Raw genomic sequence first — 57,671 nt, forward strand, 5'->3', positions numbered from 1 at the left:
TTGATATGAACATAGGTACCATGAACAACAATGGTTGGGAAATCGGTATCAATACTACGCCTGTTAAAACCAAAAAATGGATTGTAAACTTTGATTTCAATATTTCGAGGAACATCAATTCCATCCAATCCATTTCAGAGTTCTATCCAAGAGAAAGCTCCGTAGGACTTCCGGCGCAGGGATCTTATAAATCTTTCCTGATTATCGGTAATCCATTTGGCTCGTATTATGGCTTTAAGTACAAAGGGGTGTATAAAGATGCTGATGCGACCATTGCCAGAGATCAGAACGGGAAAGAAATTGTTGGACCAAACGGCCAGACCATTTACATGCGTTATAATTACCCAACAGTTGATTATGTATTCCAACCGGGTGATGCGATGTATGAAGACATTAATCACGATGGGAACATTGATGAAAAAGACATGGTTTACCTCGGCAATTCGGTGCCGAAATTTACCGGTGGTTTTGGGCCAAGCGTAATCTTTAATGGCAACCTGAAAGTACAGGCATTTTTTAGCTACCGCTACGGTTACGATATCGTAAACACGGCTAAAATTACCACCACCAATATGTATGGGGTTAACAACCAGAGTACTGCGGTTTTAAGGCGCTGGAGAAACCCTGGTGATGTGACTGATATGCCACGCGCTTTATACGGTGTAGGTTACAACTGGTTAGGCTCCGACCGTTATGTAGAAGATGCCTCCTTTATCCGTTTAAGCTCGGTTACCGTACGTTACAACTTTACCCAGAATATGCTGAAAAGGGTCGGTGTAAAAAGTGCCAGCATTTATGTAACCGGACAAAATTTATATACCTGGACGAAATATACCGGACAAGATCCTGATGTAACCTCTGTAGGGAGCAGTAATCCTTTTTCTTACGCAGCTGATGGTTCGCTCACACCACCATCTAAAACCTTTACAATGGGTCTAACCCTTGGACTCTAAAAATGATTAACCATGAACAGAAAAATTAAACATACAATGCTGGTCTTCGTTACACTGCTTAGTGTTTTTGGAACTTCATGCAAAAAATGGTTGGATTTAAAACCTCAGGATGGTTTAATCCGCGATGAATACTGGCAAACCAAAGAACAGCTTGATGCTGCTGTGATGGGCTGTTATGCCTCGCTTTTAGGCGGAAGCAATATCCCACTGGCAAAATACCTTTTTATCTGGGGCGAGCTCCGTGCCGATATGGTGGTCCCCGGTTTAGAAATCTCTTCTGATGATGACGAATCGAAACTGAGTGGATTGCTGAGGGATGAATATGATATTATGCGCACACAGATCGCCTCTACCAATACGCTGGTAAACTGGGAGGCCATTTACAAAACCATCAATTATTGCAATACGGTAATCAAATTTGCACCTGAGGTAATCAATAGGGATAAAACTTTAACGCAAACGGCTTTGAACGGTTATTTAGCTGAAGCCCATGCTTTACGCGGATTAATGTATTTCTATCTGCTCCGCTCGTTTGGCGAAGTACCACTTAAACTCGAACCCACTTATAACGATTCGCAGATTGGCGCTATTGCCAAAAATACCCAGCAGGAGGTTTACCAGCAGGTGATTAAAGATTTGTTGTTTGGCAGCGAAAACGGACAGGTAACCTATGGCAGTATGGCCGAAGATCGGGGCAGAATGACTAAATTCTCTGCTTACACAGCACTGGCTGATGCTTATTTATGGAATGAGGAATACCAAAAAAGTATCGATGCCTGCAATAAGGTAATCGAATCGGGTAAATACAGATTATTGCCAAATGGTACACAACAAACCGATTTTTACAATACGGTATACCTTAACGGGAATTCGGTAGAAGGGATTTTTGAGTTTCAGTTTGATAACCAAAAGCTCAATCCCTTTGCACCCATGTTCGGCATAACCGGAAGAGAGTTTAGGGCAGCAGATTGGATTGCAGAAGGTGGATTATTCGGAACAGATCTGGCTAACCTGAGCAATAAAGATATCCGCGGAAATGGTACCTCGATGTTCGAAGCTAATTCTGCCATCTGTAAATTCACCAATTTTAGAACGGCAGCTACTTCTTTCACCCATTGGTTTGCCTATCGTTATTCGGACGTGTTATTAATGAAAGCCGAAGCGCTAACCTGGCTGGCACCTGGTAACAGTGCCAACGGAACCCAGGCCATTGAATTGGTTGGTCAAATCAGGGCAGCCCGAAACGCACAAACTTTTGTAGCTGATAAATTTATCGAAATACCCGATCCTGCATTAACACCTAATGTTTCGCAATATGTATTTGAAGAACGTGCACGCGAATTTGCGTTCGAAGGAAAGCGTTGGTACGATATTCTGCGCAATGCGAAAAGAGGCAACTATGCAAACGAAAAACTGCTGATCGATATTGTTTCTGCCAGTGCACAACCAAGTAAACAGCAAACGGTAATCAATAAATACCGCGATCACAGAAGTCATTATTTCCCGATTTATTCTTATGAGTTACAAACAAACAAGGCACTTGTTCAAAATCCATTTTATCAATAATTGCTAACCAAAAAAATAAAGCTATGAAACAGAATGTTAAAATAGTGCTGCTGGGATTATGCAGTTTATTTATGTGTCTTTGGGCTTGCCGTAAAGACTCGGTAGTACAGGGAACATCAAATGTGGTAAATATGACCCAATATTTAACAAATCACCCTGAGCAGTTTTCAGAATTGTCAAAGATCCTCGAAATCTCCGAAACGGCTTCTTTTTTGAATGCTTATGGATCTTACACACTTTTTGCACCAACTAACGATGCCATTAAAGCCTATTTGCAAACTAAGGGGAAGAGTGCGGTAGCCGATATTTCCGCTGCGGACTGGAAGAGTTTTATCCGTTTGCATCTACTTGAAGATTCTATACCCACATCGAGGTTTACCGATGGTAAGCTGTTCGATTTAACGATGTATGGTCAATATTTAACCACTTCTTCCGAGCTGATTTCGGGGGTGACGAAAATCCGTATCAACAGGCAGGCAAGTGTAATCCAGCCTAATATTTCAGTAGGGAATGGTTTGATCCATAGTATCGATCATGTATTAACCCCTGCTACTTTAACCGTTGCGCAAACCGTTGCTGCAAATCCTGATTATTCGATTTTTACCGAAGCGCTGCGGGAAAGTGGTCTGTATGATAAACTGAACATCCTTCCTGCCAATAATCCAGACGAAAAGCAGAAATTTTTGACGGTAATTCCCGAAAGTAATGCCACACTCGCAGCTGCGGGCATTAACAGTTATGCGGCTTTAAAAGCCAAATATTCGGCTACGGGAAATGTAACACAGCCAACAGACGGTTTACAGCTTTTTTTAAACTATCATGTTTTATATGATGCCAAATATTTAGCTGATATCATTACCGCCAGTGCGCACAATACTTTAGCACCTTTGGAGGTTTTAACCTCAAAGCTTTCTGGCGAAACCGTATTGATGAATGATGATACCTTTAATGGTGTTTACGAACCTGGTTTTTCACTCCTTCGCGGTAAAAGTGATGTTACAGCCAGTAATGGTGTAGTACATCAGCCTTCTGCACATTTCGATATTAAAGTACGCGCACCATTCAGGGTAGATTTTGATGTTTGTGCTTTCCCCGAAATGTTGAAGAATACACAGTATTATAAAAAAAACAATTATTTCTTTACCGGAGATGAGGCCGCTGCTTTAACCGAAATTAAATTCTCGGGAAGAGAAGAAGGAAAAGACCCAACCAAATCGCTGATTTATAGATATGGCAGTGCCGGAACTTCGACCAACTCGTACAACAAAGATATTTTGGTTATCCCTCTGGCTACTGGAGGAACGTCAAATACTTCGGAATGGGTAGAATTTAGAACACCGTTGCTAATTAAAGGAAAGTATAAAATCTGGGTATGCATTTATGCCCAAGCCGAATCGAATACCACTACTGAGGTTCAGGCGAGCATTGGTTTAGATGGCACTACTGATAGGGCTCCTTTATCCAATTCGCGCATCTTAAACTTTACCGTAAAACGCCCGGGAATAAACAAGGTAGTAAATGGGGTAACGGTGATTGATGCCGATGCAGAAGAGGCTGTAGGTTTTAAAACCTATATGTCGAGCACGGCAGGCGCACAGATTGGAAAATTAATGGGCATTGCGGATCTGCCACAAACAGGCCGTTATTGGTTACGTTTAAAAGCCATAAACGGCTCGCAGGCCACCAATAATGTCGATATGATTCACATTATTCCGGTTAACGACGATCAGCAATACTGGAAATACAATGTTGATGGATCTAAAATACTAAGGCCGTAATGAAACTATTGCATCGTCATTCCCAACTTGATTGGGAATCGTAATGCAATAGGCTTTAAGATTCCCGCCTGCGCGGGAATGACGACTGGTTTTTACCGGGAAATTCAAACTGAAGCAATTAACATTAATAACATCGCCTCTTAATGAGTGGCTTAAATAAAAAAATATACCAACCAAATGATGATTGATTTTAAACCAAGATATTTTGTTTTGATATTTCTATGTACCTGTTTGGCTTTTGCTGGCTGTAAGGATGCATGGAAAGACCATACCGAGATCAATATCGAAAGATTAGACCGGACCCTTTTTGAGCAGATCAGTAACGATGCCAACCTGAGTACTTTTACTTCTTATGTGGTAAAAACAGGTTACGATGCTGTCCTGAAATCGTCTAAATCTTTTACTGTATGGGCGCCCAGTAACGAAGCATTGAAAAGTATAGATGCTACTGTAGTAAACGATACAGCTGCATTAAAGCGCCTGGTGGGGAACTATATCGCCAATCAGAGCTATTTCACCACATCACCAAAACCTTCTATGGTCATCAGGATGCTGAATGGCAAGAATACCATTTTCACCAAAACTACTTTCGAAGAAGCAAATATTAGTCAGGCTGATGTTTACGTAAAAAATGGTGTATTGCATACCATAAACGCCGCATCAATGCCCAAAGCCAATGCCTGGGAGTTTTTGCAGAGCCTTGGTACTGCTAGTTTGCAGAAAGACTTCATCAAAAGCCAGGAGCAGGAAGAGGTAGATACCAGTAAAGGCGTTTTGCTGTACAAAGATCCGGTAACCACAAAAGGGGTTTACCAGGAAGGTACAACCTTTAAAGTAATCAGGAACAGGTATTTTCAACGGATTGCCAACATCAGCAGCGAAGATAGTCTGATGACGTATATCATTTTAAGCAATACCGCTTTTACCGCCGAACAAAATAAACTGGCTGCCTATAACAAACATGCCAATGCACTTTATGCCGATACCTTAACCAAGTGGAGTGTAGTGAGAGACCTGGTTGTAAATAAGGTATATGGATTAAATGAACTACCCGATTCGATGACTACCGTTACCGGGGTGAAAATCCACTTAGATAAAAGTGCAATTGTGGAAACCCGTTTGTTAAGCAATGGTATTGCCTATGTGGTAAATAGCATTGGTTACAAACTGATGGAGAATAAAATCCCAACGGTTATCATTCAGGGTGAAATGCCCGATTCGTTACGTGTGCCTGCCAACCCACTGGCGAGGATCAAAAATGATCCACAGGGTAAACGTTTCACCGACCTGCAAACAGGAAGTATTACCTCTAGTCCGAGCCCGCTTTACTACTATCGCTATAAATCGGCCGTTCATTCAGTTAAGTATGAGGTGTATTGGAGAGCGATAAACGATATCCTGGTAGCGCCAATCAGTATGAAAGTAGATTTTAATACCAGCAGAAGTTTTGGTAGCGTACTTTTCCCGCTGGCGACTGTAGGTTACCGTTCCGTGCCATCCATAATTGGTTTGACGCAGGGTAGCGATGCTTACCGCGATGCTTATAAAGAAGTCTATTTAGGTACTTATACCGCTGATACTTATGGAACGCTGTACACTTTTCTGGCTTCATCTTTAGCCGCATCGAGTACCGCACCAACCGCCCTTTCTTTAGATTATATCAAATTAAAACCAGTTAACTAAGCCCTTAAAAGAATTTATGTACAACTATACAAAAACGGTTATCAAAGGAATTTTACCGTGTTTATTGTTCTTTGCACTGAACAACTCTTTGTTGGCTCAGGAAAAAGATTCTGTAAGCACCACGGTAATCAAATTTAAAAGGCCCACCGGACCGCAGGTGAGTGGTGTGGTAATCGGCGCATCGAGCAAAAAGCCATTGCCGGGTATCAGTGTTTTGGTATCAGGTTATGCTGCTGCACTTACAGATGAAAAGGGAAATTTTAAAATTGGTGTACCCAATTACAATGCCGTACTGGTGATTTCGGGCCAAGGTTACCAATCTAAAGAAGAAGCATTGAAGGGGCGCAAAACAATCAGCAAAATTGCCTTGTTCGAAGAACGTTACGTTTCGGTATATGATGCTGCAGTATTGCCATTTGGCACTGCTTTAAAGAACCGCACACCTTACTCGGTTAGCACGGTAAACCTGAACGGAAGCTGGGAGCGAAGCAACGAAACGCCAGATTCTTATTTGCAGGGAAAAATTGCCGGGTTAGAGGCACTTAGAAGATCAGGCACACCCGATATTGGAGCCGATCTTTACCTGCGGGGGTATAACTCTTTATATGCGGCTAACCAACCCTTAATTGTGGTTGATGGTGTAATTTATGATGTAAATACGTATGGGAGTTCCATTGTCGCTAGTCACCAAAATAACCGATTAGCCAATATCGACCTTAAAGATATTGACAATATTACCCTCATTAAAGATGGTGCATCGATATATGGAACCAAAGGTGCCAACGGTGTATTAATGATTACCACAGGCCGGGCTAAAGATGTGGCCACGCGATTGGATTTTTCGGCCTATGGGGGCTACAATGGTACAGTAAGCCGGTTACCTGTAATGGAAGCCGATAATTACCGCATTTTCTTGTCTGATCTGCTTAAAACCAAACCGGGCATGACCGATGCGCTGATTAAAGCAGAACCTTATATGAATGATAATCCGAATCCAGATTATTACAATTATCATCAGAATACCAGCTGGCAGGATCAGGTAATGAGCAGTGGCATCAGTCAGAATTATTACCTGAAAGTAACCGGAGGAGATGATATTGCTACTTATGCTTTATCTCTGGGCTACCTGAACAACGATGGTTTAACCGATAGTACCAATTTAACCCGTTACCAAACCCGTTTTAATGCCAATTTGAATCTTTCGGCTAAATTAAAATCGCAGGTAAACCTCGCTTTTACCCGTAGTGAGCAAAACCTGAGAGATCAGGGACAGGCTTATGCCACCAATCCCTTATACCTGGCATTGGTTAAAGCGCCTTTTCTTTCTCCTTTTGAGCTGTCAGAAACAGGTGTTCAATCGCCAAACCTTGCCGATACCGATATGTTTGGTACAAGCAACCCCAGCGCAGCGATTAAAAACATCCAGGCACTTAACCGCAGTTACCGTTTTTCAGGTTCTGTTGGTTTTAATTATGAATTTAATAAAGCTTTCAAAGCCAATACGCTCGTAGGTATTACTTATGATAAAGTACGCGAAAATTATTTTACACCAATGCTGGGTATTACCCCGGTTTTATTGCCTACTGCAGTTGGTTACAATAAAGCAGCAGCAGGCGTACAGCGTTTGTTTGCGGTAAATACCGATACCTGGGTGTCGTACAACAAAGATTTAAATGAGGTAAGTAAATTAAGTGCAAACTTAGGTTTCAGGTTGCAACACAGCAGTGCCGAAGTAGATAACGGCGCTAGTTTTAATACGGCCAGCGATGATTTTGTAACCCTGGGCGGTGCGCAAAGTACGCTACGTGTGGTAGGCGGATCTTTAGGCAAATGGAACTGGTTGAACAACTATTTTAATGTGAATTACGAAGCTTACAACAAGTACTTCATATCGTTCAATATTGCCGCCGATGCTTCTTCGCGTTTTGGCAAAGATATACCTAATGTGTTGAATTTTAATGGCGTAAAAATGGCTTTGATGCCGTCTGTTGCAGCTTCTTGGCTGATCTCATCAGAAAGCTTTATGGCTAATAACAACTTTGTAGAAAGCCTGAAACTGCGGGCCAGCTATGGCTTAACCGGCAATGACGATATTGGCAATTATACCGCCAAATCGTACTATGTATCACAGAATTTTTTAGGCAGACAGGGATTGGTTAGGGGAAATATTGGCAATACTGCCCTAAAATGGGAGCGAAGTGCCAAATTAAATGTTGGAGTGGATGCTTCCTTTTTGAAGGAAAGATTAAACATCAGCTTAGATCTTTACCAGAACAAGATTAGCGATATGCTGATTTACGAACCACTGCTAACGGCAACAGGTTTCAGCTATGCCCTAAGTAATGGCGGTACCATGACCAATAGTGGTTTAGAACTTTCAATAAACGGCAGATTGATAAACCAGACCGATCTGAAATGGGATATGGGCCTTACTTATAGTTTAAACAGGAATAAGATTAGCCAGTTGGGTGGTAACGATCTGTTACTTACACAATATAGTGGAGCCACCATTATCACGCAGATCGGCGATGCCGCTAATTTATTCTACGGTTATAAAAGTAATGGTGTATATACTTCAAATGCTGATGCCATTGCCTCGGGCCTGAGCAATAAAACAACCGATGGCGCTTTTATTCCTTTTCAGGGTGGAGATATGAAATTTGCAGACTTGAATGGCGACAAAGTTATAGACGAACGCGACCGCCAGGTGATCGGCAATCCAAATCCAGATTTTGTTGGCGCTTACAGCAATAAACTAAGCTATAAACGCTGGTCGTTAGATGCTCTTTTCACTTTTAGTTATGGCAACGAAATCTATAATAGTACACGTGCCATTTTAGAAAGCATGAACGGTTATAACAACCAAAGCCTTGCGGCGGTAAACCGTTGGCGGGTTGATGGACAGGTAACCGATGTGCCGCGTGCATCCTGGGCCGATCCATCGCGTAATAGCCGCTTTTCCGACCGTTGGATCGAAGACGGTTCATACCTGAAACTAAGAACAGTATCGTTAAGCTACAATGTGCCTATAAAAGCCAATTTTATCCGTTCGGCAACCGTTTATGCCATCGCCAATAATGTATTTACCGCGACTAATTATCTGGGTTACGACCCTGAGTTTAGTGCCGGAAGCAGCGCATTTGCCAGAGGCGTAGATATAGGTTTAGAACCCAGCTTTAGATCGATGTTCCTGGGTGTTAGAATCGGCTTGTAACTTTTAAAGAAAAATATTGAGATGAATAAAAATTTATATATCACCATTACCAGCTGTTTATTGTTCCTACTGGTATTGAGCAGCATCTTGTCCTGCAAAAAGGCATTCGATATTGAACCCGAAGATGCCTTAGAAGCTTCGCAAACCTATAGAAATGTGTACGATGCCGATGCAGCTGTATTGGGCATTTATGGCAAATTTGCGAAGCTTGCCGATAAATACATGCTCTTGAACGAGCTGCGTGGCGATTTGCTGGATGTAACCTCCAATGCCAATAACTATTTAAAACAGCTGGGCACGCAAACCGTTGCAGCCGATAATCCCTATGCAGATCCGAAGCCTTTTTACGAAGTAATTATCAACTGTAATGATGCCCTGAAGAACTTCAACATCATGCGGGAGAAAAAGCTGTTGGATAATACCCAGTATTACCAACGTTATACCGATATCCTGTTTCTGCGCAGTTGGTTATACCTGCAACTGGGCATCCATTATGGCACTGTTCCTTATGTAACCGATGCCTTAACCACCATTGCCGACCTGCAGGATGAAAGCAAGTTTCCTAAACTCTCTTTTGAAGAGCTGTTAAGTCGCCTAATAGCTGAAACAGAAGCCACGCCAAGAGAATATTTAAATCAGAATACTTCAGCTGCCAGTCCAACGCTCATTTTGCCAATGGATGTATATATCGTTAAAGATGGTGTTTTTAAGTTTTTTATCCAGCGCCGCTCATTTTTAGGCGACCTGAACCTTTGGAAAGGAAATTACCTAAAGGCTGCAGGTTATTATAAAGATGTGATGGAAACAGGTACCAATTCGAGTACCGGCAGCGACCAGCAGATCGATTTGTATGATACCTACCGAGTAGGTGATGACAACTCACAGGATCATTCTTTAAAAACCACAGCTGTACTTAATCCATGGACCAAGATATTTTATGCACCATTGGCCGATCGTATTGCCAACTGGGAACGGATGTGGACATTGCCTTTTAGCAGCAACTTTTCGCCAGGCAATCCATTGTTTGCACTGTTTTCTAAATCAGGCGATTATCTGGTAAAACCATCCGGTTTATCAATCCGCAACTGGAACAACCAGATCCGTACAGATGGAAGTTTAACCGATAGAAGAGGCTTGGATATGTCGTACCGATTGGTGAACGGCATTGAGCCCGAGGTGATGAAATATTCACAGAATTATAATTTAAACACGCCCTTTGATAAAACAGGAGTTTGGGTGATTTATCGCGCTGCTGTTTTACACCTGCGTTATGCAGAGGCGGCCAACCGATTAGATCGACGGGTTTTGGCTGGCGCTTTGGTAAACAGTGGGATTAAAGCTGCTTTTGGTACCAAAGCACTTTATAATGGTGTGCCTGATAGCTATCCCTTTGATTTTAATGGCGATGGAGGAACGATCAGGGGCAACTGGTACCGCAATTCCGGCATCAGGGGGCGTGCTGTAAACCAGGATTACCCAATCACTGTAGCCAATACCGTTTTAGAAGTAGAGGACAGAATTATGCAGGAGGAAGCCTTAGAGACCGCATTCGAAGGTTATCGCTGGCAAGATTTGTTGCGCATCGCTTTGCGCAGGCAGGCTACTGAGCCAAATTATCTGGCCGATAAAATCGCCGCCAAGTTTGAAGCCGCAGGCGACGGCGCATCGGCCGCTCTGGTACGCTCGCGTTTGGCCAATAAAGAAAACTGGTATTTACCTTTTAAATTAAAATAAGATCCTACATCATCCTATTATATAAATCGCAATTAAAATCTACCAAATGTTAAATAGAAAGAAACCCGGTCAGTTGATGATCAACCACAGTGTGAAAAAATATTTTAAAAGTTTAGTTAGTATATTGTTTTTAGGCTTAACAGTGCATATTGCCCAAGCGCAGCAACTGGCTTTTCCAGGAGCGGAGGGCTTTGGCCGTTTTGCCATTGGCGGACGTGGAGGCACGGTGTATCATGTAACCAACCTGAACGATACCGGTGCCGGCTCTTTTAGGGATGCTGTGAGTAAATCAGGCAGAACGGTTGTGTTTGATGTTTCCGGTGTCATCAAAATCGGTGGCAAAATTGCCGTATCGCCAAGAATTACTATTGCAGGCCAAACCGCTCCAAAAGAAGGCATAACTATTTATGGCAATAGTGTTTCTTTTAAAGATTCGACCATTGTGCGCTACATGCGTTTTAGGGGCAGCATTAACATGTCTAAAGGTTCGTGTACGGTAGTTGCCGATGACCTGAACGATATTATATTCGACCATGTTTCAATCGAATGGGGGCGTTGGGATAACCTGCACATCAAAAAAAGTAAAAATGTAACGCTGCAATATTGTGTAGTTGCCGAAAGTATCGATCCACAACGTTTTGGTGCCCTTTTAGAAGTGCCAGAATATGTAACCATGCATCATTGTCTGTTTGCAGGAAACCAGAGCCGGAACCCTAAGGCAAAGGCCAAAATCGAATTTATAAACAATGTGGTGTACAACTGGGGTAAAAGTGGTTTTGTAGGCGGACATTCGAGCGCTGATCATTATCAGGATCTCGTAGCTAATTATTTTATCTCCGGACCAAGTTCTACCGATAGTTTTTTAAGCATGTTCAGCAAAACAGATCATGTTTACCACCAAGATAATTATACCGACCTCAATAAGGACGGAAAACTAAATGGCCGTCTCATTACTGATGAAGACTTTATCAAGGAAACAGCCACGCTTCTCAAAGAACCTTCACTTCTGCCAAAAAGCAGTGTTAAAATAAGCACGGCAGCAAAGGCTTATCAAACAGTTTTGGCAGAAGCGGGTTCTTCATTAAAAAGGGATGCAGTAGACCTTCGTATTATGGACTATTTAAAAAGCATCGGTACAAAAGGTGCTATATTTAAAACCGAGGCCGATGCCGGGGGACAACCAGAGGCGAAGTTGGTTAAATTAAGCGTAAAGGATGCAGACCAAGACGGGATTCCAGATGCTTGGGAAAAATCAAAACGCTTAAACCCGACAGATGCTATGGATGCACAGAAAATTAATGCAAATGGCTATAGCAACCTGGAGCAATATTTAAATGATTTAGTAAAATAAGCGGTATGTGTAGAATTAAAAACCAATTTAAGCGCTTGATGCTCTTCGTAATGCTTTTCATCTGCACGACTGTTTTTGCACAGATTGATCGGGAGGCATTGGTAACGCGGCATACCGTTATCGTAAAAAAAATAGACTCCCTTTCTTCCTTATCGGTTGGCAATGGTCGCTTTGCTTTTACCGTTGATGCTACAGGACTGCAAAGTTTTCCGGATCGCTATGCCAAAGGCGTTCCACTCGGTACCCAATCGCAATGGGGATGGGGATCGTACAAAAATGAAGGTAAGTTTAACATCACCGAAGCCTATAAATATTACGATCAATACGGCCGCAAAGTACCCTATACCGTACAGTTAAATACACCACTTAGGGCTAAAGAGGCTACTAATTATTTCCGCCAGAATGTACACCGTTTACAATTGGGGAATATTGGTTTCGATCTGATTAAAAAGAACGGACAGCTCGCCAAAGCCAACGATATCAAAGACATTAACCAAAACTTAAACCCCTGGACGGGTGAAATTAAGAGTAGTTTTACCTTAGAAGGAATTCCTGTTGAAGTAACTACGGTTGGACATCAGGATCTTGACCTGATCAGCGCATCGGTTTCGTCGCCTTTAATTGCAGTTGGAAGATTAAAAATCAGGGTTAGGTACCCCGTAGCTACTGGCGAATGGGCTGATGTAGGAAATAATTGGAGCAATAACAACAAACACCATTCACAGCTAGTGGCACAAAGTACCGATGGCGCGGTAATTAAGCGCCAGATCGATTCTGCAATTTATTATACTTCCTTTTCGTGGAAGGGTAAGGCTCAGTTGACGGAGAAACAGGCACATTATTTTACCATTACACCCAATAAAGCCAGTCGACAGTTCAGCTTCAGTTGTCTTTTTTCACAGCAGCGAAGCACACAGGCTGTTCCTTCTTTTGCATTGAGCCAAGAAAATAGCCAGGAGCAGTGGAAAGCCTTTTGGATGAGTGGTGCTGCGGTCGATTTTAGTGGAAGTACTGATAAACGTGCATTTGAACTCGAACGCAGGATTATCCTTTCGGAATACCTCACTAAAATACAATGTTCGGGCGATTTTCCCCCACAAGAAACCGGCTTAACCTACAACAGCTGGTTTGGTAAACCACACCTCGAAATGCATTGGTGGCATGGGGTTCACTTTGCACTATGGGGCAGACCTGAGTTGTTAAACCGGAGTACCGACTGGTACTTTAAGGTTGCGGATAAGGCAAAGAAAATTGCGCAGACACAAGGATTTGATGGCTTACGCTGGCAGAAAATGACCGACAATAAAGGTAACGAAAGCCCCTCATCAATCGGTGCCATGTTGATCTGGCAACAGCCGCACCTCATTACCTTTGCCGAACTCGAATACCGTGCACATACAGATGAAAAAGTATTGCACAAATACAAAGACCTTGTATTTAAAACAGCCGATTTTATGGCTTCATTTGCCCATTTCGATGCTGCAAAAGGATGTTATGTACTCGGACCTGGGCTAATTCCCGCGCAAGAGCGTTTTAAGGCCGAAACTACCTTTAACCCTACATACGAGCTGGCTTACTGGGAATGGGGTTTGAAGACCGCTCAAGAATGGCGTTTGCGTTTAGGTTTGCCACGGAACCCAAAATGGGATGAAGTGGTGACTAAATTATCACCTCTGCCGATACAAAATGGTGTGTATCTGGCCGCAGAAAGTGCGCCTGATTCTTACACCAATCCCGAATATAAAACCGATCACCCTTCCGTATTGGGGGCATTTGGTATGTTGCCAGAAACAAATTTATTGGATAAAGCAACCATGCGCAAAACCTTTGATCTGGTTTGGAAAGACTGGAGTTGGAATGATACCTGGGGATGGGATTTTCCTATGACGGCCATGACGGCCACACGCTTAGGCATGCCCGAAAAAGCGATTGATGCCTTGCTGATGCCTGTACAAACCAATACTTACCTTATTAATGGCCATAACTACCAGGACGACCGCCTGCGTATTTATTTACCTGGAAATGGTGGTTTACTTACCGCTGTGGCTTTAATGTGTGCTGGCTGGGACGGAAATAATACCACAAATCCTGGCTTCCCAAAAGATGGAACGTGGAAAGTGGAATGGGAGGGCTTTAAGAAGATGATGTAGGAGGGAATGGAATAGGTAAGATGAGATGTATGATGGGAAGTGTGGGATGTGAAATCGGAATAGGTTAGGCTATTAGTCCGGCGCCGGGTATTAACCGGGCTTAAGCCCAAAACCTTAAAGGGTTGCTCGTTAAAAAGGCAACCCTTTTTGTTAGAATTTCAGTATGTTATCGTTAATGGTTATTTTCAATAGGATTTTTTAACAAATTCGCCTTCTTGCATCGCAATCTGATTACCCCATGCGGTAATCGCTTCTAAAATGGGCGTGAATGTTTTTCCAAAATCGGTTAGACTATAAATCACTTTTATCGGCGGTTTATCGCCGTAAACTTTTCTTGATACCAGGCCATCTTTTTCTAATTGCTTTAATTGCAGACTCAATGTCATTTCGGTAACAGATGGTATGTCTTTGCGAAGCTCATTGTACCTTTTTGCTTTATCCTTTAAATGATAAAGAATAACAGCCTTCCATTTGCCACCCACCAAGCTCATCGCAAGGCTAACCGTGCAAGGATAAATTTCCTCCTTTAGTTTTACGTAATCGCTAATACATTCTGTTTTCATTCTACTGTTTTAACCTATCCTTTTGGATAGTTATTGCAAATTTATGTTACTATATATAGTTTTGCAACTATAATTTTTATAGTTTCTAAAATCATATAAATGAGACCAGATTTTAAAGCAAATGAGGTAATCGAAAAAGACAAGCCATTGATCACTATCGTCGGTGTTCTGGGCAAACAGGGGCGCAGCGCAGCACTTACGCTATTACAAAGCGGGCGTTATCGTGTACGGGGCATTACACGCCGTGTAGATTCACCAGAGGCACTTAATTTGACTGAAATGGGCGCTGAGCTCTTGAGTTTACCGCTTGATTTGGGGTATGAGAAAGATTTCGTTGAAGCATTCCGGGGATCGGAAGGCGTTTTCATCATGACACCAAGTATTGTGCCGCCGCATACCCACGAAATGGAGCTGGGTAAACAATTAGCGGATGCGGCGGTTGAGGCAGGAGTTAAGCATATTATCTTCAGCAGTTTGGAAAATGTAGAAAAAATTACAAACGGAAAAAAGTTTGCTCCTCATTTTACTGATAAAGCAATGATTGAAGAATATATCCGAACGCTTCCAATCACAAGCTCGTTTATTTACATGGCCTTCTTCTACACCAATCTAATGGAGTTTTATCCCCCGAAATTGGTTGGAGATACGCTTGTATTTCCGATTTATTTACCTGAAGATTTTCGTGCCCCATTTGTTGATCCCCTTACCGCTACGGGGCCAGCGGTTTTAGAGATATTTTCTAATCCAGATCAGTATGCAGGTAAATCTTTGCCTGTTATCGGCGACATTATTTCGCCCCGGGAAATGATAGATACATTTATTCGGGTCACAGGAAAAAAGGCTGTCTATAGTTCCGCGTTTACCCAAGAAGAACTACTTCGCCATTTCCCTGAATTCGGTACAAATGAGCTTTTGGTAAAGGAAATTTTAGGAATGGCAGAATATGCTGTCGATTATGGCTATTTTGGCAGAGAACGTGATTTGTTATGGAGCCGCCAGGTTAACCAAAGCAGTTTAAGTTGGGAACAATTTCTGCGCAGTACCGGATGGCAAGGCCAAAAGCAAACTTACTGATTGCTTTCAATCACCTACTTTATCGAAGGTAGACTTTGGAAATAGTTTGATAAGGATTATTTTAAATTTTATTTAGTTCAGATATGGTGTTTTTTTAGCTTATTGCAGGTTAAAATGCTACTATCGAAAGTTCTAACCAGCTTTTCTGTGTAAAATTGTCTCCAAAGATAGCCACGAGAACAGTTTAGATAATGGTTTTATGCTTTTTACCGATAAAACACCGTCAATGTACCTTATTAAATAAATTTCCTTATGAAAAGAGTTTTGTTACTTTCAGTTTTCGCCTTTTCCACCATCATTGTCTTTGCACAAAGCGTAAACTGGGTGGAGCGGAACGGCGCCTTAAAAGTTGTTGATGGAAAAATCTTAAACCGTAAAAATATTGAGCCACAGCTGCGTGGTGTAAGTTTGTCATGGAGCATCTGGGGAGGCAAAAAGTATTATAACCAAGATGTTGTAAACTGGCTTACATCTGATTTTAATATCAATTTATTGCGTGTGTCTATGGCGGTTCAGCCAGATAATGGTTATCTGCAGAATCCCCTTGGACAGGAAAAGCTCATAACCGAGACAATCGATGCTGCCATTAAGAAAAATCTGTATGTACTGATTGACTGGCACGATCACCATGCGGATGAGCATCTGGATCAATCAAAAATGTTTTTTGCAAAAATGGCCAAAAGGTACACCGGGAAACCGAATATTATTTATGAGATATTTAATGAGCCAGAAAAAATAGCATGGCAAACCGTTAAGGATTATGCCGTGCAGGTAATTGCCGAGATCAGGAAATACGATGCTGAAAATGTAATTGTTGTTGGTAGCCCGCATTGGGACCAGGATATAGATGTGGTTGCCAAAGATCCAATCAAAGGATTCAGCAACATTGCTTATTCTTTTCATTTTTATGCGTCTGAACCAAGCCATCAAGAAGTTTTAATGAGGCGGGCCGATAATGCAATTTCTGCTGGTCTGCCCATTTTTGTAACAGAGTGGGGTGTGGGCGAGGCTAATGGCGATGGTATATTCGATACCAGTAAAACCAATAAATGGTTTTCTTGGATGGAGAAAAACAAACTGAGCTGGGCAAACTGGAATATTACCGATAAAAAAGAAACAACTGCACTGTTAATGCCTGGTGCATCTCCAAAAGGAAAATGGAAGCCTGAAATGCTTAGTCCGGCAGGAAAATACATTAGGGCGAAGCTCCGGAAGCTGAACAAATAATATCATGTTTCCTGGCTTAAATAGATAAGCCCATTCCTGAAAAATTCCACGCAAACAGAAATTATTGCATCAGATAAGCAGCAATTTCGCCTTGTGATTGTGAGCATTTCTCTGATTATATTGATATCACTTGAATCGAAGTAAAGCTATTTAACCAGTTCATAAAGGAACGTCATGATTCCCTATTCTTTTATGTTATGGCCATGGCTTTAGGTGGAATGAACTTTATAATCCATTCAAAAAATTTTCATAATAAAAAGGTGCTTGTTGGTGTGTTTTTTATATAATAAATCGATTTAGATGAACGAAAAATAATATATTAGTATCTTAGAACCAAAGATCCTTAATCTCCAGATAATATGAAAAATAGAGGTTTACCAATCCTATTCCTGATAATACTGTTGCAGGTATATGGTGAAAATGTTTGCGCCCAGACTGCAAAACTACCAACTAAGTGGACTGAGCAGGCGATGGCGGCCCAAAATCCTTTTCCCGATTATCCCCGGCCCCAGATGGTACGCGGAGAATGGAAGTCGTTAAACGGTAAATGGGATTATATCGGTGGAAAAAATAAACTTAATGCATTCAATCCGAAAATGCCGATTGCATTTGATGGAAAACCAGAACAGATACTTGTTCCATACTGCCCTGAATCGGTGATCTCAGGTATTGAGCGCAATCAGGAGGTTAACATGTGGTACCGCAGGCGTTTCGAAATCCCCCAGAACTGGAAGGGTAAAAATATTTTAATCAATTTTGAGGCTGTCGATCATGATGCAACTATTTTCGTTAACGGAAAAAAGGCAGGGTCTCATGCGGGTGGCTATGATGCCTTTTCGCTGGATATCACCCCATTGCTAAAATCTGGGCGTAATGAGTTAATTGTTGCCGCTCACGATTCCAATGACGGCAGAATGCCTTCGGGTAAAAATGGACCACGGGGAGATTATACCTTCAGCTCGGGTATCTGGCAGAGCGTATGGCTTGAACCGGTGGGGGCAGCTCACATCAAAAATATCAGGCTATTGCCCGATCTGGAAAATAACAGGCTCAAGGTAACTGTCGATGCAAATTCCTCTATGGTATCCGCGGTAGCACTTGATGGCAATAAGATCGTATCCCAGGCGCAGGGAAGTAACGGAAAGGCTTTTTATCTGCCCATCCCAAATCCAAAGTTATGGTCTCCCGATGAACCTTTTCTTTATGATCTTAAAATCACGCTCAAAGATCAGAACGGTGAAACCGTTGATGAGCTAAAGAGCTACTTCGGTATGCGCGACATCAAGTTGGGCAAGGTGTCTGGTGTGATGCGTCCGCTGTTGAACGGAAAGTTCATCATGCAAGTTGGTCTTCTCGATCAGGGCTATTGGCCAGATGGAATTCTGACCGCTCCCACCGAGGAGGCACTGAAATCTGATCTGGAATTTACAAAAAAGGCAGGCTTCAACCTCATCCGCAAACATATGAAAACCGAGCCGAAACGTTTTTACTATTGGGCAGATAAACTGGGCGTGCTGCTTTGGCAGGACATGCCCGCAATCTGGTACCAGAATGAGGATACCGCAAAAGTACGCTCCGTTTTTCGTAAGGAGCTCAAGGCGGTAATGGATGAACATTACAACTCACCCTCAATTATTGCCTGGGTACCCTTTAATGAGAACTGGGGTGCTTTCGATGTACCGGCGATTACGGACTGGGTAAAAAATTACGATCCTTCACGACTGGTAAATGGAAATTCGGGATTTAACAACAATCCCGGTTATCAGAAAGCAGCCGGTGATCCAGGTAATGGAGACTTTGTGGATACCCATATTTATATAGGCCCTTATGATGCCTCTAGGCCGGACGATAAAAGGGCGGCATCTTTGGGGGAGTTTGGCGGTGTGGGGCTTTTTGTTAGGGGGCACATGTGGCCTGTGGAAAACAATGCATATGCCTATGAACCCACCAGTGCTGCGTTGACGGATAGGTATGTACTGCTGATGAGCCAGGTTGAACAGCTGATGAAGTACAAAGGCCTTAGTGTAGCGGTTTACACCCAGACAACCGATGTGGAGCATGAGGTTAACGGATTGCTGACCTATGACCGTGCGGTTGAAAAAATGGATATTAAGAGGGTAAATGAAATAAACAGGGCAGTGATAGCTGAGGGAAAAAGGTTAAATGCTCTGGGAGGACACTAGAATACATGACAGGATGGGTTATTGGATTATTGATAAAGAATTGCATTTTTACTGTTAGGAAGATATAACTGATAGGAATTAATATTAATCCATAACCACCGGTAGGAAATAAATATAGAAGAATGCTAAAGACAAAGAATCTTCTTGAGAATGTTAGATTGAATTTGCATGATATTTTAATGTAGAAAAGCACCTCAAAAAGTGAAGTGCCTTTTTCTTTAAAAAGAACGGAATGTTATTTAATACTGACTAATACTTTAATTTTTGATACTGTTGGTTGGTTAAAATCATCTTTTTTGCTTGATTTTCAGTGTGTTAAATTGATGATTATGAGTGATTTTATAGTTTTATTTTATTATCATCTATAAACTATTTTCATCTCTGACTTGCCAGCCCTTTTTTAATCTTCATCATAATACCATCAGGAACAAAATTGGGAAGTTTAGCGTTAAACCAGTTTTGAAAACCAACTACTTTTTTCCCACTCCCTTCTAACAGATGCTTTACACCCTGTATTGCTACTTCTCTGGGAGCCATTGGCCTGGTTTTATGAAGGTTGGTAGCTTGCATCTCAGGTGTGGTAAATCCAGTATCCACAGTACCAGGATAAAGAGACGAAACGGTAACTCCGGTACCTTCCAGTTCGGCAGCGAGTGTTTCACTAAATGCCTTTACAAAAGCCTTGGTGGCAGAATACACAGAAAAATAAGGCATCGGTAAAAATGCTACCACCGATGCTATGTTCATAATCCGGCCAGATTTTCGGCTGACCATATCTTGTGCAAAAAGTTTAGTCAATACAACCGAACTGGAAATATTTAATTGAATCATACTCAATTCTTCTTCCAATGGCGTTTCAGTAAAATTGCCATAATTGCCAACACCAGCATTATTTACCAGATGGGTCACTGATAGGTTTTCATCTTTCACCTTTTGGTAAAGGTTTTTAGCTGCATTCACATCAGAAAGATCTGTAGCGAAATATTGAACCAGAATGCCATACTTATTTATTAATTCTGATTGGATTTGCTGTAATTTAGCTTCGGTACGGGCAACCAATATCAGGTTTAACCCTTTAGCCGCCAATTCATTCGCCATTTCGTAGCCAATTCCTGAGGAAGCACCGGTAATTAATATGTATTCTTTCATCTTTAGTAAAATTTATGTGAGTAATTTTAATTTTTAAGTATGCGGTTAACCAGGTTAATCAAGAACAGTCTCAATTCCAGAAACAAGTCTTCCCATCTATTTTGACATATCATATCTTTTCGTGCAATTGTGGAGGTATAAGCTTGTACATTACCGGGGTAACGATCCTTGATAATATGGTAGAGCTGATCAGCCCCCCAATCAGTACAATGGCAAGTGGCGCTATCTGCGGATTGGGATTCATGGCAATCGGGATGAGACCACAAATGGCTGTAATAGAGGTGAGTACAACAGGTAGGAACCTGGTTTCCCCGGCAATATGGATCGCCTCATCTATACTTTTTCCATCTTCCCGCAATTGGTTGGTAAAATCAACCAGTAACAACGAATTCTTTACCTGTATGCCCGATAAACCAATGAAACCGATGATCGATACCAGCGACATCGGGTTTCCTGTCATCAGCAGAAAAATCACCCCGCCTAAAACGCCTAATGGAATAATTGACAAAACGATAATGATCCCCTTAAATGTCTTAAACTGTAGCAGCAGCACAGCGATAAACAGAAAAGTACTCAGAATGATCACTGAAAGGAAATTTCCGCCCAGCGCATCACCTTCCGATTCTGCCTCCCCAGACAGTTTATAATAATAGCCCTTAGGCATTTTTAATTTGTTAAGTTCGGGCACAATATCCTTGAGGATATCATTTGCCAAAACATTATCCTTGGTGAGGGAGGTAACCTTTGCAAACCGTGATTTATTGAAATGGTTAATTGCAGTTGGAGAGGTTTCCAGCCCAATGGTTGCAATCTGATCGATCTGAATTGGTGCACCCTGGATATTGTTCACATAAAGGTTCTTCAATGCATTTAGATTTGAAAACTTATTACGTGGAATGGTGATTACCACATTCCTCGAATCACCCCTGTCATCAATGTAATCCCCAACAGTCAGTCCGGCAACAGCCAACCTGATCACCTTGTCAATGTCACTGGTCAGTACGCCCAATGTCCGTGCCTTTGCCTTATCAATCTTGATCTTTACATCTGACTTATAGGCATTGAGTTCATTGTTGACGAAAAAAGTACCTGGATGTTTACGTAACAGCTCCTCCACTTTGAACGAGAGCAATCGCAGGGTATCCTGATTCTCTCCAAAAACCCTAACCACAATATTCGCCTCTATCGGTGTACCCTGTTCAAAATCCTTCACCTCTATTTTTGCATAGGGGAAATCAGTGAATTTGCTTCTAAGCGTTTTGATCAGCTCAGTTTTGTTATTTGGGCTTGTCTCTTCTTCCAATTGCACAAAAATCTGTGCGAAATCCGGTTTTATATCCTGCTGATGCACGTTGTAATAGATCTGTGGATTACCTTTTCCTACATTTGAGGTGTAGTAAACGATTTCCTTATGCTTTTTCAGTTCCATTTCCACCAGCTTTGCGGCGCTATCGCTTTCTGGGATATTTGCCTGTAGCGGCATTTTAATATTGATCAGAAACATCGGCTTTTCTGAGGTTGGAAAAAGTTTAAATCCTGCCAGTGGGAAGAGTAAAAAGGCCAATACGCTTAATGCAATGGAAATACTAATGGTTACCTTTGGCCACTTTAGCGCCAATGGCATAATACCACGATACGACCAAGTCAAAAAGCCCTGCAATTTTTTTAAGAAATAATTTCCTTCCCCATGGGTATGGGTTTTCAGGATCTTGCTGCCGATAAAAGGCACGAGTGTAAGCGCCACGATCATAGAGGCCAGTACACTGGTAATAATGGCCATAGGTAGGCTTCGGATAAATTCTCCAGCCATATCAGGCAGAAAAGCCAATGGTAAAAATGCAATCACAAGCGTTGCGGTACAGCCTACAACAGCTGCCCCAATCTGCTTGGTACCCTTTAAAATGGCATCCTTTCTGGAATGGCCTTCCCTTAACCACCTTTCTATATTCTCTACAACAACGATACTATCATCAACCAATAGCCCCAATGCTACCACAAGCCCGACAATACTGAGTTGGTTGAGTGAGAAGCCTAAAAGATTCATTGCAATAAGACCAAGGGCCAGTGAGAGTGGAATGGAAATCATCACGATCAGTGATGGTCTGAAGCCCAAAGGCAACAGGGTAACCACCACCAATAGTATGGCCAATCCAAAATCAAAGCCCAGGTGCCCAAGCCGCTTTGATACCATATCTGCCTGGTCAAAATTTTTAACCATTTTAATGTTCTGAGGCAAGGTTTGAGAAAATTGTTCCAATACGGGAGTGTACTCTTTCTTAACCTGACTGATATCCACGTTGTTCTTCATCGAAGAGGTAACCAATATACAGCGTTGTCCATTGATCCTGGTAATGTGGTTAATGGTGCCGTCCATATAGCTAACATGGGCCACGTCCTTCAGGTATATGATTTTTCCGTTGGAATTATAAATGATCGTATTGGCCACATCTTCAACATTTTTAAACTTGCCACTGGTTTTTACATTAAAGACCTTACTATCTATATTAATACTTCCTCCTGGAATGTCGGCCGCCTCACTTTGCAGACTGCCTATAACCAGGTTCAATGGTATTTTTAGCTGGGCCAGTTTATCGAGTTGCATGTCGATGCGGATTTCCTGCTCTGGCATCCCGGTGTACTTCACCTCTCTCAGATTGGTGATCTTTTCCAGCTGGGTCTTCAATTTGTCTGCATTGTCGCGCAATGTTTTGGACGAAGCGGTGTTTGAAATCAGCGCAACCTGAATAATCTTTACATCTGACGAGGCAATTTTTTCGGTTTTGATCTGATAAATGTCCTTTGGAAGTTCACCGTTTTTCAACGCATTGATTTCCGTTGATATTTCCTGGTATTTGTTATCCACATCTACCCCATACTTGAACTTGATCTGTATCGCTGCTACACCATCTTCAACCGTGGTAAGGATCTTATCGATGTTCTCCAGGCCATAGATCTTATTTTCTATGGGCTTTACCACTTGTTCTTCCATATCCTTCGGACTGGTGCCAGGGTAGATTACGGTTACCAGATATTGCGGAGGGTGGGTAGTAGGATCCTCCGAGCGGGGCATGGTAAAGAGCGTAAGCAATCCCACCACTGCCACAAGCACAAATATGATCAGGGTAAACTGGTAGTTCTTTACAGCAAAATTTGTAATTTTCATCTCGTGGTTTTTATTTGATAATTTTTACGGTGGACTGTTCGTTGAGGTAGGCACTATTAGAAATAACTATGCGATCTATTCCTTCCAGTTTATCTTTTAGGTAAACATTTTTATTGTCAAACTTCAGGATGGTTACAGGCACTTTTCTAACGCTGTTTGTACCCTTAGGGGTAAAGATGTAACCCGTCTCCCCATCTGCCTCTACAAGGGCACTGAATGGGATCACAGTCTTGTTTTCTGAAGCATTGGTTTCGATTGCCGCCTTCCCGAACATGCCAATTGCAGGTTTCAGATTGCCCATCCGGAGCTTCAGCTCTACCTGAAAAGATCCGATAGCGGCATCAGCCGATTGAAGTTTACGCAGTACCGTTGCCTGGAATGGCTGTTCGGGATAACCATCAAGATAAACAACCGCCTGTTGCCCTGCACTGATTCCTGCCCACTCCAGGTCGGTTACCCCAACCTTTAACAGGTAGCTGTCAGTTTTTTGGGTTGAGCCCGTCATCAGCACCGGCATTCCGCCGCCAATCACTTCGCCTACACTGGCAACCTTTTTGGTTACAAAACCATCAGAGGCCGCGTAGATTCTGGCATAACGCTGATTGAAGGCGGTTGCCTCACTTGTTTTTTTTGCAACATCCAATGCCGTTTTGGTATTCTGCAGCTGTTCCAGCGTAAATACGCTGTCTTTGTAAAGGTTTACCGCCCTGGCATAGTCGCGAGCGGCCTTATCTACACCAAGATCTGCTTGGGCCAGACCGGCTGCAATCTCGGTGGTGTTCAAGGTGGCCAGCAATTGCCCCTTTTCAAAAAATTGTCCCTCATCTACCAGGATGCGACTAATTACTCCACCAATTTTGAAGGAATAATTCGCTTCATTTTCAGTGCCTACCAGTCCAGTAACCTGAATGGAATTTGTTACCCCAAAAGAGGAAAGGGGCGCAACCTTTACAGAAATGATATCTGGCTGGCCAAGGGGATTTGTATTTTTAGGTTTTTCTTTGCAGGCAAACAATAGTGATGTAAGCGCGATAAGTGTGAGTTGTGTCTTGTTCATGATATTTATTGTATGTTGAAACTAGCGTTGGCACGTTCGATAGCGGTAAGGGATATCCAGGTGTCGAATAGCGCAATGTTGGATTGAAGCTGGGCATCTACCCATTGGTTCTGGGCATCAAGTAGTTCTATATAAATGGCCATTCCCTCTTTATATAGCTTGGTCATGTCATTATAATAGGTCTGACTGGTTTTTAATTGTGATTGGGCCGCCCGGTACTGAGCTGAAGCACTTTGCAGGTTAGCCCTGCGCACGTTCAGTTCGGTAAGTAGTTGCTGGGTTACATGATTGGTCTGCGCCGACACAGCCTGTTCACTGGCAATAGCCTGTTTTATCTTATAACTGTTCCTTCCTGAGGAAAACAGGTTCCATTCCAATGAAACGCCCAATAGATAATATCTGCTTTTCTGGTTAAACTTCCAGTCAAAGGACTGAGAACCCAGATCGAGCGAAGTACCAACTTTAGGTATGAGATAAGATTTGGCAAGGCCGGTAAGGTTTTTATTTATTCCTTTGGCAATCTCAAGCTTCGCCAGTTCCTCGCGGCCATTCACATCATTAAGCAATAAATTATCCTGGGCAGGCAGCAATGGAACATCGTCGGCCAGAATGGGGTCCGTTAATGGCCTGTTCAAAAGAAAATTGAAATAATAACGGGCAGATTCTTCTGTTTTTTGAGCAGCGGTAAGTGATGCGTTTATTTTTGATACCTCGTTCTGGCTGCGGATCACAGCCGTACGGTTGATCTTGTTGTTCTCGAAGAGTTTCCGGTTTACCCTTTCACCTTCTTCGAGCAGTTTCAGAAAGGATTGATAGATCCTTATTGCATTGGTGGTTTTAAGATAGTTGTAATATGCCGTCTTGATTTCTTTGACCAGTTCACGTTTATACATCATTATTTCCGCCTTTTGAAGGTCTACCTGTTGTGCTTTGATCCTTTTGTTATATACCAGTTCAGCGTTCAGGATGGGAAGACTGGTTCGGAACTTGGCATCGTAGAAGTTATCGGGATTGAGCAGTATACTTTGGTTTTCAAGCTGAGGAAAGGAATTGCTTCCAGTGAGCTGGTTCAATGTAGCGTAGGCGGCATTAAAAAGATCACCTGTAGGAAAATCAATTGTTCTGCCTCCGTCGGCTTTCGTATAAGTCGTAGAAAAAGTTACGCTGGGCAGGAACATGCTTTTTGCCTCTTGTAGGGCATAGATGTTCTTTTTCAAAAGGAAGTTTTGCTCCCTGATGCTCTGGTTTGACGCTAGCCCCTGTGAGATATAGTCGTTCAAACGGTTTTGGGCACTTAGCCCCAATGGGAGCAAGATGACTGAGAGCTGTAAGACGGTCAGTCGGTAAGCAGTGGGTAGTTTTCTAATGTAATTAATCATTGTAATAAATTTAAACAGTGTTCAATAATAAAATAAAAAAAAGGTTAGCCCTTTTCCAATAAAGCAACAAAACTTGCATATCCATTCTCCATAAGTTCCTTGTTGGTCTTGTGTTCGAAACTCATAGTTCTGTCCTTACAGAAAAGAGCGCAGATGCCATGGGTAGCAGATAGGATCATAAATGTAAGATACTCTGGATCCATGTCTTTAAAGCGGCCAGCCTGTTGGCATCCCAAGACCAAGTCATGTAGGTATTTTATTGCTTCTTTTGCAATCTGGAAACCGCTTTCTTCTGAATTTTTTAATGGTTCTTCCACCAGAAACATCAGGTTGTAATAATCTTTATTCTCCTGGGCAAACCGGATGAATGCACGTCCAGAGGCTTTCAGGCGTTCAAATGGATCGATAACCGAATCCAGCACCCGAAGTTGTCTAAGAAGTAGGCTAAACCCTTCTTTATGGAGTTCATGGAAGATTTCACCTTTATCCTTAAAATGGAAATAAATCACCCCTGCACTATAGCTGATCTCACTGGCAATGTTGCGCATACTGGTCTGCTCATAGCCGTTCTGAAGAAATACTTTTCTAGCACCATTTAATATGCGCTGTCTCATTTCTTGCTTCTCTCTTTGCTTTCTTTCTGTAATGCCCATGGCTAAAATAATTTGTAAAGATATAAACCGGATTTAGGAAATAACTTTTTCATTTGCAACTTCTCATTTTAATTGACGATACAAATGTATTGAACGGTGTTCAATAAAACAAATGTTTTTTTAAATGATTGTATAGTTTACTTAATTTTGATGATTTTGCTTCTCCGTATTACCTTCTCTTTCATTTAAAGAAATTCAAACCACCATTTCAGGTTGTGGTATATTGGGTTTTGAAGATGTTATCTATAATACGCTAGCAATAATAATCCAACTACCAAATTCGAAGATTAACTTCTTATTATTTTGATGCCGGTTCTACATATGGGATATTCTTGGCCGTAATAAGCCTTTACAGGAATTAAGAATGATAATTTGTATTATCATTCTTAATATTACTTTGAACTGAATCCCTAAGGAGAAGGAACCAATAGCACAGCATCTGCAACTGCTTTTGTTCCGTTCGATTTGATTTCGATATATGGCCTGTTACTGCCCGAAAATGAATATTTGCCAAGGCTCACCCATTCGCCCGAAGTTTGACCAAGCACTTTAACATCGGCACTTTTTATCAAAATGGTTTTGTAGCCTTTGCCATCAAATATTTTAACAACTGTCTCTATATCTGGCGATCCGGCTTTCGGATAGTAGGTATAAACATCATATGTTCCGTTTGTAGCTAGTCCGGGGCTATAACGTACAGATCTTGTGGTGTCTGCGTCCTGTGAAGCCTCAAAATAATCAGGACCATAACCACCTTTTTTTTGCACCGTCCAGTTGCCTTTTATCTGTACTTTATCCGTATTGTTATTGTCAATGAGGATGTCGGGAGTACTTCCATCGGCCAAGGGATCATTTTTTAGTTGCTGCTGCAAACGGCCTACATCGATTTTTTGCACGGAAAGTTTATGGTCTATCGCCTGAACAGCGGCCATCGCCGAAGATTGTCCAAGTACCATAAAAACCGGTTCCATCCGGATAGAACCATAAGCAATGTGTGTAGCAGAAAGACATACTGGAACAATGAGATTTGAAGCTTCACTTTCCTTTGGTATGATTGCCCGGTAGGAAATGGGGTATGGACCAAATCCGCCTTCTTCTACATTGCCCTCATTTTTGACCATGCCATTTACAATAAGCCTATCGCAGTTGTGCGAATCCATGGTGTAGGCTGCCATTCCGATCCCATCGGATACAACTTCCTTGCCCTGGCAATGGTGCTGGGTCATTACAAGGGTACCAACCATTCTTCTTGCTTCCCTCACGTAGAGCTGATGAGACCAATTACCGTTATTTGTATATTCATCCTTAGGATATCCCCATTGACTGATCTCTTTTCGGATATGCTCTGGAACGCGGGTATCGTGGCCAACAAAATAAAGCAGTCCTTTTGTGTAAGCTATATGGGCTTTCCAGATCTGTTCGCGTTTTAAATAATCTGCATCAGGATATTCCCAGTTCATCCCGATCATGTCGGTTGAAAATCCATTTCTATTGTTGATATCTGTCTTTTGATTGGGCATCCCGCTCCAGATAAAAACATCCTGTAGGGTTTTCCAGTTTCTTTTTTCCATCTGTCTGATGAGTAGTTCATAACGTTCGGGAACATAATCTTCAGGCTCGGTAATCGGGATCATATTAGCTGGGTTATTGGTGAGGCAGATCCTGAAATTATAGGCCTGTACCTTTTTATCTCCACTGCCTTTGTCAATAAGTTTTCTGGGACTAATTCCCCAAAGCAGTCTGCTGGACGGATCGCCTTTAACTTTATAAGGGTCTACGCCGTCTGGAAGCTGATGCCCGTTCATCAGCTGTACACCATTGAAGGTTTCGTTGTAAGTGCTGTTTGCTTCGCGCCCCACCTTATAGGATACCCCTGCTTTAGCCATCAGATCTCCCTCATAGGAGCAGTCAATAAAGACTTTGGCCTTTACGGTGCCCACTTTCTTTTTTGCCGGATTTTCCAGCGTGATGGCTGTTATCAGGGTCCCTTTTTTTTCTACCCCAGTAATCCGGTTTTCGTAGAGGACAGGCACTTTCGCTTTTTTGATGTACTCGTTAAAGAGGTTTTCGGCCACATGGGGTTCAAAGATCCATTGCTCAAACTTGCCGTAATGTTTGCCTATCCTTCGGTAAAAATCGAGGGCAAGGCCGCTGATGGCATATTTATTTCCAATATCTGTAAGGCCCAGCCCCCCAGAGCTCATACCGCCCAGGTTTTTTCCAGGCTCGATCAAGAGAACGGATTTTCCCGATCTGGCGGCGGTGTAAGCCGCTATAACGCCTGAAGAGGTCCCCCCATAAATGCAGATGTCATAGTTTTTATACAATGCACTTTGTGCTTTAAGACCTGTTAAAGGGCATATGATTGCGAGTAAAATGTATATAAGGATATTTTTCATCATTAGTATTTGGGATTTTGAATGAGTTTTGGATTGGTAACGATCTCTATATTCGGAAGCGGCCAAAGGTAATCCCGCCCGGTATCGAAAACACGGACTTCGATCACCCTAAGTTCTGCCCGGTTTGGTACAGCACTGTAATCGGCCAGGCCATTTACATCAATCTGTGGTGCCGATACCAATAAGCCTTTTTGTACCCTGCCATAAAAGTTTCCGGTCATCGCCTTATCAGCAATTTTCCACCTGCGCAGATCAGAAATCCTGAACCCTTCCATTGCAAGCTCATACATCCGTTCTTTACGGACCAGACTCCTGAACTCTACCATTGTTTTTCCCGTAGTGATGGCTGGCATGTTAACACTAGGCCGGGTTCTTACCAGGTTTATGGCGTCGTATACAGACTGGTCAAGCTGTCCGAGTTCATTTTTAGCTTCCGCATAAATCAACAGTATCTCTGCGTATCTGATCTGGATCACATTGAGCTCTGAATTTGTCCGATCGGCCTTATCTTCCAGATCGACATATTTTTTCCAGCAGTAACCGGTAAAAGTGGCGAAGGCATTAAGTGCATCCTGGTTATCTACACGCGTAGCTGGGGTGGTATTGTAGTTCCAGCATTTTACGCTGTCCCGGTGTGTTTCAAACTGGTAGTTGTAAAATATAGAGCCTGGAACTGCTATGGTAAAGCCAAGCCGGGGATCTCTGTTTTTATATGGGGATGTAGGGTCGTAGAGGGGAGACTTGTCAATATTGAGTCCGTCTGTACATGGATAGGCATCTACCAGGGACTGGGACGGTACTTTATTGGTAAAACCCAATCCATTGCGAGACAACAGGTTGTTAGGGGTGGAATGCATTTTTGTTTTTGATGCCTTCAGGTATTGAAAAGCCCATATGATCTCAGGTGAGTTTTGTCCGGCGTAAGAAAACAGTGTGCCGAAATTATTGTGCAGGCTATAAATTTTCAGGTCCATAACCGCTTTTGCAGCTTCTGCAGCATCTGCCCATCGCTCATTGTTCAGGGCAGCTCTTGCTTTAATCGCCAGCGCGGTACCCCTTGTTGCCCTTCCCACATCTGCAGCGCCATAGCTAACAGGAAGATCAGCAGCTGATTCAGTCAGTTCTCTGAGCACAAAGCTCAGCACCTCAGCCTTTGGCGTTTTAGGTAGTTGTGAGTCTTCGAGTGTCAACACCCTGGTAACCAATGGTACGCTCCCAAAATAATCAATGAGGTACTGGTAAGTGTAGGCGCGCATAAAACGTGCTTCAGCTTTACTCCTGTTGTAGATGGCAGTGGTGGCTTTATCTTTTACTTTGTCAATATTGTCTAAAATGAAATTACACTTAGCAATTACTTTGTAGCCCTCTGTCCATACGCTTAAGGAAAAACCGTTATTGCTATCCTGGTTGCCCTTGCCCAGACTCTGCAATGCGCTGTTGTTCCGGTCCCAACCGATATCGGTACCATTGTCGGTAAGCAAGTTAAGGGGCATATTATCTAAAGGGGCATAACTTGCATAGCGGTACAGGCCGTTCACAGCCAATATCAGTTCATCCTGGTTGCTGAAAAACGATTCATCAGAAGGGCCGCTTAAAGGGCTTTTATCCAGGTAATCCTTTTGACAGGATAATAGAGCTGTGCATAAAAGCACAAGCATTAAATGGTATATTTTAGTTTTCATCTGTTCTGTTTTTAAAAAGTGGCTTCTAAACCGAAACTGTAGACCTTAACCTGGGGGTATATATTCCCACCGCCAACCGGCGCTTCTACATCATATCCATCCCAGAACCTGTCGAATGATGACAGATTGGATCCGTTTGCAAAAATCCGAAGCCTCTTAAGTGCAATTTTCTGGGCAATGCCAACCGGCAAAGTATAACCGATCTGGACGTTTTTTATCCTCAGGTATGATGCATCTTTTAAAAAGAAGGTAGAAACCTGTTCGTTATTGGTTTCTCCGAAAGCAAGACGTGGATATTTGGCATTGCGATTGTCCGGTGTCCATCGGTCTTTGTTATCCTCCCTGATGGTTCCGCCTATTGCGCCACCAACATTAAATGGTAAGATACCAGGGCCGGCAAGATAGCCGTTTGCTTTGCCTACCCCTTGAACCAGTACCGAAAAATCAAAACCTTTATAAGAACCGCTTAAGGTTGAAGCATAGGTGAGCCTTGGCAAGGTGCTGCCGATAACGATTTTGTCGGCCTCGTTAATCAGGTTATCGCCGTTCTGATCCTTATAACGGATATCTCCGGCCTTTACCGTACCGAACTGTTTGGCATGGGCGGCCACCTCCGCATCAGAAGCAAAGAGTCCCTCGGCCTGGTAGCCGAAAAGAGAACCGATCGAATAACCTTCACGGTTTACGGTCAATCCGGTCTGATTGACACCTTTGGTATCCACAATGGTGTTTTTTACGTCTGAAATGTTGAAACTGAGGTTATAATTAAAATCTTTTATCTTTCCTTTGTAGGCAAGACCAAGCTCCCAACCGTTATTATCAACAATTCCGGCATTCTGAAAGGGTTTACCAACACCAACTATTAATGGAATATCCAATAGAAGCAGGATATCGCTTGTTCTCCTCCTGTAATAATCTGCAGTAATGCTCAGGTTGTTGAACAGGGTAAGATCAATACCGATATTTTTTTCCTCTGTAGTTTCCCAGGAAATCATCTTATTTGCGAGGTTATTTAAAGCCGCGGTATTTACAATCTGTTTCCCAAGGGTATAGGATTCAAGCAGAATTGTGGTGACAGAGGGATAGGTGCCAATGTTCTGATTGCCCAATTTTCCCCATGAAAGCCTTAGTTTTGCTTCATTGACCACTTTTTTTAAGCCAACCATAAAATTTTCTTCCGAGATGCGCCAACCTGCTGATGCAGATGGAAAAAAGCCATATTTATTTCCAGATGAAAAGCGCGACGACCCATCATAACGGGCGTTGACTTCTAGCAGATACTTGTTTTTATATACATAATTAAACCTGCTGAACAGCGATTGTAATGCCCATTCTTCTTCACTGCCTGTTGCCTGTTGGTTTAGGGCCGAACCGGTGTTCAACACCGGATAATCCGGCAAGATGTATGTATCACGGAAGGCATTGGTCCATTCATTGAAATAATCCTCGCGTGATGCCCCGGCCAAAAATTTTAAGCTGTGGTTTCCAAATGTTTTCGAAGCAGTTAGCGTAGCACGCATGTTGTTAAAAAATGATTCACTCTTATTTTGCGCGAGCGAAGTTAGGGGAGGGGTAAGGAAACTTGTGGCGCCATTTGGCAAGTAGGATTGGATTGCCTTTCTGAAATTTTTTGATGAGGATAGCGCATATTTTGGTGAATAAGCAGCCTCGGCTTCCAGCCATTCTACTGGTTTATAGTTCAGCGTGGCATTAATGCTCCCAAAAGGGCCTCTCGTGCGGTTGGTGCCGCCATCTTTACTTGCCGAAATCGGATTAGAACCGTTCCATCCAACGCCCCACTGGCCGCTTTGGTTGATGCCGATCTGATTTGCAGGGATTCCGTTCATCCACTGAAAAATTTCGCTCGATGCTGCTGCAGGATCAGTAGTGATGGCATTCACAAACTGCAGGTCTATCCGTGCCTTAAATTTTTCCGAGAACGTTATATCTGCGTTATTCCGGATGGTATAGCGTTTGAAACTTGAATTTTCAATGATCCCTTTCTGATCAAAAAGTCCGAAAGAGCCCAGTAATTTTACTTTTTGGGTTCCACCCTGAATGGTCAGAAAATGGCTTTGCTGTAATCCTGATCCGGTTAAAGTTTCTTTCTGCCAGTCTGTGTTGGGATACAGATCGGAGCTGACGCCGCCCTGTTCACGGTATTTTTGAATCAGTGCTTCAGAATATAACGGTGTGCGCCCGGTATTCACATAAGCTTCATTGGTCAGCAGCATATGATCCAGCGCATCAACAAGGTCAGGCATATTCGTAGCTTCCTGCCAGCCGATATAGTTGTTGTAAGATACATTTACCTGATCGGCAATTGCTCTTTTCGTGGTGATCAGAATTACGCCGTTTGCGGCCCTCGAACCATAAATAGAGGACGAGGCCGCATCTTTTAAAATGGAGATAGACTCGATCAGGTTAGGATCAATGTTGTTCATCGATCCTTCTATACCGTCAATCATCACAAGGGGATTCGAATCGAGAAAGTTTCCGATACCCCTGATCCTGATGGTTCCGCCATCACCTCCTGGTCTCCCTGAGCTCTGCCTCACGGTAACGCCAGGTGCCATTCCCTGCAGGGAAGCAGAAGTCTGTCCCATGGGTCGCGCAGCAAGGTCTTTGCCCGAAACCTGCGAAACCGCTCCGGTCAGGTTTACTTTTTTCTGGATACCATAGCCCACAATAACAACTTCGTTCAGGTTCTCATCAATGGGAAGGAGTTTAATGTTTATCCTGTTTTCAGTTCCAACCTGTACTTCCTGCGTCGCGAATCCTACATATGAAAATACAAGCATATCTCCAGCATTGGCATTGATTTTATACTGACCGTTTACATCGGTCACTGCTCCACCATTACTGCCTTTTATCTTTACGCTTACTCCGGGGACGGGCTTACCGGTCTCATCGGTAACAACGCCTGTCCGGTCTTCTTTTTTTTGTTCCCCCATGGGCTTGTTTTGAATGCGCTTTTCACTCTTTTCGGGAGATGTAGCCTTTTGCAGTACAATGTAATTCTCCTTTAAAATCCAGTCGAGCCTTTTTCCCTTTAAAGTAAGGTCCATCACTTCGGCAAGTTCTGCCTGTTTGAAATTGACAGAAATTTTTTCAGAATCATCGAGGAGTTTGTTGCTGTAGAAAACAGTGAGGCCTGTTTGTTTTTTGATTGTTCTGAATACAGAAGCAATAGTGATGTTTTTGCCTTCAATACTGATCCTGCCTAGTGTTTGGGGGCTTGCCCCTGTAATGAGGATGAACAGCAGCATGAATGCAGCCGGCAATGAAATCCGGCCCGTTCGGGTAAGGTTTTTGTTCATAACAGTTAAAGTTTATATCGGTTTTCCTTAAGATGCAGCTTTAACCAAAATGGGTGAACGGAACCTGAAAAAATTATCTGAAAGTCAATATCCCGCTTTCCAGTTTAGCCTTTATGCCTGAAGATAACTCTAAATTTGATAGCACAACATCAAGAGGAAGTTTCTTATCGATTTCACCGGTAAAGGTCTGTTCTGATACAGCTGGGGATTTCCAGTTGATTTTTACATCGTACCAACGGCTGAGTACCTGTGCAATTTCCGCCAGGGACTTATTGTGGAAATAATAAGTGCCGTTCCGCCAGGACAGGACCTCCTGGGGATCAAAGGTTTTGATAACAAGTTTACCACCGTCATTATAACTTACCTGTTGGTCTGGCTTTAACATGATGGATTCATTTCCTTTTATAGCCGAAATTGATCCGGTTATAAGGGATGTGGCAAAATTTTTCACATTATAGGCATTTACATTGAAAGAAGTACCATGAACCTTGATGTCGGTAAATTCAGTATGTACAATAAATTCAAGGTCTGGATTGTGGGTCACTTTAAAATAAGCTTCCCCTGTTAAATAGACTTCCCTTGTTTTTTTATCGAAGCTATTGGGGAAACGTAGGCTGGAAGCAGAATTCATCCAGACTTCTGTTCCATCGGGCAGGGTAATCTTGTAATCTTTAGTTGGTGGTACGTACAGGGTTGCCCAATCTTTATTGCCAGCTCCTGCTGGGGCATAACTTAATTCTTTTTGTTTGGTGTGTACTGTGGCACCGTCCATGTTTATGGTACGACCTGCTGTGAGTTCGATTATCTTGCCATTATCTGTTCTGAGATATACCTGCTGCTGTACAGTACCTTTCTCTCTAGACGTTAACTGCTGTTTATTAAAAAAATACCACATCAAAGGCAATCCGATAAGTAGCATTGCAGCGGCACTGATGTACCGCCGGTTCCGCTCATAAAAAGATCTAACTGGTATTTCCGGAAGGTGAGGCTCAACATTTTCCCATGCTTTTGTTTCGTCAAGCCCTGAGAGGAAAGATGCTGTACCTGGTCTTTTCATTTTTGATTTCAGCTCTTCCCAGAATTCCCTGGTATCGGGGTTTGCCAGAATCGCTTTTTCAGCAATAAAGTCATCGCCCTCACTTATCGTACCTGCAATCTTTTCAAATAAAAGCCCTTTTATAAAATCCTCGTTATATTCCATCTCTTATTTATAGATGCAGTTATAGTATCATTAGGTGAACGCTCATCTGAATGTGATCAATTTTTCCTGTAACATTTTAACCGCAAGCTTCAAATGTGTCTTTATTGAATTAACAGAAAGCCCCATTTCATTGGCTGCATCCTGATATTTTTTGTTTTCCATGTAAACCAGCTTAAATGCTTTTTGGCGCTGGGCAGGAAGCTCGTTAAGGGCAAGGTTAATGGTATTTTCGCTACCGGTCTGTTCTGATTGTTCAATATCGTCCTCCAGGTTTATCCTTTCGGTATATTCATCCATTTTTTGCTGGGTAACTTTTCTTGTCCTTAAGGCCATCAGGCATTGATTATGCACAGCCCTAAAAAGATAAGCTTTAAGGGAGCTGTTTACAGATTGGTAATGTGATTTTTGCCACATGGAAATAAACAGGTTTTGGACCAGATCTTCTGCCTCCATTTCGTCTTCCAGCATCATATATGCTTTTAGCGCGAGTGGTTTGTAATATTTTTTAAATACCTGTTCGTAGGCAGTCTTTTTGCCGTTCTTGAGGTCATTCAATAATATTTGGTCAGTGATCTCCATTAATATAGATTAAAGCAGGCGATAAATATATACTTTGAAATTCAGAAAAACAAGAAAGGTCTGGTACTAAGTATGATGCAACTGTTTCTACTATTTGGATTGAGGATTTAAGCCTCGCTCATATTTTGTACAGTTGTAATGTGGACAGATGGTCAATAGAGTGAATGTTCAGATGTATCTCAGGTTCAGTCTTCAACAGGTGTTTTTACTTTTAGCTAAAATTTTATCCAATTGTGGCTTGATAGTAAAGCGGCGATCCGGTTGTGGCCGTTGCTGTACGCTAATTTGAATCGTTGAACAATTTAGCTGAAAGAGCAAATGCTTGTATACAACAACAGATTGTTTTATGAATAGAATAATTTTTGCGCGTATAAATTGTTATGCCATCGTTGCCGGAAGTTGAAAAATTATCAAAGTCGTAAAATTTGTTAAATGTTTGTAGGCTATGTTAAGATAATATAATTTTGTCTACTAATACTATAGATTTAATATATTATGATATCCGAAACAGTTACTTGTCCCCTTAATCCGATCTCTAATACATCCTACAATAGCTTTGGTTGCTGTTGTTGAATCTGGTTTCTCTGTTTTTGTTCTCTTCTCGAGTTTTTGTTTTTTTAAATGACCGCATGGAAGGTAAATAATCAACCGTAAGTAGATATGCTAAAGTCATGACCTCTGTATAATCTTAACATGATATGGGAATGAAATAAAGGAGTGACTGACCGATTGGAAATATTGAATGGATAAATAAAATCAATTATAAAACACAATACCCAAGGTATAGAAAGGAGCTTGCAAAATAAGATAGTTACTGAATATAAATAAGGGAAAATGCGTTTCTGCATTCTCCCCAGATTTCGACCATTGCCGGAGATCAATTGGCGTTGCATCCGGTCAGTTTATTCAATGATCATGTCAAAATTATGAATTCTGCACGGGAATTTTTCATATTCCTAATGCTTGTTGCAGTTTCATGATTGGCATAAAACAATATAAATTATGAAAATAAGCGGAAAGTCCTGGAAGGACTCGCATAACAAACCTTTGTCAAAAATACTTTTAATGCCCTGTCTAACGGGAATTCTTCTGATTTCCTCCGTTCTGCAGGCCAGGGCAAAAAGAAGTGGCGAAGGACAAAATATTAATCTCCTCTCTCATTCAAAGGCAACCGTTGTGGCAAATTTGACAGTATACAATTTTCTCGATGTTTCTTTTGAGATTTCAAATAGTGAAGGTCTACGCTCGCAGACTGTTACAATTAAGGGAAAAGTAACCGATGAAAAGAACCTTCCCCTGCCTGGGGTAAGTGTTAGGCTCAAGGGAACTGCTCAGGTGGTATCAACAAATCCCGACGGCGAATTTCAACTGGTTACCGAGTTAAATCAGCCTACTTTGGTTTTTACCTACGTAGGTTATAAAACACAGGAAGTGCTTTATAAAGGCCAGCCACTCTCGATAAAACTTGATCCTGATCAAAGTAAGCTTGAAGAGGTACTTGTGGTAGGATATGGTACGCAAAGAAAAAGCGATGTATTAGGCTCAGTAGCCACTTTTAATGCAAAAGCAGTAGAAGAAAAGCCGATATCAAGAGTTGAGCAGGCGCTTATCGGCCAGATGGCCGGCGTTCAGGTAAGGCAGCAAAGCGGCACGCCCGGAGCTGGTTTAAGTATTCAGGTACGCGGGGCTGGCTCAATCACGGCAGGTAATGAACCCCTTTACGTTTTGGATGGCTTTCCTTTGGATGTCGCCAGTCAGAATGCCTCCGGAGGTGTTTCAAACAGTCCATTAGATAATCTTAATCCAAATGATATCGAGAGTGTTCAGGTATTAAAAGATGCAGCTGCGGGAGCCATTTACGGTTCTCGTGCTGCAAATGGGGTAGTAATTATCACAACTAAAAAAGGTGTTGCGGGCAAACCAAGAATTAGTGTGAATGCCAACGCAGGTATTAGTTCGGTAGCCAGAAAGATCGATATGCTGAGTGCTGGTGAGTGGGTTGCCCAGGCAACAGAACTGGCCAACGCTGCATGGGTAGCTTCTGGTACAGGAAGAACTGCTACCCAAACCAATGCTGAAAAAGCCGCTATTTTAGGCCTTGCTCCAGGTACCATTAACACCTCTTTTATGACCGATCCGAGATGGGCACAGCCTGGACACCCCGGACTTGATTATGTAGATTGGCAGGATGCCATCTTTACCAATGCACCTTATCAAAATTATGAGGTTTCAGCAAGCGGAGGGGCAGAAAATGTGACTTACTTTATTTCAGGTAACGTACTTAACCAAAACGGAACGTTGATTAATTCCAATTTTAAGAACTATGGTTTAAGGGCCAATGTGGAGGCCAATGCCAGTAAGAAGCTTAAATTCGGGATCAACCTTGCGCCATCTTATTCTGTTAATAATGCACCTCCGGGGGAGGGTAAGGACAACCAGCTCATGAATGCTTTACAGATGGTGCCGGTAGTTGAAAGTTCGGCAGGTTTAAATTCCGGGGCTTATGGAAACAGTACCTACACCTGGGCGAGCCCAAGATTAATCAGTCCGTATGCCTATCTGGAAACCGCAATAAACAAGGTAAAAACCTCAAGATTATTGGCTTCGATATATGCAGATTATCGAATAGTTAACGGCCTGTCATTGAGGTCGAGCGTAAATTATGATAATGTTGATCGAAATACTTCAAAATATACATCTGATCAGGTTACCGTTGGTGCAGCATCGGCTTTGTTAACCAATCCTGGTCTTTACTCAACCGGCTCTTACGCGGTAACTAAGAAACAGAATTTTCTTAACGAGAACACCCTGAATTATACCACGACTATTGCCAGTGTCCACAAGATTTCTGCCATTGCAGGGGTGTCGTACAATATAGTGCATACCGAAGGGGTAAGCCTTGCAACGGCCGGAGGTTTTGCCAACGATATCATCAAAACCTTAAGTAATGCCATTGCCAACGCTGCAGGGGTAACCACTACAGGAACTTCAACTGCAGCTAATAATACCCTGTTTTCGTACTACAGCAGGCTTCAATATGCTTTTAAAGACAGATACCTTTTATCTGGTACCATCAGAAGAGATGCCTCTTCTAAATTTGGATCTGAAAACCGCTGGGGAACCTTTCCTTCGGTATCTGCCGGATGGAAAGTTTCAGAAGAATCTTTTCTTAAAGATGTTAAAGCCATCAGTGAGTTAAAACTAAGATTAAGTTGGGGTAAATCGGGCAACAACAACATTGGCGACTATAATGCCATAAGCACCCTGATAAATTCGAATTACGTATTTGGCGGCAATACGCCAACAACGGCTACCGGGCAGGTGGTTTCGGGCCTTGCCAACAAAGCGCTGAAATGGGAAACATCCAACACCTATGATCTTGGTTTAGACTTCAGCCTTTTGGCCAACAGAATCAATTTCACCTTCGATGCCTATCATAAAAAGAATACCGACCTACTGTTAAACCTGCCGGTACTATCAGCAAGTGGTTTCAGTACAAGTTTACAAAATATAGGTGCGGTGGTGAACAAAGGATTGGAATTCGGACTGAATACGGTAAACATAAAAACAGCCAATTTCACCTGGTCAATGAGCGCTAATATTGCCTTTAACAAAAATGCGATAACCGATCTTGGCCCAACACATGCTGATATCGAAATCGCTTCTGCTTATAGCGGTAGCAATGCGCCATACCTGCTTAGGGAAGGACTCCCTGCTTTCAGCTATTACATCACTAAAACCGATGGAATTTTAACGGCTGCCGATATTGCCAATCCGGCTGTGGCAAAAGTATCCGGACAGAAAATTGGCGATGCGAAATACGTTGATACCAATGGCGATGGAAAAATCAGTGCTGCCGATAGGGTAGTTGGTGGACAGCCTTCTCCTAAATATATCTGGGGTTGGTTAAACAATTTTAAATATGGGAATTTCGACCTTGGTATACAGTTGTATGGTCAACATGGAGGCTCGATACTTTCTTATCTGGGCCGTGCAATCGACTTTTCGGGAAGTACAACCGCAAATGTTCTTGGGGTATGGAGAGACCACTGGACCGCAACAGACCCCAATCCGGATGCACCAAGGGGCAAACTGGGCGCAACTTATACCTATCCGAACGTAACCTCTGATTGGGTCTACTCCAGCGATTTCTTTCGGGTACAGAACATTACTTTGGGCTATAACCTGAAGGGGTTGATCAAAACCCATGGCATTTCTTCGGCAAGGATATTTGTAGCGCTCGAAAACTATTTCTCTCATGATAAATATAAGGGGGGAGCAAATCCAGAGGCGCAGAATACGAACGTAAGTGGCGATGCCAGCTATGCAATATCAGGCGATTACGGTTCGGCACCATTAAGTAAAACAGCTTCAATTGGAATAAACATTGGCTTTTAGTAGAATAAGATGAAAACGAAAATATACTTAACCCTGTTCTCCGCAATACTGCTGTTGGGCAGTTGCGAAAAACAATTAAATCAAACACCAGAGTCGAGTTTGGCTACAGAGAATTTTTTTACCAATAATAACGACTTTCTTCAGGCGGTAAATGGGGTGTATTCCCAGTTGAGCAATTATCCCAGTCAGGCACTATGGCTCAGTGAAATGCGCAGCGACAACTTAAATGCGACTTCTGATGGTAACCGTGATTGGGACGGGATCAATAATTTTACACCGAGTATTACCACAACAGGATTTATCACTACAGCCTGGAAAGCCAATTTCAACGGCATATATAATGCGAATACCGTTTTGGCAGCATTAGAAACCAAAGGAAGTGTACTCACCGCTGCAAATGCAACAAGGTATGCTGCCGAAGTTCGTTTCTTGAGGGCATTCTACTATTTTTCTCTGGTCAGGACTTTTGGCCAGGTGCCATTAATATCGACGGTAAAGAGCGCTGTGGAAGTAGCAAGCATTCCACGTAGTCCGGTAGCTGATGTTTATGCAATGATCGAATCCGATCTGCAGTATGCAGTGGCCAACTTACCCGCAACTTTTACAGGGATTGACCTTGGAAGACCAACTTCCTATGCTGCAAAAGGGCTGCTGGGGTTGGTTTATCTCACCAAATCGGGCCCAACATATGGTATAAACGGACCCGGCCTTAACAGCAATGAATATGATAAGGCTGCTGCTTTGTTCGATGCAGTACTTACCGGGAGTCCCTATAGTTTTGCCTCCAATTATGCATCAATATTTTCTTACACCAACGAAAATAATAGTGAAGTGGTGTTTGATGTACAGTTTGCTTCGAGTTTAAACGGAGCCGGTTTTCCTTCCCATTTGGTGCCGGTAGCTTATTGGACCAGCAATGGGATTTCTAACAGTTATGGGAACGGCTATGGAGCCAGTACTTTTCCGGTATCAAAAAGTTTGGTCAATTCTTACACCACTAATACGGTTAGCGGAACAGATGTGCGATATCCTTTCAATGTAGCAACTACCTATACTGCTGGTCCTTTTGTCAAAAAATACATCGATGTGGCCAAAAAGGGCCTGTCGGGAAAAGACTGGCCGATTAATTTTATCGTATTGCGTTATACCGATATATTGTTAATGAAAGCCGAATGTATCCTTCATGGTGCAGCGGGCACTCAAAGTGATGTAGACGCGGCTGTGAACAGGGTGAGGGCCAGGGCTGGCGTAGGCGCATTATCAAATGTAAATATCGAGACCCTGATGCAGGAGCGGCAAAGGGAGTTTTTAGGCGAAGGGCTCCGCTGGAACGACCTTGTGCGCGAAGGTCTGGTCGTCTCGCAGATGAATGCCTGGAGAGTAGCCGATGCGATCACGAAAATTAATGAAATTGTGCCGAACTATGTCATTTATCCGGTGCCTGCGGCAGAAATTCAGACTGCACCTGGCCTTTATACTCAAAATCCGGGCTATAACTAGTATATTATGGGAAGAATAAGATTTCAATTCAATATAATGATCAAAAGAAGTTTAATCATAATTGGTTTTTCGTTGCTGTATAATGGAGCAATATTTGCCCAGCGAAAGGCTGGGCAAAAGCCCAACATTGTTTTTATTTTGGCCGATGACCTGGGTTATGGAGATGTTGGTGTTTACGGACAAAAACAGATCCTCACGCCCAATATCGATAAGCTGGCCAATGAAGGAACACGATTTACCGATTTTTATGCAGGTGCTCCGGTCTGTTCACCCTCACGGGGATCCATCCTTACAGGCCTCAACACGGGGCACGCTACGATTAGGGGTAATGCAACCGAACAAGGAGGGCTTGCGGGGAAAAAAGGAAAAAATGTGGTGTACCGGGCCAATCTCACCAAGGATGATTACACTATAGGAAACCTGATGCAGGATGCCGGTTATCATACTTCGCTGGTGGGAAAATGGCATGTGGATGGATATGATTCGCTCGCTACACCTTTACAAAGGGGCTTCGATAAATTTTCGGGATGGCTGATCAATATTCCCTCAACCTACGCAAGCACTTATTGGCCTGATCATCGTTATGTGAATGGTAAGCTCCTGAAGGTAGAAGCAAATACCAATGCAAGAAAAGGCTATTATGAAACCAATATCTGTACAGATGAAGCACTGGCCTATCTGGAAACCCAAAAAGATAATAAAAAGCCTTTCTTTTTAATGTTGAACTTTAATAATCCGCATTCACCGCTGGATGTGCCAGACCAGGCCATCTATAGGAATAAAAACTGGCCAGAAGATATGAAGACCTATGCGGCTATGGTGTATTATTTAGACCAGTCGGTAGGTAAAATAAAAGATTACCTGATTAAAAGCGGGCTATCTGAGAATACGATTGTGTTTTTTGCATCAGATAACGGCCCAAGGTCGGAGCCGACCAGTCAGTTGAAAGCGGTATCCGAATTCTTTGATTCGAACGGTAGGCTTAAAGGGTACAAAAGGGATATGTACGATGGAGGGATCAGAATTCCGTTTATCGCATGGGCACCATTTATTAAAAATGCGCCGAAAACAAGCGATGTGCCGGGGTATTTCCCTGACATTATGCCAACTTTTGGAGAGATTGCCGGTAAAACTACTGGATTCCATACAGACGGCACTAGTATATATCCGGCTATTAAGGGCGGCAAGGTTAAAACCGACCGCTTTCTATACTGGGAGTTTTTTGAATTCGGCTTTGAGCAGGGCGTGCGTTATGGTCGGTGGAAAGGGGTGAAAAGACATCATAAACTCGAACTTTACGACCTTAAAACGGATATTGGCGAAACCAATGATGTGGCTGCTGCCCATCCTGATATTGTGAAGAAAATTGAGGATTATCTTTTAACCGCCAGAACAGATTCACCTTATTGGACGGTAAAATAATTACAATATTTCTCACCTTTGTTGGATCGGAACTAACAGTTTATAATTAAAATTGTTTAAGAGCCTGTTTAAATTTCATTATAAATTATTAGTATGTCAGTCTGAGCGTAGTCGAGGACTCGTTTTTCGGTATATTAAAAGCAATCGACTCCGCTATCATTGACAGATTCCAATAGAATAGTCGTCATCTCGACTGTAGCGCAGTCCCGAAATTTCGGGAGAGAGATCTTTGTACAAAGTTATTGAATCAAAGTTAAAAGATTTCTCCACGGCGGTCGAAATGACGATGCTTCAAGACCATTCACCTGCTTTATCAATCTATCATTCATATTGATTTTCGTGAAATATATTACGCCTCAGTATTACAAAATATTAGATAAGTAAAATAATTGTATCAAATTTAAACAGGCTCTAAGTCTGAAGGTGAATGGAAACCATTTTTCTAGTTTGGCTATTGGGTTGGAGATTGGTTTCTCTTAAACTCACTTGGCCTCATGCCGTATTTCGATTTGAATACCGTCGAAAAATAATTTGGTGAGGAGAATCCGACCATATAGGTGATTTCTGCGATTGTATACCTTTCATTGATCAATAAAAATTTTGCCTTTTTTAGTCTTCTGTTTATGATGTAATCTGTTACACTGCAATCGAGCAAGGCCTTTACTTTTCTGTATAACTGTACCCTTGAAACTCCCAGGGCTTTACTGATCTCCTCTACACTAAAGTTTTCATTGCTTAGGTTCTGCTCCACGAGACCGGAAAAATCATTTACAAATTTTTTATCCAGGCTTTTTGAAATAGGTTGCCTGTTTCCAGAACTGATGTCGCTTGTGTAATGAGACTTTAGCAGGAGTCTGTTTTTCATCAGGTTCCGCACAGTAGCCAGTAAATACTCATAATTGAAAGGTTTTACGATATAGGCATCTGCCATACTCTCGAAACCATTGATCTGCTGTTCTACACTGCCCTGAGCGGTGAGCAGGATGATGGGGATATGGGATGTACGAATGTCGGATTTGAGCTTCTCAGTAATTTTCTTCCCCGAAACATCTGGCAGTACCACATCGCAGATAATCAGATCAGGTACCTGCTCGTAGGCAGAAGTGATCCCGCTCTCTCCGGTATTTGCGATAAATACCTCGTATTCCTCATCAAGTTTCTCAGCCAGATAATGCAGAAGGTCTGCATTGTCTTCAATTATCAATACTGAACGTTCCTTTAATTCACGCAACAAATCATGATTCTTTTCTCTCTTGAGATGCTCTAGTTCGCTCGTATAGATTTTCGCATTTTCATAAAGTTCTTCTCTTTCCACCTGTTGGGTGTGCTTCTCTTCTTCCCGAAGGTGTGATGACCCAAGGGGCAGGGTGACGGTAAATATAGTACCCTGCCATTTCCGGCTTTCTACGGTTAGGTCTCCATGTAAAAGATTCATCAGTTCCTTTGAAAGGGAAAGGCCCAATCCAGATCCTTTTCTTGCGTTTGAGTCTGCTTGATAAAGATGTTCAAATATATGCAGGATTTCTTCCCGATCCATTCCAGGTCCATTGTCCTCCACTTTGATAGCGATATGAGCATCGTCTTTACTCACTGTAACGTGAACCGTTCCATTGGCTGGCGTAAATTTTAGTGCGTTAGATATCAGGTTGAAAATTACCTTATCGAACATGTTCACGTCAAACCATACTGTTATATCCGATTCTTTAGTGAAAAGTCTGAGGTCTATGTTCTGTTTTTTTGCAGCGAGCTGAAAGGTCTCAATGATGTCTGCAATGAAATCTATAATATTGTTCGATGTCGATCTTATGCGCATCTTACCATACTCAATCTTCCTGTACTCAATGAGCTGGTTGATTAGGCGCAGCAGGCGAAAAACATTTTTATTGATCAGTTTTAGGTTTTTTCCTGCAAGGGTATTAATTTTTTCATTATTAAGCAGATCTTCCAGGGGAGAGAGTATCAGGGTAAGGGGGGTGCGGAATTCATGAGATATATTAGTGAAGAAGTTCAGTTTGGCTTCTGTTGCTTCTTTAGCCTTTTCAGACATCTCAATAAGCTTATTGCGCTGATTAAGGATTTCTAGGTTATTCGCCTCCAGGTTTTTGTTGATCTTCCTGTTTTCCAGTAGGGAGAAAAAAGCCAGCCCCCCGAAAACCACAGAGAGCACCAGGGTAACCACCGTGATGTTTAATGTAAGCTGTTGGTTGTCGAACAAAGAACGTTGTTCAGCCAGGAGTGATTGTTGCCGTTCGATATCTCTCTGCTGGCTGCTAAATTTGTTCCACTGCAGTTTCATGAGCTGAACATTCGATGAATCTATGACCACAGACTGAAGGATATTTTCTTTGAGGATGGATTCTTTTCCGAGGATACGGAATGCTGTGGAAATTGCCTCTTTGCCTCCCGTTGGATAAAGCATGCTGGCATCTATCACTTTGCCATCAATCATCTGGAGGCCACCCCCTTGTCCAGGTAGCGCATCTATACCTATAATGGCCACTTTCCTTTTTATTCCGAGTTTATCCAGCGCTTCCCTGGCTGCAGAAGCCATCTGGTCATTGTGAGCAAAAATTAGGTCCGTGGTACGCAATGTCTCCTTCATTTTCAGCAGTTCATCAATAGCGTGCGATTTTAACCAATCGCCATAGATCTGATTCGAAATTCTAATATTAGCGGATTTTTGGAGCCCTTCGGCAAATCCCCTCTGGCGCTCTATTGTGGGAGAGGAGCCGGGAAGTCCCATGATTTCCATAATATTTCCTTTCCCTTTAAGCAGACCGGATACATATTGCCCGGCCATCTTGCCAATCTGGTAGTTGTCTGCACCGACATAAGCGGTATAAGCCGAAGATGATGTTTTCCTATCGATAATAACCACAGGAATGCCACTATTATAAGCCTGTTCAACGATTGGAGTGAGTGGCCTGGCCTCGTTAGGAGATATAATCAACAGGTCAATATCCATTTTTAATAGTTCGCCTACCTGTGAGATTTGTTTTCTATTGCTGTTGTTTGCATCTCTATATACCAATGTGGCGCCCGGATGTAACGAAAGCTCCATTTTCATCTCTTCCAGCATGGTTCTACGCCACAGATCTGAGCCAACGCATTGTGAAAATCCTATAACATATTTTGCTTCCTTTTTCTTGTCGCTACAGCCACAAAGAATAGCCGTTAGGATGACCAGTATAAGTATCCTATGAAGGAAGTGAAGTCTTGCGGTCATATTTATCATTTTAATAAGGGCAGTGCCTGGCACCGGTTGTATCTGGTTAGGATCCTGTTTGTAAGAAAATAATTCTAAAGATAATCAAATTTGAAACTTTAAGGAATTGGCACTCGGCTGCGAGTGGGAGGATGAAAGGTGCAGATGCATCAAAACCTTAATATTGATGTTTCAAAAGTGTAACCACATCAGGTCAGGTAAAAATAATAAATTTTAATTGACTGTTAGTCAGTTCTTTATGTAATGTGTCAAGATTGTATTCTTTTGGAACAGATTTGTTATCCTCCCTTCCAGTTTTTGACCAACTTGCAATCCTCAACCAATAAATAAACCCTTATGAAAAAACATTCCGTCCTGGCTTGGTCCATGGTCGTAGCCCTAGGCGGCTTTCTGTTTGGATTCGATACAGCCGTAATATCAGGTGCTGAAAAATCCATTCAACAGTTTTGGAACCTGTCAGCATTTTCGCATGGACTTACCATATCTATTGCACTTATCGGTACGGTAATCGGCTCTCTGGTAGGATCCCGCCCATCTGATTATTTCGGGAGAAAAAATACACTTTATTTCGTAGCTGCAGCATATCTACTTTCCTCACTTGGTACCGCGCTGGCAGATAATTGGTATATCTTTTTAGCATTCCGCTTTTTGGGTGGTTTAGGTGTGGGGATATCTTCCGTTACTGCACCCATTTATATTTCAGAGGTGTCTCCGGCACATAGAAGGGGCCGGCTTGTAGGGCTTTTCCAGTTCAATGTTGTACTGGGAATATTGATCTCCTATCTTTCAAACTATTTGCTAAGCCAGGGAGGAGAGGCATCCTGGAGATGGATGCTTGGTGTTCAGGCATTTCCATCCATAATATTCCTTGTGCTAATCTACTTTATTCCTGAAAGTCCAAGATGGCTTATACTTAAGCGTGGTGCGTACGATAAAGCATTGGAAATCCTACGCATTATAAATCCATTAAACTGCGATGATGAGCTGGCCGCGATACAGAAATCCGGTCAGGATATGCAGCGAGATAAATCTTCGGATGGACTTTTTTCAGGAAAGTACAACAGGCCTATTATCCTGGCCGTACTGTTTGCCTTCTTCAATCAGGTATCTGGCATAAATGCCATTATCTATTATGCACCAAGAATTTTTGAAATGGCAGGGCTTGGTGCGCATTCTTCGCTTTTATCAACTGTTGGTATCGGAATGGTCAATTTTATATTTACGCTTCTTGCGATCAATATTATAGATAAAGTTGGGAGAAAAACACTGATGCTGATCGGCTCTTTCGGACTGATTATTTCTCTTGGACTTGTTGCAGTTGCATTTCTGGGTGGTTCATCCGGCGGGTTTGAAATCCCGATTTATGTAATGCTCTTTATTGCTTTTTTTGCTTTTTCGCAGGGGGCGGTTATCTGGGTATTCATTTCAGAGATTTTCCCAAATCAGGTCAGGGCAAAGGGGCAAACACTCGGCAGTTCTACCCATTGGGTTATGGCAGCACTGATTGCATTCTGCTTTCCTTATCTGGCGGAGTCTTTTGGAGGCGCAAACATATTTTTCTTTTTCTGTGCCATGATGGTATTGCAACTGGTATTCGTTTGGAAGATGATGCCTGAGACAAAGGGGAAATCTCTGGAGCAGATAGAGACTGGAATTGTAATGCACTAAATAAAAAAGAAAGATAAGAATATGATCACACCTGCTATATGCTTTGGCGAAATATTATGGGATGTTCTGCCTGATGGGCGCATGCCAGGTGGTGCGCCGTTAAATGTTGCCTATCACCTCAATAAGCTTGGCCTGTCCAGCAGTATCATCAGTAAAATCGGAGATGATGAAAATGGAGTGAAACTGGAGCGTTTGCTTGATGGTTGGCAAATTAACAAGAGCCTCCTTCAACGCGATACGATTCACCCTACCAGTGAAGTGATTGCCCGTGTGGGTAGTAGAAATGAGGTTTCTTATGAAATCGTGTTTCCTGTGGCATGGGATTTTATCGATCACCAGTCCATGATCGATAGCGCACTGAAGTCATCCACATATTTTGTGTACGGAAGCCTGGCCTCCAGAAATCTACTTTCCAGAGAGACGCTGTTCAAATTCCTGGAAAGCGATGCGATAAAGGTATTTGATATCAATCTCCGTCCTCCTTTCTTTGATAAGAGCCTTTTGGCAAATCTGATGGAACGGGCAGATATCATAAAATTTAACGAGTCGGAGCTACACATGGCCCAGATCCTTTTCGGGGGAAGGTTCATAAATGAAAAAGAGCAGGTCCGTTTTATACAGGAACGCTTCAGTATTCCAGAGGTAATCGTAACTAAAGGGGAATTTGGGGCTTCCTATTATAGAATGGATCAATCCTACCATGCCTGGGGATCCGAGGTTAAGGTTAACGATACCATTGGGAGTGGAGATTCATTTCTTGCAGCCTTCATTGCCAGCCATCAATTGGGGCTGGCACCAAAAACCATTATAAAAAATGCGATCGGAATGGGCGCTTTTATCGCCACCAAAAAGGGAGGCTGTCCGGAATATGAAATTGAAGAATACAAAAAGTTTATTGACGAAATATTTTAACTAAACATAATACTAACCAAATCTGAATTTTTATGAGAAAAATTTTCCTTACCTGGCTTTTTGCCTGTATGGTAACGGGCCTGGCATTTGGCCAGACCAGGGTAATCAGTGGCGTTGTCACCGACAATGAATCCATCCCTCTGGAGGCTGTAACCGTAGTGATCGTAGGTACCCAAAAAACGGTAACCACAGATACTAATGGTAGTTTTAAAATTGAAGCTTCTGCTGGTCAGTCGCTTAGGTTCATTTATATTGGAGCTGAACCATTAACCATTCCCATTACCGCAGAATCGGCCAATCTTAAGGTCAAACTCGACATTGCGATCAATAAGCTCAACGAGATCGTGGTTACGGGTTATCAGAAGGAACGCAAGAAAGACATCACCGGAGCAGTCAATGTAGTTGATGTTTCAAAGATCAGGGATATCCCTTCTGGTAATGCTGTAAAGTCTCTTCAGGGAAGGGTTCCAGGGGTGCTGATTACCACCGACGGTTCTCCAACCGGTCAGGCAACGGTAAGAATCCGTGGCATTGGAACCCTGGGCAATAACGACCCGCTTTATGTAATCGATGGAGTGCCAACCAAAAATGGGTTGGAACAGTTAAACCAGAACGACATTGAATCTATTCAGGTGCTTAAAGATGCGTCTTCGGCTACTATTTATGGCTCACGTGCAGCAAATGGGGTAATCATCATCACTACAAAAAAAGCCAAAAAAGGTTATTCAAAGATCGATTTCAATGCCTCGACATCCATTCAGAATTACGCCACCAAACTTAAAACGCTTAATGCCGAGGAAAGAGGCCGTGCCTACTGGCAGGCGGCGGTAAACGATAAAGCCAACCCCAATAATAACCAGATCTATCAATATGACTGGAACAATAACTTTAACAATCCAGTGCTTAACCGTGTGATCTTTCCGGAGTACATCGATGCGGCAAAGACCATGAAGCCTGCAGATACTTACTGGTTTGATGAGATTGCACAAAATTCGATTATCCAGTCCTATGACGCAGCCCTTTCCAATGGCGGTGAAAAGGGAAACAGTCTTTTTTCGGTGGGTTATTATGATAATAAGGGTATCGTAAAAGAGTCAAGAAGCCGGAAATATACGGCTAGATTCAATTCTGATTACAATTATCTAGACGGCAAGTTAAAGATCGGGGAGAATTTTTCAGCAAGCTACATTAAGAATGCCCAGATCCCGACAAGCGATATCCTTTTTGCCTCGCTCGTACAGCAGCCTATTGTGCCGGTACATACCACAAGCGGAGGCTGGGGAGGCCCTGCAGCAGGAATGACCGATAGACAGAACCCAGTTAGATTAATAGAAGACAATAAGCAGAATAGTTACAATTTTTATAGGTTCTTTGGAAATGCATACGCAGATTACCAGATCATTCCTGGACTGAACTTTAGGACAAATTTCGGTATAGACTATAACGGTAGCTATCAGCGCCTGTTAAAGAAATCGTATGTTTCGGGCTTTTTGGCAGATCCTGCAAACCAGGTGAGCAATTCACAGACCTATCAGGGTAATGTCATCTGGCAGAATACCCTTAACTATAAGGTTACCAAGGATAAACATAACCTGGAAATACTCGCCGGTCAGGAATACATAAAGAACATCAGTCAAGAGTTTTCTGCAAGCAGACAAGGGCTGGCGCTGGAAAATATTGATTATGCCTACCTTAACGTAGGTAGCACAAACACCCTCAACGGGGGAAGTGGGGCAGGAAACAAATTGCTGTCTTACTTCGGTAAGGTCAACTACAGCTACAACGACCGTTATATCGCTTCAGTAACCTTAAGGAGAGACGGCTCTTCGCGTTTTGGTAAAGATAACCGATACGGTACTTTCCCTGCTTTCTCACTTGGTTGGAGGATGAGCGAAGAAAAGTTTATAAAGGATCTGGGTCTGTTTTCTGATCTGAAGCTTAGGTACGGCTGGGGCCGGTCTGGTAATCAGGAAATCCCCAACAATGCTACTAGCTCGCTATACTCTGCTATTTACGGGACGGACCCGACATGGGACTTTGATAAAGGTACTGCCTATGATATCACAGGTTCAGGAACAGGTCAGCTGCCTTCTGGCTTTGCTTTTATCCAACAGGGCAACGACAACCTGAAATGGGAATCGCTAAGAGAGTCGAATTTTGGTTTAGACTTTGGTTTATGGAACAATAAGCTTACCGGTTCTGTAGATTATTTTATTAAGAAAACCTCAGATATTCTAATCAGTCCCGCTTACCTGGCTGTACTTGGAGATGGAGGAAACAGGTACAGTAATGGGGCTTCCCTCCAGAACAAAGGGCTTGATGCGATTCTTACCTATGAAGATAAGATTGGTGATGATTTTAGCTTCAGCCTGACGGGTAACTTTTCGCTCTACAGGAACAAGGTGACTTATCTGCCTAAAGATGTACTGGCTTCCTATCCCGGCAATGGTACGGATAAAAACGTACTCGGAAGGCCCATAAACTCCTACTTTGGATATGTTGCCGATGGCCTCTTTACTTCACAGGCAGAAGTGGATGCTTATGCCAGCCAGCCTGGAAAAGGATTAGGCAGGATTAAATATAAAGATTTAAACAATGATGGAGTGATTAACGATCTGGACCGCGACTTTATAGGCGACAATAGTCCTAAGTTCACTTATGGACTGAATGTTTCCCTTGGTTATAAAAACTTCGATATGAGTTTTTTCCTACAGGCCATCAATGTGGACGTGGTGAATGATTTTAAGACTTATACCGATTTTTCTTCGCTTTGGACAGGTACGAACTGGGGCAGCAGGACGCTTGATGCGTGGAGCCCTTCAAATCCAGGCTCTACCATTCCAGCACTGACTCTTGTAGACCGCAATAATGAAGGAAGGTTCTCAACTTATTTTATTGAAAACGGATCTTACCTCAAGCTGCGCAACCTGCAGGTTGGTTATAATCTTAAAAAGGCACTGAATATGAAAATACAGAACTTCAGGATATTCGTTCAGGGCAGTAACCTGTTTACCATAAAGAGCAAATCTTTTACTGGTACTGATCCTGAGATTCCCAATTATGGATTCCCTGTGCCGATTGTTGGTACCCTTGGGGTAAATATTACATTGTAAAATTAGATATATCAAAAGATGAAAAAATTAATATATACACTGGCATTCTTCGCTACCCTATTCTTCTCGTGCGAAAAAGCCCTTGATGAGCCAGCACAGGGCGTAGTTTCTGGCGATGATCTGAATACTCCCGAGAATATTGATAAAATGGTTATTGCAGCTTATTCTGCACTTGGAAATGATCACTATACTTCTCCATATTCCAGCATGTGGCCCTATGGAAGCGTTCGTGGAGGAGACACCTATAAAGGAGGTGATGGCCCCGGAGACTTGTCAGAGTTCCATCTGTTTGAAACATTTTCCCTTAACAGGCCTGATAATGGGCTTATCGATCAATTGTGGTCCAGGCTGTATGTTGGTGTCGGTCGGGCTAATGATGCGTTGAGAAGAGTTGATGCCATGTCTGCCACTGAATATCCAAACAAGGTTCAACGCCAGGGAGAACTTCGCTTTTTGAGAGGGCATTTTTATTTTCTGCTAAAGATTCTTTTCAAATATGTTCCCTTTATCGATGAGAATATGGCAAAGGCCGACTATCCGTCTATTTCCAACAGGGCCTTGAGTAATGATGCGCTTTGGACGAAGATTGCAGATGATTTCAGAGCGGCCGTTACAGCGCTGCCGACAGATCAGAACGATAAGGGCAGGGTAAACAAAAATACTGCGAAAGCTTATCTGGCCAAAGTGCTATTGTACCAGGCCTATACCCAAAGCGAAAATAACGCGGTAAGCGGTATTGATGCTGCTAAATTAAACGAAATAAATACATTATGTGATGAGATCATCGCATCGGGCAAATTCAGCCTGAGTACGGATTATGCTAACAACTTTTTATCTGCTTCTGATAACAGCCCGGAATCTGTTTTTGCTATCCAGTATTCAAAAGATGATGGTACGCCAAAGGGGAGACTGGATTATGGGCATGCGCTTAACTATCCAATGAATCAGGAGTATGGATGCTGCGGCTTTAATGTGCCTAGCCATGATCTGATCAATGCTTTTAAAACAGGAACCGACGGATTGCCTCTTTTTTCCACCTACAACAATACAGATGCGGCAGCTTCTCTCGACTTTCAGAGCAGTTCATTCGATCCACGACTTGATCATACCGTGGCCAAACCAGGTGCACCTTTTAAATATAAGCCAACATTTGTATTCCAGCGTTCGTGGTCAAGAGCACCGGCTATTTATGATGCGTTTGCCAGTATGAAAGAAGCAGTACTTCCCGATGACGCTTCTTTTCAGAAAGTTCCACCATTTATCGGAAGTTCGAAAAACTGGCAGATCATCCGCTACTCAGATGTGCTGCTTTGGAAAGCAGAAGCACTAATAGAACTGGGGCGGCCATTGGAAGCTGTTCCGCTGATCAATCAGGTTAGAAACCGTGCAAACCTAAGTCGTAACCTATTGAAAAATGCCGCGGGAAACCCAACTTCAAATTATAACGTTCAGCTTTATCAACCTGGGGTAAATTGTACCTGGACCCAGGATTTTGCAAGGCAGGCCCTAAGATTTGAAAGAAGACTTGAGTTCGCTACAGAAGGTTATCACTTTTTTGATTTGGTGAGGTGGGGGGGGGCTGCGCAGACTATGAACGCTTATTTTACAGTCGAAAAATCAAGGGTTGCCCACCTCGCAGATGCCAGATTTACGGCAGGAAGGGATGAATATTTCCCGATTCCATTAAATCAGATTAACTTTAGTAGCGGGGTGTACAAGCAAAATAATGGATGGTAATATTTCTAATATCCAGGGAGTCTTCCCTGGATATTTGTTTAAATTTTAAAAAATACAACATGAAAAACAAATCTATAGGATCGATATTCTTTTTGCTTTTTTTCCTATTCTCTATCGGTTCTAATGCCCAATCTACAGGAGGCGAAAAATACAGGCCAGCTTTCCATTTCTCACCAAAGGCACATTGGATGAATGATCCTAACGGAATGGTGTATTATAATGGCGTTTACCATCTTTTCTTTCAGTATCATCCCGGAGGTACAACCTGGGGACCTATGCACTGGGGGCATGCCACAACCCAAGATTTCTTTAACTGGGAGGAAAAGCCCATAGCACTTTATCCAGATAGCCTGGGCACTATTTTTTCAGGAAGTATCGTAATTGATAAAGACAATACTGCAGGATTTGGTAAGAACGCTATGGTTGCAATATTTACGCACCATAACCAAAAGATCGAAGAGGCCAAGACCGGCCTGCACCAATACCAGAGTATTGCTTATAGTAATGATGAGGGCGAAACGTGGACTAAATATAAGGGTAATCCTGTGCTTCCAAACCCTGGGATAAGCGATTTCAGGGATCCCAAGGTGATGTGGTATGAGCAAGGCAAAAAATGGGTCATGACTTTAGCAACAAAGGACAGGATCACTTTTTATTCCTCTCCAGATCTTAAAGCCTGGAAACGCGAAAGTGAATTTGGAGTCAACCTGGGCGCCCATGGTGGGGTTTGGGAATGCCCGGATCTATTTCCACTCAAAAGCAATGGTAAAACAGTGTGGGTGCTTTTAGTCAGCATCAATCCCGGAGGCCCTAACGGAGGTTCTGCAACCCAGTACTTTACAGGGAACTTTGACGGGAATAAATTCGTGCCAAATTCTACAAAAGAGAAATGGGTGGATTATGGAACCGATAATTATGCAGGGGTTACCTGGTCTAACACAGGTGACAGGAAGATATTCCTTGGCTGGATGAACAACTGGCAGTATGCCAATCAGGTGCCTACCAAGGCCTGGCGTGGTGCTATGACAATTCCCAGAGAACTATCGCTCGCAAGTGTTAATGGAGATTGTCATCTTCGTTCGTTACCTGTAAAGGAAATTTCGCCATCATTAAAGCCTGTTTATAAGAAAGGAACTGTTACTAATTATAAGGAGATTGACCTTTCTGCATATGCCAAACCGCTGGATGGAAAGTTCAAACTCGATCTTAGCCTTGAAAATACCAGCGACTTTAATATTATATTATCGAACGTTAACGGACAAAAGCTGATTATAGGCTATGACAAAAAGAACAACAGTTACTTTATCGACCGGACACTATCTGGCGAAACATCATTTGAAAAAGGATTTGCAAAAAAACATAGTGCCCCCAGGTTACTGGCCAGTAAGGAAATCCATATTAGCTTGATCCTTGATGTTGCGTCTATAGAACTTTTTGCCGATAACGGATTAACTGTGATGACAGACATCTTCTTTCCGGATAGTTCTATTGAAACAATCAAGATTCAAAGTAGTGCCGTTAATAAGTTAAGCAGTCTTTCTCTGTCAAAGATTGATCAGAAGCAATTAAAATAGTATAAGAGGTTGTATCTTAAATATAGATTTGTCATCCTGAGGGGTAATTTATTTTATAAAAATCAAAATAGATGACAGAAGAATTTTAAAGAGATGTTTGATTAGAAGTATCGTCATCTCGACCGTAGCGGAGAGATCTTTAAATTTGATTTCAATAACATAGTTCAAAGATCTCTCCACTCCGCAGTGCTTCGGTCGAGATGACTATCATTCCATTGGAGTCTGTCAATAGTATTGGAGTCGATTGCTTTTAATATATCTAAAAACGGATCTTCGACTCCGCTCCTGGCAAATAAATATCCTGTAAGTATTCATTGAAATATACGCCAATGAGGTTTCCCCGAAATTATTATTACCTTGTCTTTTTAAGTTAATGTATATTTGTCGGACGAATGATCAACATTAATCACACGGATGAAAAGTCTTTATTGCTTCAATTGAAAAACGGTGATGAGCGTGCATTTGAAATACTATACAATAACTATAAATTCCGGATCGCCGGAAATTTATTTAAACTTCTTAAATCTGACGACCTGGTAAAAGAAATGCTGCAGGAGCTTTTTTTTAAAATATGGGAAGTGCGCACACAGATTGATCCCGAAAAGTCTTTTAAATCTTATCTCTTTCGTATAGCGGAGAACCTGGTACATGATTATTTTCGGAAAGTGGCAAAAGACAAACGTTTACTAACTAAAATAGTTGCTTCAAGTTCAGAGCTTTACCTTCATGTTGAAGAAGATATGCTGAGTAAAGAAGATGCTCAAAAATTGCAGAAAGCCATAAACCTGATGCCCCCTCAGCGTAAAATGGTATTTACACTCTGCAAATTGGAAGGTAAATCTTATAAAGAAGTAGAGGAGATCATGGGCATTAGTGCCAAAACCATCAGTAGCCACATGCTGCAAGCCAATAGGTTTCTTAAAACCTATTTTAGAGATTCTCCTACACTTACCATTTCCATAGTTTTAGGTATTTTATTCAAAGGCTTTTGATCCTGATCGTTATTTTTGGAAATTAATTGTTAATTTTTTATTAACTGACTAAGGATATTTTTGCTTAGCTCCGTATTAGCTGTAAAAATTGAACCTTGAAGCCATCCGATCAACTCCATATTCTCTTCAAAAAATACCTTAATAATAGCTGTAGTCTTGAAGAAACACAGCGTCTGATGAGTTATTTTCAACTTGATGAAGATCAGGAAGTATTGAAAGATCTCATTATCGGCGCTTTAGAAATTGAGAACGAACGTTATGAAACTGATCCTGCCATTGCCGGTGTACTGGCTAAGGTAGACCGAGATCTGTTCGTTCAGATTCATGAATCAGCACAAGCTGTACCAGAAGGTAAAAATAAAATACTTAAACTCTGGTTAAAAATTGCTGCTGTTGCTGCAGTTTTAGCTGTAGTGTACCTGGGTGTTTATTTTTTCAATAACCAACCGGAAAAGGTTGCCACTGTTCCCAAAGTTACTTTATATGATATCAAGTCAGGGGGCTATGGTGCTACACTTACCCTAGCAAATGGCAGGAAGGTCAGCTTAGCAAATGCGTCTAAAGGTGAAATAGGAAGGGAATCAGGAATAGTCATCACTAAATCAGGCGACGGCAAACTGGTGTACCAGGTTAGTGAAAAGGTTTCGGATCCTAATGCTTCCAATACCCTGTCTACCGCCCGTGGGGAAACCTATCAGGTACGGTTGCCTGACGGATCGCTTGTATATTTAAATGCCGCTTCCAGTCTCACCTATACCACCTCCCTCATTGAAAATGGAAAACGGGTAGTTAACCTCAGCGGTGAAGGATATTTCGAAGTAGCGAAGGATAAGCAACACCCATTTATTGTAAAAACAAATCGACAGGAAGTAGAAGTATTGGGAACTCATTTCAACATCAGCGGCTATGCCGATGATGAAGTGGAAAAAACCACCTTACTGGAAGGAAGCGTGAAGCTCTCAGCATCGGGTAACTACAAATTGCTAAGGCCAGGGCAACAAGCAAGGCTATCCGCTGGCAAAATAAAGATTATTGAAACGGATACCGATCTGGCTGTTGCCTGGAAAAATA

General features: G+C 42.3%; 33 protein-coding genes (2 of these 33 cut by a window edge). 21 read left to right on the plus strand and 12 right to left on the minus strand.

What is annotated here, in order from left to right; translation table 11 throughout:
* The 8 genes from J7E57_RS22875 to J7E57_RS22910 all read left to right on the plus strand — a co-directional run.
* Positions 1-953, plus strand: the end of a protein-coding gene (locus tag J7E57_RS22875) for a SusC/RagA family TonB-linked outer membrane protein (protein ID WP_251030012.1). 2,272 nt of this gene lie to the left of the window's left edge; 953 of the gene's 3,225 nt are visible here — the last part of the coding sequence; the start codon falls outside the window, past its left edge; it ends in the stop codon at positions 951-953.
* A gap of 12 nt (positions 954-965) precedes the next feature.
* The gene (locus J7E57_RS22880) at positions 966-2,519 is read left to right on the plus strand and encodes a RagB/SusD family nutrient uptake outer membrane protein (protein WP_215125717.1); all 1,554 of its coding nucleotides are present in this window, start codon (positions 966-968) and stop codon (positions 2,517-2,519) included.
* Between the two features lie 23 nt (positions 2,520-2,542).
* Positions 2,543-4,297, plus strand: a complete 1,755-nt coding sequence (locus tag J7E57_RS22885) for a fasciclin domain-containing protein (RefSeq protein ID WP_215125716.1) — start codon at positions 2,543-2,545, stop codon at positions 4,295-4,297.
* A gap of 177 nt (positions 4,298-4,474) precedes the next feature.
* Positions 4,475-5,980 carry a fasciclin domain-containing protein gene (locus J7E57_RS22890; protein ID WP_215125715.1) on the plus strand — a complete coding sequence of 502 codons (1,506 nt, stop codon included), beginning with the start codon at positions 4,475-4,477 and terminating at the stop codon, positions 5,978-5,980.
* Between the two features lie 16 nt (positions 5,981-5,996).
* Positions 5,997-9,194: a SusC/RagA family TonB-linked outer membrane protein gene (locus J7E57_RS22895; protein WP_215125714.1), complete on the plus strand. Its 3,198-nt coding sequence runs from the start codon at positions 5,997-5,999 to the stop codon at positions 9,192-9,194.
* Between the two features lie 21 nt (positions 9,195-9,215).
* Positions 9,216-10,928, plus strand: coding sequence for a RagB/SusD family nutrient uptake outer membrane protein (locus J7E57_RS22900; RefSeq protein ID WP_215125713.1), 1,713 nt, complete (start codon positions 9,216-9,218; stop codon positions 10,926-10,928).
* Between the two features lie 46 nt (positions 10,929-10,974).
* On the plus strand, positions 10,975-12,279 hold the full coding sequence (locus J7E57_RS22905; RefSeq protein WP_251030013.1) for a polysaccharide lyase family 1 protein: 1,305 nt from the start codon (positions 10,975-10,977) through the stop codon (positions 12,277-12,279).
* A gap of 5 nt (positions 12,280-12,284) precedes the next feature.
* Positions 12,285-14,429: a hypothetical protein gene (locus tag J7E57_RS22910; RefSeq protein ID WP_215125712.1), complete on the plus strand. Its 2,145-nt coding sequence runs from the start codon at positions 12,285-12,287 to the stop codon at positions 14,427-14,429.
* Between the two features lie 185 nt (positions 14,430-14,614).
* On the opposite strand, the gene J7E57_RS22915 is transcribed toward J7E57_RS22910, so the two are convergent.
* The gene (locus J7E57_RS22915) at positions 14,615-14,992 is read right to left on the minus strand and encodes a winged helix-turn-helix transcriptional regulator (RefSeq protein WP_215125711.1); all 378 of its coding nucleotides are present in this window, start codon (positions 14,990-14,992) and stop codon (positions 14,615-14,617) included.
* A 99-nt stretch (positions 14,993-15,091) separates the two neighbouring features.
* Here J7E57_RS22915 and J7E57_RS22920 point away from each other — a divergent pair, with 99 nt between their 5' ends.
* From J7E57_RS22920 to J7E57_RS22930, 3 genes are all read left to right on the plus strand, one after another.
* Positions 15,092-16,066 carry an NmrA/HSCARG family protein gene (locus tag J7E57_RS22920; protein WP_215125710.1) on the plus strand — a complete coding sequence of 325 codons (975 nt, stop codon included), beginning with the start codon at positions 15,092-15,094 and terminating at the stop codon, positions 16,064-16,066.
* Between the two features lie 252 nt (positions 16,067-16,318).
* Positions 16,319-17,293, plus strand: a complete 975-nt coding sequence (locus tag J7E57_RS22925; RefSeq protein ID WP_215125709.1) for a glycoside hydrolase family 5 protein — start codon at positions 16,319-16,321, stop codon at positions 17,291-17,293.
* A 359-nt stretch (positions 17,294-17,652) separates the two neighbouring features.
* Positions 17,653-19,476 (plus strand): glycoside hydrolase family 2 protein, encoded by a 1,824-nt coding sequence (locus J7E57_RS22930; RefSeq protein ID WP_215125708.1) that lies wholly within the window; start codon positions 17,653-17,655, stop codon positions 19,474-19,476.
* A 375-nt stretch (positions 19,477-19,851) separates the two neighbouring features.
* Here the strand turns inward: J7E57_RS22930 and J7E57_RS22935 are convergent, their stop codons facing one another.
* The 10 genes from J7E57_RS22935 to J7E57_RS22980 all read right to left on the minus strand — a co-directional run bounded on the left by J7E57_RS22935 (position 19,852) and on the right by J7E57_RS22980 (position 36,058).
* Positions 19,852-20,625 carry an SDR family NAD(P)-dependent oxidoreductase gene (locus tag J7E57_RS22935; protein ID WP_215125707.1) on the minus strand — a complete coding sequence of 258 codons (774 nt, stop codon included), beginning with the start codon at positions 20,623-20,625 and terminating at the stop codon, positions 19,852-19,854.
* A 109-nt stretch (positions 20,626-20,734) separates the two neighbouring features.
* Entirely contained in the window at positions 20,735-23,788 is a 3,054-nt protein-coding gene (locus J7E57_RS22940) for an efflux RND transporter permease subunit (RefSeq protein WP_215125706.1), read from the minus strand.
* Between the two features lie 10 nt (positions 23,789-23,798).
* Positions 23,799-24,845 carry an efflux RND transporter periplasmic adaptor subunit gene (locus J7E57_RS22945; RefSeq protein ID WP_215125705.1) on the minus strand — a complete coding sequence of 349 codons (1,047 nt, stop codon included), beginning with the start codon at positions 24,843-24,845 and terminating at the stop codon, positions 23,799-23,801.
* 5 nt (positions 24,846-24,850) lie between these two features.
* Positions 24,851-26,224 carry a TolC family protein gene (locus tag J7E57_RS22950; protein ID WP_215125704.1) on the minus strand — a complete coding sequence of 458 codons (1,374 nt, stop codon included), beginning with the start codon at positions 26,222-26,224 and terminating at the stop codon, positions 24,851-24,853.
* Between the two features lie 44 nt (positions 26,225-26,268).
* A complete protein-coding gene (locus J7E57_RS22955; RefSeq protein ID WP_215125703.1) occupies positions 26,269-26,877 on the minus strand; it encodes a TetR/AcrR family transcriptional regulator in 609 nt (202 codons plus the stop codon).
* Positions 26,878-27,287: 410 nt separating this feature from the next.
* The gene (locus tag J7E57_RS22960) at positions 27,288-29,279 is read right to left on the minus strand and encodes an FAD-dependent oxidoreductase (protein WP_251030014.1); all 1,992 of its coding nucleotides are present in this window, start codon (positions 29,277-29,279) and stop codon (positions 27,288-27,290) included.
* Positions 29,279-30,958, minus strand: coding sequence for a RagB/SusD family nutrient uptake outer membrane protein (locus J7E57_RS22965; RefSeq protein WP_215125702.1), 1,680 nt, complete (start codon positions 30,956-30,958; stop codon positions 29,279-29,281). The genes J7E57_RS22960 and J7E57_RS22965 overlap by 1 nt, the downstream gene beginning before the upstream one ends.
* A gap of 11 nt (positions 30,959-30,969) precedes the next feature.
* Positions 30,970-34,278 carry a TonB-dependent receptor gene (locus J7E57_RS22970; protein WP_215125701.1) on the minus strand — a complete coding sequence of 1,103 codons (3,309 nt, stop codon included), beginning with the start codon at positions 34,276-34,278 and terminating at the stop codon, positions 30,970-30,972.
* A 73-nt stretch (positions 34,279-34,351) separates the two neighbouring features.
* A complete protein-coding gene (locus J7E57_RS22975) occupies positions 34,352-35,479 on the minus strand; it encodes a FecR family protein (RefSeq protein ID WP_215125700.1) in 1,128 nt (375 codons plus the stop codon).
* A 42-nt stretch (positions 35,480-35,521) separates the two neighbouring features.
* Positions 35,522-36,058 (minus strand): RNA polymerase sigma factor, encoded by a 537-nt coding sequence (locus J7E57_RS22980; RefSeq protein WP_215125699.1) that lies wholly within the window; start codon positions 36,056-36,058, stop codon positions 35,522-35,524.
* A 1,065-nt stretch (positions 36,059-37,123) separates the two neighbouring features.
* Here J7E57_RS22980 and J7E57_RS22985 point away from each other — a divergent pair.
* The 3 genes from J7E57_RS22985 to J7E57_RS22995 are packed head-to-tail and all read left to right on the plus strand — an operon-like array spanning position 37,124 to position 43,378.
* The gene (locus J7E57_RS22985) at positions 37,124-40,456 is read left to right on the plus strand and encodes a SusC/RagA family TonB-linked outer membrane protein (RefSeq protein ID WP_215125698.1); all 3,333 of its coding nucleotides are present in this window, start codon (positions 37,124-37,126) and stop codon (positions 40,454-40,456) included.
* 9 nt (positions 40,457-40,465) lie between these two features.
* A complete protein-coding gene (locus J7E57_RS22990; RefSeq protein WP_215125697.1) occupies positions 40,466-41,956 on the plus strand; it encodes a RagB/SusD family nutrient uptake outer membrane protein in 1,491 nt (496 codons plus the stop codon).
* A gap of 6 nt (positions 41,957-41,962) precedes the next feature.
* On the plus strand, positions 41,963-43,378 hold the full coding sequence (locus tag J7E57_RS22995; protein ID WP_215125696.1) for an arylsulfatase: 1,416 nt from the start codon (positions 41,963-41,965) through the stop codon (positions 43,376-43,378).
* A gap of 451 nt (positions 43,379-43,829) precedes the next feature.
* On the opposite strand, the gene J7E57_RS23000 is transcribed toward J7E57_RS22995, so the two are convergent.
* Positions 43,830-46,604, minus strand: a complete 2,775-nt coding sequence (locus J7E57_RS23000; RefSeq protein WP_215125695.1) for a substrate-binding domain-containing protein — start codon at positions 46,602-46,604, stop codon at positions 43,830-43,832.
* Between the two features lie 336 nt (positions 46,605-46,940).
* Here J7E57_RS23000 and J7E57_RS23005 point away from each other — a divergent pair, with 336 nt between their 5' ends.
* From J7E57_RS23005 to J7E57_RS23035, 7 genes are all read left to right on the plus strand, one after another.
* The gene (locus J7E57_RS23005; RefSeq protein WP_131028824.1) at positions 46,941-48,272 is read left to right on the plus strand and encodes a sugar porter family MFS transporter; all 1,332 of its coding nucleotides are present in this window, start codon (positions 46,941-46,943) and stop codon (positions 48,270-48,272) included.
* A gap of 21 nt (positions 48,273-48,293) precedes the next feature.
* Positions 48,294-49,184 (plus strand): carbohydrate kinase family protein, encoded by an 891-nt coding sequence (locus tag J7E57_RS23010; RefSeq protein WP_215125694.1) that lies wholly within the window; start codon positions 48,294-48,296, stop codon positions 49,182-49,184.
* Positions 49,185-49,216: 32 nt separating this feature from the next.
* Complete coding sequence (locus J7E57_RS23015; protein ID WP_215125693.1) at positions 49,217-52,297, plus strand: SusC/RagA family TonB-linked outer membrane protein; 3,081 nt, start codon at positions 49,217-49,219, stop codon at positions 52,295-52,297.
* An 18-nt stretch (positions 52,298-52,315) separates the two neighbouring features.
* On the plus strand, positions 52,316-54,034 hold the full coding sequence (locus tag J7E57_RS23020) for a RagB/SusD family nutrient uptake outer membrane protein (protein WP_215125692.1): 1,719 nt from the start codon (positions 52,316-52,318) through the stop codon (positions 54,032-54,034).
* Between the two features lie 59 nt (positions 54,035-54,093).
* On the plus strand, positions 54,094-55,608 hold the full coding sequence (locus tag J7E57_RS23025; protein WP_215125691.1) for a glycoside hydrolase family 32 protein: 1,515 nt from the start codon (positions 54,094-54,096) through the stop codon (positions 55,606-55,608).
* 392 nt (positions 55,609-56,000) lie between these two features.
* Positions 56,001-56,600 (plus strand): RNA polymerase sigma factor, encoded by a 600-nt coding sequence (locus J7E57_RS23030; protein WP_215125690.1) that lies wholly within the window; start codon positions 56,001-56,003, stop codon positions 56,598-56,600.
* A 176-nt stretch (positions 56,601-56,776) separates the two neighbouring features.
* On the plus strand, positions 56,777-57,671 hold the 5' portion of the coding sequence (locus J7E57_RS23035) for a FecR family protein (RefSeq protein ID WP_215125689.1). 218 nt of this gene lie beyond the right edge of the window; 895 of the gene's 1,113 nt are visible here — the first part of the coding sequence; its start codon is at positions 56,777-56,779; the stop codon falls past the right edge of the window.

The sequence above is a fragment of the Pedobacter sp. ISL-64 genome (assembly GCF_018613605.1).
Lineage (GTDB): Bacteria > Bacteroidota > Bacteroidia > Sphingobacteriales > Sphingobacteriaceae > Pedobacter.

Coding starts and splice junctions, on each gene's coding strand:
- J7E57_RS22880 (WP_215125717.1), top strand. CDS start 966: ATGAACAGAAAAATTAAACATACAATGCTGGTCTTCGTTACACTGCTT.
- J7E57_RS22885 (WP_215125716.1), top strand. CDS start 2,543: ATGAAACAGAATGTTAAAATAGTGCTGCTGGGATTATGCAGTTTATTT.
- J7E57_RS22890 (WP_215125715.1), top strand. CDS start 4,475: ATGATGATTGATTTTAAACCAAGATATTTTGTTTTGATATTTCTATGT.
- J7E57_RS22895 (WP_215125714.1), top strand. CDS start 5,997: ATGTACAACTATACAAAAACGGTTATCAAAGGAATTTTACCGTGTTTA.
- J7E57_RS22900 (WP_215125713.1), top strand. CDS start 9,216: ATGAATAAAAATTTATATATCACCATTACCAGCTGTTTATTGTTCCTA.
- J7E57_RS22905 (WP_251030013.1), top strand. CDS start 10,975: ATGTTAAATAGAAAGAAACCCGGTCAGTTGATGATCAACCACAGTGTG.
- J7E57_RS22910 (WP_215125712.1), top strand. CDS start 12,285: ATGTGTAGAATTAAAAACCAATTTAAGCGCTTGATGCTCTTCGTAATG.
- J7E57_RS22915 (WP_215125711.1), bottom strand. CDS start 14,992: ATGAAAACAGAATGTATTAGCGATTACGTAAAACTAAAGGAGGAAATT.
- J7E57_RS22920 (WP_215125710.1), top strand. CDS start 15,092: ATGAGACCAGATTTTAAAGCAAATGAGGTAATCGAAAAAGACAAGCCA.
- J7E57_RS22925 (WP_215125709.1), top strand. CDS start 16,319: ATGAAAAGAGTTTTGTTACTTTCAGTTTTCGCCTTTTCCACCATCATT.
- J7E57_RS22930 (WP_215125708.1), top strand. CDS start 17,653: ATGAAAAATAGAGGTTTACCAATCCTATTCCTGATAATACTGTTGCAG.
- J7E57_RS22935 (WP_215125707.1), bottom strand. CDS start 20,625: ATGAAAGAATACATATTAATTACCGGTGCTTCCTCAGGAATTGGCTAC.
- J7E57_RS22940 (WP_215125706.1), bottom strand. CDS start 23,788: ATGAAAATTACAAATTTTGCTGTAAAGAACTACCAGTTTACCCTGATC.
- J7E57_RS22945 (WP_215125705.1), bottom strand. CDS start 24,845: ATGAACAAGACACAACTCACACTTATCGCGCTTACATCACTATTGTTT.
- J7E57_RS22950 (WP_215125704.1), bottom strand. CDS start 26,224: ATGATTAATTACATTAGAAAACTACCCACTGCTTACCGACTGACCGTC.
- J7E57_RS22955 (WP_215125703.1), bottom strand. CDS start 26,877: ATGGGCATTACAGAAAGAAAGCAAAGAGAGAAGCAAGAAATGAGACAG.
- J7E57_RS22960 (WP_251030014.1), bottom strand. CDS start 29,279: ATGATGAAAAATATCCTTATATACATTTTACTCGCAATCATATGCCCT.
- J7E57_RS22965 (WP_215125702.1), bottom strand. CDS start 30,958: ATGAAAACTAAAATATACCATTTAATGCTTGTGCTTTTATGCACAGCT.
- J7E57_RS22970 (WP_215125701.1), bottom strand. CDS start 34,278: ATGAACAAAAACCTTACCCGAACGGGCCGGATTTCATTGCCGGCTGCA.
- J7E57_RS22975 (WP_215125700.1), bottom strand. CDS start 35,479: ATGGAATATAACGAGGATTTTATAAAAGGGCTTTTATTTGAAAAGATT.
- J7E57_RS22980 (WP_215125699.1), bottom strand. CDS start 36,058: ATGGAGATCACTGACCAAATATTATTGAATGACCTCAAGAACGGCAAA.
- J7E57_RS22985 (WP_215125698.1), top strand. CDS start 37,124: ATGCCCTGTCTAACGGGAATTCTTCTGATTTCCTCCGTTCTGCAGGCC.
- J7E57_RS22990 (WP_215125697.1), top strand. CDS start 40,466: ATGAAAACGAAAATATACTTAACCCTGTTCTCCGCAATACTGCTGTTG.
- J7E57_RS22995 (WP_215125696.1), top strand. CDS start 41,963: ATGGGAAGAATAAGATTTCAATTCAATATAATGATCAAAAGAAGTTTA.
- J7E57_RS23000 (WP_215125695.1), bottom strand. CDS start 46,604: ATGACCGCAAGACTTCACTTCCTTCATAGGATACTTATACTGGTCATC.
- J7E57_RS23005 (WP_131028824.1), top strand. CDS start 46,941: ATGAAAAAACATTCCGTCCTGGCTTGGTCCATGGTCGTAGCCCTAGGC.
- J7E57_RS23010 (WP_215125694.1), top strand. CDS start 48,294: ATGATCACACCTGCTATATGCTTTGGCGAAATATTATGGGATGTTCTG.
- J7E57_RS23015 (WP_215125693.1), top strand. CDS start 49,217: ATGAGAAAAATTTTCCTTACCTGGCTTTTTGCCTGTATGGTAACGGGC.
- J7E57_RS23020 (WP_215125692.1), top strand. CDS start 52,316: ATGAAAAAATTAATATATACACTGGCATTCTTCGCTACCCTATTCTTC.
- J7E57_RS23025 (WP_215125691.1), top strand. CDS start 54,094: ATGAAAAACAAATCTATAGGATCGATATTCTTTTTGCTTTTTTTCCTA.
- J7E57_RS23030 (WP_215125690.1), top strand. CDS start 56,001: ATGATCAACATTAATCACACGGATGAAAAGTCTTTATTGCTTCAATTG.